We start from the raw sequence: 56692 nt of genomic DNA, 5'->3' as shown, positions 1-56692 counted from the left end.
CGGCCGGCGACGCCTTCACCGGGCGGCTCGCCGATCGTTGGTTGAGCGCCGCGGAGGCCGGCGGCACCCGGCTCGCCGCCGAGTACGGCCCGACCGAGATCACCGTCGGCAACTCCGCCTACTTCATCGACGGCCCCCAGGACGTCGAGCTGGTCTCCATCGGCCGGGCGCTGCCCAACACCACCATGCGGGTGCTGGACGGGCGGTTGCGGCCGGTGCCGCTGGGCGCCGTCGGCGAGGTCTGCATCGGCGGGGTGGGCCTAGCCCGCGGCTACGCCGGCCGCCCCGGGCTGACCGCGGAGCGCTTCCTGCCCGACCCCTACGGGCCGCCCGGGTCCCGGCTGTACCGCACCGGTGACCTGGCCCGCGTGCTGCCCGACGGCAATCTCGACTTCGTCTCCCGCATCGACCACCAGGTCAAGCTGCGTGGCTACCGGATCGAGCCGGGCGAGATCGAGACCGTGCTGACCGCCGACGCCGCGGTCGCCGAGGCCGTCGCCCTGGTGCGGGAGGATGCGCCGGGCGACAAGCGGCTGGTCGCCTACCTCGTGCCGGCCGCCGGCGCCGACGCCGCGGCGCTCGCCCCGGCCCGGCTCCGCGGCCTGCTCGGCGCCCACCTGCCCGACTACATGGTCCCGGCCGCGTTCGTCACCCTCGACGCGCTGCCGCTGACCGCCAACGGCAAGCTGGACCGCACCGCGCTGCCCGCCCCGGACCGGGCCGCCACCGCGGTCGGCGCGCACGTTGACCCGCGCGACGACGACGAGCGCGCGATGGCCGCGCTCTGGTCCGAGGTCCTGGGCCTGAGCCGGATCGGCGTGCACGACAACTTCTTCGACCTGGGCGGCGATTCGCTGCGCGCGGTCGCGCTGGCCGGCGCGCTGCGCGAGGCCGGTCTGGCGGTGGCGGTGCGGGACCTGTTCGAGCACCGCACCGTGGCCCGGCTGTGCCGGGCGGTCCGGGACGGCGCGCTGGCCGGCGGTCCTGGCTTCCAACCGGTCGCCCGCTTCGCGCTGTTGGACGCCGAGGAGCGGGCCGCGCTGCCCGCCGACGCCGTCGACGCCTATCCGCTCTCCCGCACCCAGGCCGGGATGTTCGTCGAGATGTTCCGGGACGGCGACGTGCACCGGTACCACAACATCACCTCGTTCAGGATCCGCGATCCGCACCCCTTCGACCCGGCGGCCTTCCGCGCCGCCGCCGACCTGGTCGTGGCCCGCCACGAGGCGATGCGGACCTCGTTCGCGCTCACCGGGTACCGCCGGCCGCTCCAGCTCGTGCACGAGCGCGCCACGATGCCCTACGCCCACCAGGACCTGCGGCACCTGCCCGAGGGCGAACGGTGGCCGGCGCTGGTGGAGTTCGCCGACGCCGACCGGCACCGCCTGCTCGACCCCGCCCGGGCGCCGCTGATGCGGATGGCCACCCACCTCCTGGACGACGGCGGCTGGTGGCTGTCGATCACCGAGGGCCACCCGGCCATCGAGGGCTGGAGCTACCACAACCAGTTGATGGAGCTGCTCGGCGCCTACCGCCGGCTGCGCGCGGGCCGCGCGCCCGACCCGGCCCCACCGGCGCCCGCGGTCCGCTACGCCGACTTCATCGCCGCCGAACTGCGCGCCCTGGACGACGCGGGCAACCGCGCCTACTGGCGCCAACTCCTCGACTCGTACGAGAAGTTCGAGATCCCGTCCGGCTGGGCCGGCGACCCCCAGGCGCCGGCCGAGCGGTACCGCATCGACCTGCCGCTCGCCGACCTGGCGCCCGGCCTGCGGGCGCTGGCGTCGGCGGCCGGGGTGCCGTACAAGAGCGTGCTGCACGCGGCGCACAGCAAGGTGCTGGGCCTGCTCACCCGCCAAGGCGCCTTCCGCGGCGGCCTGGTGGCCGACGCCCGGCCCGAGGTGCGCGGCGCCGAGCGGGTCTCCGGCATGTACCTCAACTCCGTGCCGTTCCCCTACCGGCGCACCGCCCGGACCTGGGGCGAGCTGGCCCAACAGGTCTTCGCCGCCGAGGTGGAGCTCTGGCCGCACCGGCGGTTCCCGATGCCGGCGATGCGCCGCCCCGGCGACCCGCACCCGATCGACGTGCTCTTCCACTACCTGGACTTCCACCAGGTGGACACCGACCTCGTCGACCCGCTCGCCACCCGCGACGACAGCCCCAACGAGTTCCCGGTGGTCGTCGGCACCCCGCTGCGCGACCACCTCACGCTCGCCTCCGACACCCGCACCCTGCGCCGGGACCGCGCCGACCGGCTGGCCCGGCTCTACCTCGCGGTGCTCACCGACATGGCCGCCGGCGGCCCGGACGGCGACGCGCGCCGCGGTTACCCCGAGGACGGGGAGTCGGGCCGCGCGCTCGCCGCCCTGCCGGCCGCCCCCGCCCCCTTCGACGACGTCCTGACCGCCTTCGAGGCGCAGGCCGCCCGCACCCCGGACGCACCCGCCGTCACCGCCGCACACGCCCGCCTGAGCTACGCCGAACTGGACGCCAGGGCCGGCGCGTTGGCCCGGCGGCTGCGGCGGCACGGCGCCGGCCCGGAGGACCGCATCGGGGTGCTCCTGGACCGCGGCCCGGCCCTCCTCGTCGCCCTGCTCGCCGTCTGGAAGGCCGGGGCCGCCTATGTGCCGGTCGACCCGGACACACCGGACGCCCGCCTGTCGGCCCTGTTCGCCGGCGCCGGCTGCCGCCTGGTCGTCACCGAGGACGCGCACGCGGGCCGGGCCGGCGGCCTCCCGGAGCTGCGGGTGAACGCACCGGAAGCGCCCGAGGAAGCCGGGGAGCCCGAGGGCGACCACCCGCCGGCGCCCGACCGCGCCCCGGACCGCCTCGCCTACGTGCTGCACTCCTCCGGCTCCACCGGCACCCCCAAGGGCGTCGCGGTCGAACACCGCGCGCTGGCCCACTACCTGGGCTGGGCGGTCCACGCCTACGCCCAAGACGCCCCGGCCGATGCCCCGTTCTTCACCTCCCTCGGCGCCGACCTCGGCGTCCCCGCGCTCTTCGTCCCGCTCCTGACCGGCGGCACGGTGCGACTGCTGCCGCCACGGTGGGCACCCGAGGAGCTCGGTCGGCTGCTGGTCGACGGCGCCCCGCACACCTTCGTCGGCCTGACCCCCGGTCATCTCGCCCTGCTCGAACAGCAGCTCTCCGACGTCGAACTCGGCGACCTGGCCGCCCTGTTGGTGTGTGCCGGCGACGCCTATCCGTCCGGGCAGGCCGCCCGGGTCGCGGCGCGGGTCGCCGCCGGCGGCGGCCGGCTGCGGCTGGCCGCGGAGTACGGGCCGACCGAGGCGACGGTGGCCGCCACCGCGCACCGCCCGACCGGCCGGGAGCGGCGCCCGCTGGTGCCGCTGGGCCGGGCGCTGCCGGGCACCACGCTGCGCGTCCTGGACGATTGCCTGGCGCCGGTGCCCGACGGCACCGTCGGCGAGGTGCACCTCGGCGGACCCGGGCTGGCCCGCGGCTATGCGGACCAACCCGGCCTGACCGCCCGGCACTTCGTACCCGACCCCTACGGGCCGCCCGGGTCCCGGCTCTACCGCACCGGCGACCTGGCCCGCGTGCTGCCCGACGGCACCCTGGAGTTCACCGGGCGGGTCGGCCGTCAGCTCAAGGTGCGCGGCCACCGCGTCGAGCCGGCCGAGGTCGAGGCGGCGCTCGTCGCCGACCCGCGGGTCCGCGAGGCCCGGGTGGCCGCGCTCCCGGACGCCGCCGGCCAACCCCGCCTGACCGCCTGGGTGGTGCCCGCCCCCGGCCGCCCGCCGCGCCCCGCGGAGCTCCGCTCCCGGCTGCGGACGCTCCTGCCGGCCCCGCTCGTCCCGGCCGGCTACCGGATCGTCAGGGCGCTGCCGCTGACCGCGCACGGCAAGTACGACCGGACCGGCGCCCCCGCGGCCGACGCGTGCCGGGCGGACACCGCGGTCCGGGCCCCCTACGTGGCGCCCCGCACCGACACCGAGCGGCGGCTCGCCGAGGTGTGGCGGGGGGCGCTCGGCCTCGACCGGGTCGGCGTGCACGACGACTTCGGCGACCTGGGCGGCGACTCGCTCCTGGTGCTGCGCGTCCTGGCCGGCGCCCGCGCGGCCGGGCTCCCCCTCGATCCGGCCACCGCGCTGGCCCACCCCACCGTCGCCGAGCTGGCCGACGCCCTCGACACCACCCCTCCGGGAGACCACTGATGCCCAAGGACGCCCGCACCGTGCGCCACCTGATATCCCTCGACGACCTCACCGACGCCGACCTGCACCAACTGGTCGGCCGGGGCGCCGCGTTCGCCGCCGGCACCGCCGACGCCGGCCGGCCGCTCGACGGCCTGGTCACCGGCGTCTACTTCGCCAAGACCTCCACCCGCACCCGGACCGCGTTCTCCGCCGGCACGCTGCGGTTGGGCGGCTCCCTGCTCTCCTACGGCCCGGGCGACCTCCAGACCAACACCGGCGAGACGAGCGAGGACACCGGCCGGGTGCTCTCCCGGATGCTGGACGTGCTGGTGGCGCGCACCGCCGGGGACCCCCGGGAGATGCGGGCCTGGGCGCGCCAGGGGCGGATGGCGGTGGTCAACGCGATGAGCGCCGAGGAGCACCCCACCCAGGCCCTGACCGACCTGACCACGCTGTACCGGCACTTCGGCCGCATCGACGGGCTGCGCGTGCTGTACCTGGGCGAGGGCAACAACACCGCGACCGCCCTGGCGCTGGCCCTGACCCGTTACCCGGGCGTGGAGTTGGAGCTGCGCACCCCGCCCGGCTACGGGCTCCCCGCCGCGATCGCCCAGCAGGCGGCGCGGCAGGCCGCGGCCAGTGGGGCGGTGCTGCGCGAGCGCCACACCATGGACGGACTGCCGGCCGACCTCGACGTCATCTACACCGCGCGCTGGCAGACCACCGGCACCGCCAAGGCCGACCCCGACTGGCGCACCACGTTCGCCCCGTTCCAGGTCCGCGCGGAGCTGTGGGCCGACAGCCCGAAGGCGGTGTTCCTGCACGACCTGCCCGCCCACCGGGGCGAGGAGGTCACCGCCGAGGTCCTCGACGGGCCCATGAGCCTGGCCTTCGAGCAGGCCGAGAACAAGATGCACTCCGCGATGGCGGTCTTGGAGTGGTGCCGGTCCGCTGCGCTTGGCTTGCTTCCCACGTAGCCGGCTTTCCCGCCGCGCGGGTTGCTGTCTTTGCGCCTGCGGCGCGGGCACTGTTGTCCGCTGCGCGGGGTGGTGCCGCTGCGCGGAGCGGGGCGACTTGTGTCCGCTGCGCGGGGCTGTCGGGGTGCGGTGACGGTCCTCCGGGGTGGGGGTGCCAGACTGCTTCGCTTTACGTCTGGCACCCCCACCCCTCCGGCCCGTCCCCTCCCGTGGGGGGTGGGAGAAACGGGTGGGTGCCACGTCCGCCCGGTGGGCCAACTCGGGCCGCTGGGTCAACTCGACCCTCGGGAACAACTCGGGTCGGTGGGCCAACTCGGGGCGCTGGGTTGAGTGGTGACCGTCAGCGGACAAGGACGCGTGAGTCTGCGTGGTGACCGTCAGCAGACGGGCGGCCCCAGCGACCCGGCGGTGACCGTACGAGGACGGGCGACCCCGGCCACACCAGGCAACGACCGTCAGGGGACCGCAAGGGCCAGCCCCCACCCAGGGAAAACCACCCCCAACGGGAGGGGACGGGTCGGAGGGGGCGGTATGCCAGACGTAAAGCGAAGCAGTCTGGCATACCGCCCCCGGAGGCCCGTCACCGCACCCAACAGCCCCGCGCAGCGGACACAACTCGCCCCGCCCCGCGCAGCGGCACCGCCCGCGCCGCAAGGCGCAAACAACAGCACCCCGCACGGCGGGAAAGCCAACAACGTGGGGTGCAGCCGGCCGCAGGCCCACGGCGGGAAAGCCAACAACCTGGGAATTACCCGCCGAGTTGCGAGGCGCTGGGCACTTGGTCGGTCACCGTAGCCCCGTTCTTCTTGCCCGCGTCCTTGACGTTGCCGATGACGTTTTGGAACGTGCCGACGTCGTCGGGGCTGGCCTCGCCCTTGCGGAGCTTCGTGCCGAGGTTCTTGAGGGAGTCGATGCCGCTGTTGAGCGGGGCGAGGGCCTTGGAGAGCGTCGGGTCGCCCTGGGCGTTGCGGACCGCCGCCTTGAGGCGGTTGTAGGTGAAGGCGCCGGCCAGGCCGGCCTTGATCAGCGTCCGTTTGCGGTGCTCGGCGCCCTTCTTGAAGCCGCCTTCCTTGTACGGCTTGATGATCCACTTGTAGGTGGCGCCGGCCGCCAGGCCCGCGTTGGTGACGAAGCGGGTCTTGGCGAACTTCTGCTTCTCGAAGGACGTGCTGGGGCTGGGCGAGCCGCTGGCGCCGCCCTCGTTCTTCTTCGAGCCGCCGCAGGCGACGGCGCCCAGGGTCAGCGTGCAGGCCAACAGCAGGGCGACGACGGCCCTGCGCAGGGCGGCGGGGTTGCGGACGGGGGGAACGGACACGGCGCGGGGAACGGTCACGGCACGCCTCCGGCGGGCTCGGTTCGGCTGGCGAACGTCTCGGCTGGGGAACATCGTCCGCAGCCTGACCCGCCCGCCGGGGGGGCCGCCACCGGTAAACGGCCAACCGGGGGTGGCCGGTTCCCGCGCCCCGCGCGGGCGTCGCGGGGGCGCCGCAGGGGCGCCCCCCGCTAGCGGCAGCAGTCCGGCGCCAGCCCGGTGGGCAGCCGTTCGCCGCCGAACACCGAGGTGGTCGCCTCGTCGCCGCCGAGGGCGGCCACCGCCAGCAGCAGCGAACCGGCCGTCCAGGAGGTCAACTCCCGTGGCCATATGGCCTCGTCCTCGAAGACGTAGCCGGTCCAGTACATGCCGTTCTCGGCGCGCAGGTGCTGGATCCAACCGAGGATCGACACCGCCCGGTCGGACTCGCCCATCGCCCAGAGGGCCAGGGCCAGTTCGGCGCTCTCGCCGCCGGTGACCCAGGGGTTGGGCGACACGCAGCGCACGCCGAGGCCGGGGACGACGAAGCGGTCCCACTCCGCGTCGATCCGGGCCCGGGCCGCCGCGCCGCGCACCGCGCCGCCCAGCACCGGGTAGTACCAGTCCATGGAGTAGCGGGACTTGTCGAGGAACCGCTCGGGGTGGTGGCGTATCGCGTGGCCGAGCCGACCGAGGGCCAACTCCCAGTCGGGCTGCGGCTCCTCGCGCTGCTCGGCCAGCGCCAGGGCGCAGCGCAGTGCCTGGTAGACGGAGGACGAGCCGGTCAGCAGCGCGTCGCGGACGGGCGTGCCGTCGTCCTCACGCTTCCAGCCGATCTCGCCGCCGGGCTGCTGGAGTTCCAGCACGTACTCGATCGACGCGTAGACCGCCGGCCACATCCGGTCCAGGAAGGTCTCGTCGCCGGTGGAGAGGAAGTGGTGCCAGACGCCGACCGCGAGGTAGGCGCAGAAGTTGGTCTCCCGGCCGAGGTCGGTGGGTGCCTGGGCGTCCCCGTCGGCGTAGGCGGCGTACCAGGAGCCGTCCGGGTTCTGGTGCCGGACCAGCCAGTCGTAGGCGGCCTCGGCCCGCTCGTGTGCGCCGGCCGCGTCCAGCGCCATGGCGGCCTCGGTGTGGTCCCACGGGTCGAGGTGGTGGCCCCGGAACCAGGGGATGGCGCCGTCCGTGCGCTGGGTCGCCAGGATGCCCGCAACCGTGTGGGCGGCCTGGTCGGCGGTGAGCACCCCCGGCAGGACGAGCCGTTCGGTGCGCCCGGGGCTCGTCACTTGGCGGCCCCGCGGGTGGCGGCGGGCTTGGTGGACCGGGTGCGCCGGGCGGCGGGCTTCGCCGCGGGCTGGGCGGCCGCCTCGGGCTCGGGCGCGGCCGCCGCCTCGGGCAGGTGCGGCTTGGTGGCGTAGGCGACGAAGCTCTTGCCGATGAGGGGGTTGAGGGCCTGCTCGGCGAGCCGGGTGGCCAGCGGCTTCTTCATGATGTCCCAGACCAGCAGCTTGTGGTACGCCTTCACCGGCAGCGCACCGTCGTTGTCCACGCCGAAGGCGCACTTGAGCCACCAGTAGGGGCTGTGCAGCCCGTGGGCGTGGTGCGTCCCGTACGGTTCGAGGCCGGCCTGGCGCATCTTGTCGAGGAGTTCGTCGCCGCGGTAGATGCGGATGTGGCCGCCCTCGACCTCGTGGTAGGCGTCGGACAGCGCCCAGCAGATCTTCTCCGGGCCGTAGCGCGGCACGGTGACCGCGATCCGGCCGCCGGGCTTGAGGACCCGGACCATCTCGGCGAGCACCCCCTTGTCGTCCGGGATGTGCTCCATGACCTCGGAGATGATCACGACGTCGAAGCTGGCGTCGGGGAACGGCAGCGCCAGCGCGTCGCCCTCCATGGCGGTGGCGGTGGCGCCCGTCGGGGCCTCACCGGCCTCCTCCATCGCCGCGAACCACTTGGCGACCTCGCGGATCTCGTCGCCGTTCTGGTCCAGGGCGACGACCTGCGCGCCCCGCCGGTAGCACTCGAAGGCGTGCCGGCCCGCGCCGCACCCCAGGTCCAGGACGCGGTCGCCCGGGGCGAGCGGGAATCGGGAAAAGTCGACGGTCAGCACGGCGTTCGCTTTCGTCCGGCGGTCAGGGGCGGGGAGAGGTACGGCGGTGGCGGCGGGCGGTCGGTGGGGCGTGGGTCATCGGCGACCGGCGAACCGGGCGGCGGCACCGGCCCGTTGGCGGTCCATGGCCTCGCGGTAGCGGTCGGCGGTGCCGAGGGCGGCCTGCCGCCAGGTGAAGCGGGCCAGCACCCGCTCCCGGCCGGCCGCGCCCAGCCGGCGGCGCAGCGGCTCGTCGCCCAGCAGCCGCAACAGGCCGGCGGCGAGCGCCCCGGCGTCGCCCGGCGGCACCGCGAGGCAGCTCTCGCCGTCCGGCCCGGCGACCTCGGGGATGGCGCCGCCGGTGGTGGCCAGCAGCGGGGTGCCGGTGGCCATCGCCTCGGCGGCGGGCAGTGAGAAGCCCTCGTAGAGGGAGGGCACGCAGGCGACTTGGGCGCCGCGCACCAGGTCGACGAGTTCGGCGTCGGTGATGCCCTTGACGAACTCGACGGCGCCGGACAGGCCGAGCCGTTCGATGGCGGCGGCGACCGGCCCGCCGTCGGCGCGCTTGCCGACCACCACGAGGTGCGCGTCGGGGTGCTCGGTGCGCACCTTGGCCAGCGCCTCGACGAGGTGGATCAGCCCCTTGAGGGGGACGTCGGCGCTGGAGGTGGTGACGATCCGGCCGGACACCTCGGGGACGCTCGGGTCGGGGCGGAAGAGGTCGGTGTCGGCGCCGATGGGGACGACGTGGATCCGGTCGGGGCGGACCCCGAGGTCGTCGACGATCTCCTGCCGGGAGGAGCCGGAGACGGTCAGCACCGACGGCAGCCGCCGAGCCACCCGCTTCTGCATGCGGGTGAAGCCGTACCAGCGGCGGACCGAGACGCGCCGCTTCCAGTCCTGCGCGGCGGCCAGGTCGAGCCGGCGGTCGACGGTGATGGGGTGGTGGATGGTGGTGACCAGCGGGGCGCCGAGCGCGGCGGGCCCGCCGAGCAGACCGTAGCCGAGGGTCTGGTTGTCGTGGACGACGTCGAACTGGCCGCGGCGGGCGGCGAGATGGCGGCGGGCGCGCAGCGAGAAGGTCAGCGGTTCGGGGAACCCGCCGGTCCACATCGTGCCGACTTCGAGGGCGTCGATCCAGTCGCGGAACTCGTCGCGGCCGGGCGTGCGGAACGGGTCGGGCTGGCGGTAGAGGTCGAGGCTGGGCAGCTCGGTCAGGCTCACTGTGCCGGACGCCGTCCGGGGGGCGCCACCCTCTCCCGACTCGCCCTCGACGAGGAGGGGTCCGTCGTCCAGGACCGGGTACGGCTGGGCGCCGATGACCTCGACGGTGTGGCCGAGGCGGGCCAGTTCACGCGAGAGGTGCCGGACGTAGACGCCCTGACCGCCGCAGAACGGGTTCCCCTTGTACGTGAGCATCGCGATCCGCAGGGGACGCTCACGGTCCGAGGGGGTCTCCGCCGGGCGGGGCGCGGCTTCCTGGACGGCCTCAGCGGTCACGCACGGCCCCCTTCTCACTGGACTTTCGCCGGAGCGTAACCGCTGGCGGTAATCTAGAACAAGTTTCAGAACTGCAAAGCTACTGATCAGTTCACCGGTATGCGAATCTACCGGCCGGGAACGGAGCGGAAAGAGCCACACCGGGTGATTCGCGCCACGGCCCGGCCCCTGCCATGCTGTGCCGATCGCACCACCGGCACTCACCGCATCGCGGACGGAAAGCCACGGAATGGGACACATGACTACGGGATCCAAGGCGGCCAGGCCGGCGCTTCCGGCGAGTCCTCCCCTGACCGAACGTCAGGAGGCCCGGCGCCGCCGCATCCTGCACGCCAGCGCCCAACTGGCCGGCCGCGGCGGCTTCGACGCCGTCCAGATGCGCGAGGTGGCCGAATCCTCCGGCGTCGCGCTCGGCACCCTCTACCGCTACTTCCCGTCCAAGGTGCACCTGCTCGTCGCCACCATGCAGGACCAGCTCCAGCACATGCACGAGACGCTGCGCAAGCGCCCCCCGTCGGAGGAGGACCCCGGCGCCCGGGTCGCGCAGACGCTGATGCGGGCCTTTCGCGCGTTGCAACGCGAACCGCACCTGGCCGACGCGATGGTGCGGGCGCTGACCTTCGCCGACCGCTCGGTCAGCCCCGAGGTCGACACCGTCTCCCGGCTCACCACCGCGATCATCCTCGACGCCATCGGCCTGGACGGCCCGCCCACCCCCGAACAGCTCTCCGCGGTCCGGGTCATCGAACACACCTGGCACTCCGCCCTGATCACCTGGCTCTCCGGCCGCGCCTCGATCGCCCAGGTAAAGATCGACATCGAAACCGTCTGCCGCTTGATCGACTTGACGGTGCCCCGTTAACGCGGCCCCGTTAGCGCGGCCCCGTTAACGGGGCGACCTGCCCCTGAGCCAATCCCTCGATGTGCCGGCGGCCCGTTAACTTCCCCGCATCACTGGGTAGTTGGCCCGCAAGGGGCCCTCGCGACCCTTACGGGTCCACCCACCCCACCCCCTACGGGCCCACGCCCCCGCCCCGCCCCCTCCTCTCACTCCTCCGGTGGGAACACCGCCTCCCCGCTCCCCGCCCCCGTGATCGCGATCGCCTCCACCGGGCAGCTCTCCGCCGCCGCCAACACGTCGTCGGCGGCCTCGGTTTCCGGCTCCACGGGGTGTGACTGCCGGGCCGCGTCCAACCGGAACCGCTCCGGTGCGGTTCCGGCGCACAGCCCCGACCCGATGCACACCCCCCGGTCCACCGCCACCCGCCAGCGCTCACCCATCAGGCACCCGCCGGCAGGTGGATCATCTTGTGCTCCAGGTATTCCGCGAACCCCTCGGGCCCGAACTCCCGCCCGATACCGGAGTTCTTGTAGCCGCCGAACGGCCCGAGCATGTCGATGCTGAAGGTGTTCACCGAGTACGTCCCGGTCCGCACCCGTCGCGCGATCTCGATGCCGCGCCCGGTGTCCGCGGTCCACACCGACCCCGACAGCCCGTACTCCGAGTCGTCGGCGATCCGCACCGCCTCCTCCTCGTCCCCGTACGGCAACAGGCAGATCACCGGCCCGAAGATCTCCTCCCGGGCGATCCGCATCCCGTTGTCGACCCCGCCGAAGAGCGTGGGCTCGACGTACCACCCCGTCGACTGCCCCTTCGGGCGCCCGCCGCCGGCCAGCACCTTGGCGCCCTCCTGCTGCCCCAACGCGATGTAGTCCAACGAGCGTTGCTGCTGCCGACGGGTGACCAGCGGGCCTATCTCGGTGGCCGGATCCAGCGGGTCGCCGACGGCCAACGCCCCCGCCGCCGCGGCGAACCGCTCGGCGATCTCGTCGTACCGGCTGCGCGGGGCGAGGATCCGGGTCTGCGCCACGCACGCCTGCCCGTTGATCATCCAGGCGAACGGCGCGATCCCGGCCACCGCCGCGTCCAGGTCCGCGTCCGGCAGGATCACCGCAGCGGACTTGCCGCCCAACTCCAGCGTCACCCGGCTGAGGTTGCGGGCCGCGACCTCCATCACCCGCCTGCCCGCCGCCACCGACCCGGTGAACGACACCTTGTCCACACCCGGGTGCCCGACCAGGTACTCGCTCACCTCCCGGTCGGCCGGCAGGATCGACAACACCCCGTCCGGCAGCCCGGCTTCGGTCACGATCTCCGCCAGCAGATACGCGTCCAACGGCGTCTCCGGCGAGACCTTCAGCACCACCGAGCACCCGGCCAGCAGCGCCGGCGCCAGCTTGGCCGCCGCGGTGAACTGCGGGACGTTCCACGGCACCACGGCCGCGACCACCCCCACCGGCTCCCGGCGCACGAGCAGCGGTCCGAGCGCTCCGGCGCGCCGCTCCTCGAACGTGAACTCCCGCGCCACCGTGAGCGCCGCGTCCCAGACCATCATCGCGGCCAGCGACTGCACCATGACGCCCGAGGTGACCGGCGTCCCGTTCTGCGCGCCGATCACCCGCGCGAACTCCTCGCTGCGCGCGGCGAACGCGTCCTTGATCCGGGTCACCACGGCGATTCGCTCGTCCAACGGGGCGTTCGCCCACACGCCCGACGCGAAGGAGGCCCGGGCCGCCGCCACCGCGCGGTCCACGTCGGCGCGCGCGGCGTGCGGCACCCGGCCGATGACGCGTTCGGTGTGCGGCGAGACGACCTCGATCGTGTCCGGGCCGGCCGGATCGACCAACTCACCGCCTATATAGAGCTTTCCGTGCTCGACGAGGTCGCTCATCGCTGCCGCCTCCCGACGGTCTCGACGGTCTGAAGACACTCCGTACGCCATGGGCTGTTGGTCGGCCCCGGGGTTGTTGGACGGTTGTTGTCGGCTGCTGGTCGGCCTGTTGCGGCGGACCGCCCGATGTCTGTTGCGGCGCGTACGTTTCTGACGCTTCATCAGAAGACGTCGCCCCAGAACTGATACCAGTTCCCCGTCGCGGAGTCCACGGCGCCGACGCGCATCCCGGCCCGCCCACCCCACCCAACTCCCCGCCACGACACGGACGTTCCGCCTCATACAGGAACGTGTTCTCGTTTCGTGACGCGTTCTCGTTATACGTTGACGGCGACAACGGCACAGGAGGGGGCGGGACCGATGGCACCGCAGGTGATCGACCACCGGGGCGGGGTGTGGAGCATCGCCGTCCCCATCCCGGACAACCCCCTCGGCCACACCCTCGTCCACCTCCTGGAGACCGACCGCGGGCCGGTGCTCATCGACACCGGCTGGGACGACCCCGCCTCCTGGGACACCCTCACCGCAGGCATCACCGCCTGCGGCTTCGCGCCCGCCGACGTCCACGGCGTGGTGCTCACCCACCACCACCCGGACCACCACGGGCTGTCCGCGAAGGTGCGGGAGACCTCCGGCGCCTGGGTCGCCATGCACGCCGCGGACACGGCGGTCGTCCGCCGCACCCGCGCGGCGGAACCGGGGCAGTGGCTCGACTACCTCGTCGCCAAGCTCACCGCGGCGGGGGCGCCAAACGCGCACATGGAGCCCCTGCGGGCCGCCCGCGCCCGGCGCCGCGAACGGCAGTTGCCCGGGCCGCGGCCCGCCCTGCCCGACCGGGACATCGCGCCCGGCGAGCTCCTCGCCCTCCCCGGTCGCCGGGTCCGGGCGATCTGGACGCCGGGCCACACCCCGGGCCACGTCTGCCTCCACCTGGAAGAGGCCCACCCGGCGAACCCCTCCCCCACCCCGACCGGCTTCGGGCGCCTCTTCTCCGGGGACCACCTGCTCCCGAGCATCACCCCGCACATCGGGCTCTACGAGGACCCCGACGACGTGCCGTCCGACCTGCTCGACCGGGGCGATCCGCTCGGCGACTACCTCGACTCCCTGGAACGCGTCGCCCGCCTCGCGCCGGCCGAGGTACTGCCGGCGCACCAGCACGCCTTCCCGGACGCGGCGGGACGCGTCCGGGAGTTGATCGCGCACCACGAGGAACGCCTCGCCGACCTCCGCGCGCTGCTGCGCGAGCCGCTCACGGCCTGGCAGCTCGCCACGGCCATGCAGTGGAACCGCCCCTGGGAACGGATACCCCCCGGCTCCCGCAACATCGCCGTCTCCGAAGCGGAGGCCCACCTCCGCCACCTGATCAAGCGCGGCCACGCGGAGCCGGTACCGGGCTCGGACCCGGTCCACTACGTGGCCGTCTAGTACGTGGCACGTGGTCGTATAGCCGGACACCCCCTCGTCCACATCGCCACACGCCCCCCTTCACTACCCGATTACAATCAGTTACGGAACGTGGAACTCCCGGGCGCCCCGCGTTCGTTGCCGGAATAAGGAGGAGGCGGCGGCGAGCGAGGCGCAAGCGGGAGGGGGAGCAGGAGCGAGGTGCCTCAACGGCGTGAGGGGGCGGCCGCCGGAGCGTTAAGGTGTGCGGGACAACTTCATCCGTACCCGATCGGGGGAAGCCGGTGGAAATCCGGCACTGACCCGCAACCGTGAGTACGGCCGCGCCTGGCGGCGTGGGCGTGCGAGTCGGAGCACCCGACCGGGCACGACCAAGGCTCCCGCCACCGGCCCCGCCACGCGTAGGGACGGCCGGTGCGCGGCACCGTCGAGGTTTACGGAACTGAGCCCGGTGCCACCGTGCCGCACCCCGGGGTGCGCGCGGGCGGTCGCCCGAGTGCGGCTCGGCTTCGTGGCCCGGCCGCGACCCCGACCGATCCGAGAGGCACCCCCCGATGGCCCCCATGGCTCCCCAGGCCCCCGCGCCGCAGTCGCATTCCGCCGCCCCCCGGGCGCGCCGCGCCGCTTCGGCGTTGGCCACCGTGGCGACCGCCGTCGTGCTGGCCGGTGCCGCGGCCCCCGCCGCGTTCGCCGACGGGGCGGACGGGCAGCAGCAGAAGCAGCAGTTGCCGAAGGGGCTGTACGGGAGCAAGGACCCGCAGTACGACGGGGTGTGGCGGCAGTCGCTGGCGATGCTGGCGCAGCACACGGTGGGGGTGCGGCCGGCGAAATCCGGGGTGGACTGGCTCGCGGGGCAGCAGTGTGCGGACGGGGCGTTCGCCGCGTTCCGGGCCGACCCCGGCAAGGGGTGTGACGCCGGCACGCTGCGGGACACCAACCAGACGGCGGCCGCGGTGCAGGCGCTGGCGGCGCTCGGGGGGCACGGGGACGCGGTGGGCAAGGCCGTGCGGTGGCTGAAGTCCGTGCAGCACGAGGACGGCGGCTGGGGCTCGGTGCCCGGTGGGCAGGGCGGCGAGGTGAGCGACGCCAACTCGACGGCCGTGGTGATCGGGGCGCTCGCCGCGGCGGGTGAGAAGCCGGAGTCGGTGACGGCGAAGGGCGGGAAGGGCGGCAAGTCGCCGTACGACGCGTTGCTGGGGTTCCGGCTGGGGTGTGCGGCGAAGGACGGGGAACGCGGGGCGTTCACCTTCCAGTTGAAGAACGCGGCGCCGAACGCCGACGCGACGGCGGCGGCGGTCACCGGGGCGCTGGGCAAGGGCTTCGTGGTGGCGCCGGCGGCGAAGGATGCGGACCGGCCGGTGAAGGCGTTGGACTGTGCGCAGGGCGACAAGGACGGCGCGTCGGGGAGCGGCGCCAAGGCGCGGGGCGCGGTCGCGGACGGGGGCGCCGGGTGGCTGGTCGGGCAGTTGGACGCCGCCGGGCAGCATCTGAAGTCGGCGATGCCGGGTGCCGAGCAGCAGCCCGATGTGGGCAACACCGCCGATGCGGTGGTGGCGTTGGCGGCCGGTGGGCACGGTGCGGCCGCGCAGAAGCCGCTCGGGTGGCTGGAGAAGAACGCGGCGGGCTGGGCGAAGCAGGGCGGTCCGGCCGCCTATGCGCAGTTGATCTTCGCGGCGCATGCCGCCGGTGCCGACCCGCGGTCGTTCGGCGGCACCGACCTGGTGTCCGCGCTGAACGCCACCGGGCCCGCGCCGGCCGGCAGTGACGCGGCGTCGCCGGCCGCGGACCAGGACGCGCAGGACGACGCCACGGACGCAGGCGGCGGCGGTATCGGGGTGTGGTGGGTGATCGGCGTCGGGCTGGCCATCGGTGCCGGCGTCGGCTTCCTGATCAGCGGCCGCAACAAGTCCAAGACCGGGCTGTGATGCGGGCGCGGCGGGCCGCCGGGGCGCTGGTGCTGGCGGGGGCGGTGGCCGGTCTGGGTGCCGGGCCGGCGCAGGCGCAGGGCCAGTACCGGTACTGGTCGTTCTGGGACGGTAAGGGGGACGGTAAGGGCGCTGCGTGGGCGTATGCCACGGAGGGGCCCGGGACCGCGCGGCCGGCCGACGGGGCCGTCGTGGGGTTCCGTTTCACGGTGAGTGCGGACTCCGCGAAGGCGGCCACCCCGCGCACCGCCCCGGATTTCGCCGCGCTGTGCGACGGGACGCCGGCGCGCGCCGGGTCCAAGCGGGTCGGTGTGGTGGTCGACTTCGGCACGGCGGCGGATGCGCCGTCGGGCGAGCGTCCGCCGGCGGCGCGGTCGGGCTGTGCGCGGGTGCCGGCGGACGCCCCGGCCGGTGAGGCGTTGGCCGCGGTGGCCAAGCCGTTGCGGTACGACGCCAATGCGCTGCTGTGTGCGATCGCGGGCTATCCGCGGTCGGGGTGCGCGGAGCAGGTGGCCGGCGACGGCGGGACGGGGTCGGCGAGTTCGACGGGTTCGACGGGTTCGTCGGGTTCGACGGCGAAGCCCGGTGCCAGCGGCAAGGGCGGCGAGGGCGGCAAGGACGACGACGGGGGTCCGTCGGCGGGGCTGATCGGTGGGGTCGGTGCCGTGGTGGTGTTGGGCGCGGCCGGTGTGTGGCAGGCGCGCCGGCGGCGCGGATGAGCGCCCCGCGAGCCACCCGCAGTACCGCCCTGCACGCCGGCGCCTGGTGGGTGTGGGCGCTGGGGTTGGCGACGGCGGCGTCGCGGACCACCAATCCGTTGCTGCTGGGGCTGTTGGTGGGGGTGGCCGGTTATGTGGTCGCGGTGCGGCGGACGGATGCGCCGTGGGCGCGTTCGTACGGGGCGTTCGTGAAGCTGGCGCTGGTGGTGTTGGGCATCCGGTTGGTGTTCGCGTTCGTGCTGGGTTCGCCGATCCCGGGTACCCACACGCTGGTGACGCTGCCCGAACTCCCGCTTCCGGATTGGGCGAAGGGGGTGCGGGTCGGTGGCCGGGTGACGGCGGAGGGGATGGTCTTCGCGCTGTACGACGGGGTGAAGCTGGCCGCGTTGTTGATCTGTGTGGGGGCGGCCAATGCGTTGGCGAATCCGGCGCGGTTGCTCAAGTCGTTGCCCGGTGCGCTGTATGAGGCGGGGGTGGCGGTGGTGGTCGCGATGACGTTCGCGCCGAACCTGGTGGCGGATGTGCAACGGCTGCGGGCCGCGCGGCGGTTGCGGGGGCGGCCGGACCGTGGGGCGAGGGCGTTGTTGCAGGTGGGGGTGCCGGTGTTGGAGGGCGCGTTGGAGCGGTCGGTGGCGTTGGCCGCGGCCATGGACGCGCGGGGTTACGGCCGGAGTGCGCAGGTGCCGCGGGCGGTGCGGCGGCTGACGGCGGTGTTGACGTTGGGCGGGCTGCTCGGGGTGTGTGCGGGGGCGTACGGGTTGTTGGGGGATGCCGGGGGCGGCTATGGGTTGCCGTTGTTGGCGGCCGGTCTGGCGGCGGCGTTGGCGGGGTTGTGGTTGGGCGGGCGCCGGTCGGTGCGGACCCGGTACCGGCCCGAACGGTGGGGTGTGCGGGCCTGGTTGGTGTCGGGTTCGGGGGTGGCGGTGGCGGCGTTGATGATCGCGGCGAACGGCTATGCGCCGGGGGCGCTGCATCCGCCGGCGGTGCCGTTGACGGCGCCGGTGTTGCCGCTGTGGCCGGCGTTGTCGTTGTTGGTGGGGCTGGTGCCCGCGGTGGCGGCGCCGGCGCCGGTGGTGTCCGGGGCGCGCGCCGGTGGCGGTGGGGCGTCGGGCGTCGGCCCGGCCGGTCGCCGCGCTGCCGACCGGGATCCGATCCGTTGAGAGACCGATCGTTGAAAGACCCGATCCGTTGATTCCGTTGGTGAAGTTGTCGGACGTCGCCGGACGTTTGACGTTGCCGGAAGTTGTTGAAGGAGCCGCGCAGTGATCCGCTTCGAGCAGGTCTCGGTCACCTACGGGGAGGCCGCCGAGCCGGCCGTCCAGGGGGTGGATCTGACCGTGCCGGAGGGGGAGTTGTGTCTCCTCGTCGGGCCGTCGGGGGTCGGCAAGTCGACCCTGTTGAACGCCGTGTGCGGGTTGGTGCCGCACTTCACCGGCGGTACGTTGCACGGCCGGGTGACGGTGGACGGGCGGGACACCCGTACCCATCCGCCGCGAGAGTTGGCCGATGTGGTGGGGACGGTGGGCCAGGACCCGTTGGCGCACTTCGTGACCGACACCGTCGAGGACGAATTGGCGTACGGCATGGAGTCGTTGGGGTTGGCGCCGGAGGTGATGCGGCGCCGGGTCGAGGAGACGTTGGACCTGTTGGGTCTGGCGGAGTTGCGGGACCGGGCGATCGGCACGCTGTCGGGCGGGCAGATGCAGCGGGTGGCGATCGGTTCGGTGCTGACCGCGCATCCGAAGGTGTTGGTGTTGGACGAGCCGACGTCGGCGTTGGATCCGGGGGCCGCGGAGGAGGTGCTGGCGGTGTTGCAGCGGCTGGTGCACGATCTGGGGACGACGGTGTTGATGGCGGAGCACCGGTTGGAGCGGGTGGTGCAGTACGCGGACCAGGTGATTCTGCTGCCGGGGCCGGGTGCGGCTCCGGTGATGGGTGAGCCGGCGGGGGTGTTGGCGGCGTCGCCGGTGCGGCCGCCGGTGGTCGAGTTGGGGCGGTTGGCGGGGTGGTCGCCGTTGCCGTTGTCGGTGCGGGACGCGCGGCGGAAGGCGGCCGGGCTGCGGGAGCGGTTGTCGGGGGCGACGGTGCCGTCGGCGGGTGCGGTGGGGCGGCCGGCGGCGGGTGCGGAACCGGTCGCGGTGGTCGAGGGGTTGGGGGTGCGTCGGGGGCGGGTGCCGGTGTTGGAGGGGGTCGGGCTGTCGGTGCGGCCGGGTGAGACGGTCGCGTTGATGGGGCGTAACGGGGCGGGCAAGTCGACGTTGTTGCGGACGCTGGTGGGGATGCATGAGCCGGCGTCGGGGTCGGTGCGGGTGGGCGGTTGTGTGCCGCACCGGACGCGGCCGCGGGATCTGGTGCGTCGGGTGGGGCTGGTGCCGCAGGAGCCGCGGGATCTGTTGTCGGCGGAGACGGTGGCGGCGGAGTGTGCGGCCGCGGATCGGGATGCGGGGGCGCCCGAGGGGCGGTGTGCCCGGTTGGTGGCGCACTTGTTGCCGGGGGTGCGGGCGTCGGCGCATCCGCGGGATCTGTCGGAGGGGCAGCGGTTGGCGTTGGCGCTGGCGGTGGTGTTGGCCGCGCGGCCGCCGCTTTTGTTGTTGGACGAGCCGACCCGGGGGCTGGATTACCCGGCGAAGGCCCGGTTGGTGGAGGTGTTGCGGCAGTTGGCCGCCGAGGGGCAGGCGTGTGTGCTGGCGACGCACGATGTGGAGTTGGCGGCGGAGTTGGCGCACCGCGTGGTGATCCTGGCGGAGGGCGAGGTGGTGGCGGACGGTCCGACCGAGGAGGTGGTGGTGTCGTCGCCGGCGTTCGCGCCGCAGGTGGCGAAGGTGTTGTCGCCGTTGCCGTGGTTGACGGTGTCGCAGGTGGCGCGCTCGTTGGCGGGGGCGTCGGCGTGAGGGCGCCGGTGGGGCGGGTGCGGGCGGTTCGGCTCGGGCCGCGGTCGGTGGTGGCGCTGTGTCTGGTGTCGGCGATCGGGGTGGTGGCCTTCGGGTGGCCGTTGTTGGCCGGTTCCGGGTCGGGGTTGGCGCATTCGCAGGATGCGCCGTGGTTGTTCGCCGCGTTGTTGCCGTTGTTGTTGGCGGTGGTGGTGGCGACGATCGCGGACGGTTCTTCGGGGGTGGCGTCGGGGGCGCCGGGGCTGGATGCGAAGGCGATCGCGATGGTGGGGGTGTTGGCGGCGGCGGGGGCGGCGTTGCGGCCGTTGGGTGCGGGCACGGCGGGGATCGAGCCGATGTTCTTCCTGATGGTGTTGTCGGGGCGGGTGTTGGGGCCGGGGTTCGGGTTTGTGCTGGGGTCGGTGGCGATGTTCGCCTCGGCGTTGTTGACGGGTGGGGTGGGCCCGTGGATGCCGTTCCAGATGTTGTCGATGGGGTGGGTGGCGATGGGGGCGGGGTTGTTGCCGGGTGCCGGGCGGTGGCGCGGGCGCCGGGAGTTGGTGTTGTTGGCGGGGTATGGGGCGGTGGCGTCGGTGGCCTACGGGACGGTGATGAACCTCCAGGGGTGGCCGTATCTCGGCGGGTTGGCGTCGGGGGTGTCGTTCGTGGCGGGTGATCCGCTGTCGGCCAACCTGCCGCGGTTTCTGGCGTACTGCCTGGCGACGTCGTTGGGGTGGGATCTGCCGCGGGCGGTGGTGACGGTGGTGTGCACGCTGACGCTCGGGGGGACGGTGCTGCGGGCGTTGCGCCGGGCCACCCGCCGGGCGGCGTTCGAGGCGCCGGTGGCGTTCGCGGGGCCGTCGGGTGTGGCGGAGGGCGCGTCAAAGGAGGCGCCGGTGGCGTCGGGCCCGGCGGAGCGGCCGGCGCGGGACGGGCGCGCTACAGGCGCTGGATGATCGTCGCGGTGGCCAGTGCGCCGCCGGCGCACATGGTGATCAGGGCGAACTCCTTGTCGCGGCGCTCCAGTTCGTGCAGGGCGGTGGTGAGCAGGCGGGCGCCGGTGGCGCCGACGGGGTGGCCCAGCGCGATGGCGCCGCCGTTGACGTTGACCTTGGCGAGGTCCTGGTCGAAGACCTGGGCCCAGGAGAGGACGACGGACGCGAACGCCTCGTTGATCTCGACGAGGTCGATGTCCTTGAGGGACATGCCGGCCTTGCCGAGGACGGCGCGGGTGGCGTCGATCGGTCCGTCGAGGTGGTAGTGGGGGTCGGCGCCGACGAGGGCCTGGGCGACGATGCGGGCGCGCGGGGTGAGGCGGAGGGCGCGGGCCATTTTCTTGGAGGCCCACAGCAGTGCGGCGGCGCCGTCGGAGATCTGGGAGGAGTTGCCGGCGGTGTGGACGGCGGTGGGCATGACGGGTTTGAGGCCGGCGAGGGCCGCCATGGTGGTGTCGCGGAGTCCCTCGTCGCGGTCGACGAGGCGCCACATGCCCTGCCCGGCGGCCTGTTCGTCCTCGGTGGTGGGGACCTGGACGGCGAAGGTCTCGCGCTTGAAGCGTTCCTCGGCCCAGGCGGTGGCGGCGCGTTCCTGGGAGAGCAGGCCGAGGGCGTCGACGTTGTCGCGGGTGAGGCCGCGGTGGCGGGCGATGCGTTCGGCGGCCTCGAACTGGTTGGGCAGGTCGACGTTCCACTCCTCGGGCCAGGGTTTGCCGGGGCCGTGCTTGGAGCCGCTGCCGAGGGGGACGCGGGACATCGCCTCGACGCCGCAGCCGATGCCGATGTCGATGACGCCGCCGGCGATCATGTTGGCGACCATGTGGTTGGCCTGTTGGGAGGAGCCGCACTGGCAGTCGACGGTGGTGGCCGCGGTCTCGTAGGGCAGGCCCATGGTGAGCCAGGCGTTGCGGGCCGGGTTCATGGACTGTTCGCCGGCGTGGGTGACGGTGCCGCCGACGATCTGCTCGACGCAGTCGGGCTGGAGGCCGGTGCGGGCGAGGAGTTCGCGGTACGTCTCGCCCAGGAGGTAGGCGGGGTGGAGGTTGGCGAGCGCGCCCTGGCGCTTGCCGATGGGGGTGCGTACGGCTTCGACGATGACGGGTTCGGCGGCCATGACTTTAGCTCGTCCTCTCCTCGCGTCCGTGGGCGTCGGGGCGGCCACGGAGGGAAGAACTAGTACGCGTTCTAGTTCTGCGAACAGTCTCGTGAGCCGCCCGGTGCGGCGCAAGAGGGCTGCAACGCCCTTGTGTGCAAGTGGCGTTGCCGTGACCCTTGCCACTTGGAGAACGCGTCATTACCTTCACCGCGAACTGCATCTGATGGGCCGTCAGAGAACGTGTCGGGTGACGGTGCCGTCAGGGCGATAAGCCGTCGTTGGACCAGGAGTCGCCGATGCACTGCCCCGCGCTGCCCGATGGGTTCGACTTCACGGACCCCGACGTCTACCAGTCCCGGGTCCCGCTCCCGGAGTTCGCCCGGCTGCGCCGGACCGCGCCGGTGTGGTGGAACGCCCAGCCGCACGGCATCGCCGGCTTCGACGACGACGGCTACTGGGTCGTCACCCGTCACCAGGACGTCAAGGAGGTCTCCACCGCACCGGAGGTCTTCTCGGCCAACCTCAACACCTCGATCATCCGCTTCAACCAGGCCATCTCCCGCGACCAGATCGAGGTCCAGAAGCTGATCATGCTGAACATGGACCCGCCCGAGCACACCCGGGTCCGGCAGATCGTGCAGCGCGGCTTCACCCCGCGGGCCATCCGCGCCCTGGAGGACGCCCTGCGCCGGCGGGCGGCGCAGATCGTCGAGGAGGCCCGGCACAAGGGCACCGGCGACTTCGTCACCGACGTCGCCTGCGAGCTCCCCCTCCAGGCGATCGCCGAGCTCATCGGCATCCCGCAGGAGGACCGGGCCCGGATCTTCGACTGGTCGAACAAGATGGTCGCCTACGACGACCCGGAGTTGGCCATCACCGAGGAGGTCGGCACGGGCGCGGCGATGGAGCTGATCGGTTACGCGATGAACCTCGCCGCGGCCCGCAAGGAGTGCCCGGCCAAGGACATCGTCAGCAAGCTGGTGGCCGCCGAGCACGAGGGGAACCTCGGCTCCGACGAGTTCGGGTTCTTCGTGCTGCTGCTGGCGGTGGCCGGCAACGAGACCACCCGCAACGCCATCACCCACGGCATGCACGCCTTCCTCACCCACCCCGAGCAGTGGGAGCTCTACAAGCGCGCGCGCCCGTCGACCGCCGCCGAGGAGATCGTGCGCTGGGCGACCCCGGTGGTCTCCTTCCAGCGCACCGCCACCCAGGACACCGAACTGGGCGGCGCGCGCATCAAGAAGGGCCAGCGGGTGGGGATCTTCTACTCCTCCGCCAACCACGACCCGGACGTCTTCGACCACCCCGAGCTCTTCGACATCACCCGCGACCCCAACCCGCATCTGGGCTTCGGCGGCGGCGGACCGCACTTCTGCCTCGGCAAGTCCCTCGCCGTCCTGGAGATCGACCTGATCTTCAACGCCCTCGCGGACGCCGTGCCCGGGATCTCCCTGGCCGGCGACCCGCGACGGCTGCGCTCCGCCTGGCTCAACGGGGTCAAGGAACTCCGGGTGCGCTACCGGTGAGGGTGAGCACCGCCAGGGCGAGCACCTCCAGTACGCCGATGCTGAGCAGCGCGAGGACCATCCGGCGGCGCAACGTGCGGTAGGCGGCCTCGTATTCGGCCCGCAGTGCGGCGCTGCGGGCCGCGATGCGCTCCAGGTAGGAGCGGGAGGTCTCGTGCTGCTCGCGGCAGTAGTGGGCGACGACGTCCTCCCGTTGGGCGGTGGTGAGCCAGGGCAGCCGGGCGCAGAACGCGTCCGCCCGCGCGCGGGCCCGTTCCCGCTCCGCCTCCCACAGCAGGAAGCCCTCGATCTCGTTGATCGCCTCGGCCATCCGGACGTCCCCGCCCGCGCCGGTCTCGTCGTTCATGGGCCCCCTCCGTCCCCTCATGCCTCGATCGCGGCCGCGACGTCCGGGTGGTGCAGGTCGAACGCCGGGGATTCGGTGCGGATGCGCGGCAGGCGGTGGAAGTTGTGCCGCGGCGGCGGGCAGGAGGTGGCCCACTCCAGCGAACGGCCGTACCCCCAGGGGTCGTCCACCTCGATCTTCTCGCCGTACTTGGCGGTCTTCCAGATGTTGTAGAGGAACGGCAGGATCGACATGCCGAGCAGGAACGAGAAGAGGGACGAGACGGTGTTCAGGGTGGTGAATCCGTCGGCGGCGAGATAGTCGGGAATGCGGCGCAGCATGCCCTCGGCGCCCAGCCAGTGCTGGACCAGGAACGTGCCGTGGAAGCCGATGAACAGCGTCCAGAAGGTGATTTTCCCCAGCCGCTCGTCGAGCATCTTGCCGGTGAACTTCGGCCACCAGAAGTGGAATCCGGCGAACATCGCGAAGACGACGGTGCCGAAGATGACGTAGTGGAAGTGGGCCACCACGAAGTACGTGTCCGAGACGTGGAAGTCCATCGGCGGGGACGCCAGGATGACGCCGGTCAACCCGCCGAAGACGAAGGTGATCAGGAAGCCGATGGCCCAGAGCATCGGCGTCTCGAAGGAGAGCGAGCCCTTCCACATCGTGCCGATCCAGTTGAAGAACTTCACGCCGGTCGGCACGGCGATCAGGAACGTCATGAAGGAGAAGAACGGGAGCAATACGCCGCCGGTGACGTACATGTGGTGCGCCCAGACCGTCACCGAAAGGCCGGCGATGGAAATCGTCGCGGCGATCAGGCCGATGTAGCCGAACATCGGCTTCCGGGAGAAGACCGGAATGACCTCGGAAATGATGCCGAAGAACGGCAGGGCGATGATGTACACCTCTGGATGGCCGAAGAACCAGAAGAGGTGTTGCCACAGCAAGGCGCCGCCATTGGACGCGTCGAATACGTGGGCACCGAATTTACGGTCCGCCTCCAGGGCGAACAGCGCGGCGGCCAGCACCGGGAAGGCGAGCAGGACCAGCACACCGGTCAGCAGCACGTTCCAGGTGAAGATCGGCATCCGGAACATCGTCATGCCGGGGGCGCGCATGCAGATGATGGTGGTGATGAAGTTGACCGCACCGAGGATCGTGCCGAAGCCGGAGAAGGCCAGACCCATGATCCACATGTCGGCGCCGGCCCCCGGGGAGTGGACGGCGTCGGAGAGCGGGACGTACCCGAACCAGCCGAAGTCCGCGGCCCCTTGGGGCGTGAGGAACCCCCCGACGGCGATCAGCGAGCCGAAGAGGTAGAACCAGTAGGCGAGCATGTTCAGCCGGGGGAAGGCCACATCGGGGGCGCCGATCTGGAGCGGCATGATCCAGTTGGCGAAGCCGGCGAACAGCGGCGTCGCGAACATCAGCAGCATGAGCGTGCCGTGCATCGTGAACGCCTGGTTGAACTGCTCGTTGGAGAGCAACTGGTGGCCGGGGCGGGCCAGTTCGGCGCGCATCAGCAGGGCCAGCAGGCCGCCGACGCAGAAGAAGGCGAAGGCGGTGACCAAGTAGAGCGTGCCGATGGTCTTGTGGTCGGTGGTCGTCAGCCACGTCACCGGGTTCCGCGGCGCGGCGGGCCGGGCGGCGGTGGGCCGCTGCGCCGCGGGCCCGGTCGCCGGGGACGACATTGCGGGGAGCTTCATGCTCCGTTGGTGTCCGGCGGCCCGCGGATCGTCACCGCCGGTGGGCCCGAAGTGGCCGGTGGGGCGGGTGGGATGGGTCACGTGGGTGGGGTGTGAAGATCGGGGCGTTGCCGGACACAGGGGGTTCATGAGCACGGACGACGCCTTCGCCGAGGCCTATCGCGCGCACTACTGGGCGGTCAGCCGCTTCGTGGCGCGGCGGTTGGACGCCCCGGCACACGAGGTCGAGGAGGTGGTGGCGGACGTCTTCTCCATAGCGTGGCGGCGGCGGGCCGAGCTTCCCGATCCGCCGCTGCCCTGGCTGTACGGGGTGGCCCGGAACTGCCTGGCCAATACGGTGCGGGGGATGGGCCGTTACCGGCGGCTGCTGCACCGGCTGGGCCACCACGAGGCGGCGCACGGCCGGCAGACGGTGGCGAGCCCGGACGCCGAGCGGCCCGGTTCCTGGGTGCACGAGGCGCTGGACCGGCTCTCGGCCGCCGACCAGGAGGTGCTGCGGCTGACCGCCTGGGAGGAACTGGGCGTCGAGGAGCTGGCGGTGGCCCTCGGCTGCGGCCGGAGCGCGGCGGCCATGCGGCTGCACCGGGCCCGGCGCCGCCTTCGCGCGGAGATCGACCGCACCCGGACCGCGGTGTCCGTACGAGGAGGAGGCGACGGCCATGAGTGAGGAACTTGAGCTGCTGCGCGCGGCGAACCCGGTGCCGGCCGGCGAAGGGCGGTGGCGGGACCGCCCGTTGGACGCCCCCGCGGAGCGCGCGCTGAACCGGCTGCTGCACGGCGCCCGCACCCGGCGGGCCCGGCGGCGCCTGGTGCTGCGCGCCGAGGCGGCGGTGCTGGCGCTGGTCGCGGTGCTCGCCTTCATGCTCACCGACGCCGGCAGCGGTCGGGCCGTCGCGGCGCCGGCGGCGCTGGTCCCGCGCGCGGGCGGCGCGGCCCCCTCGTTGGACGCGCTGGCCCGCCTCGCCGAGGAACGGGCCAGGGCCGCCGGCCCCGGGGACGGGCCGCGGCGCGGCAGCCATCTGCAGAGCTGGAGCCTGTCCATGGGGACCGGCCCGGACGCGACGCCCCCGGTGACCGTGCCACAGGAGCGGATCACCCGGTGGAACGCCGACGGCAGCGGCTCCGAACTGGTCGTCGCCACCGACCCGCTGCACCCGGGCCGGCCGGTCATCCACGATGCCGGCGGTCAGTGGCGGACCGTCAGCGACGGGAAGGTGCTGCACCGCGCGAGCTATCCGCCCGGTTCCGACGCGGGCCACGACGGCCTGGCCGCCCGGACGCGGCCGCCCACCGACCCCAAGGCGCTGCGCGCGCTGCTGACTTCGCTGTACGGCGCGGCCGGCGTCGACGACAGGAGCGCGGCGGCCGTGCCGCGGCTGCTGATGGCGCTGTCCGCGTTCCGTCAGGAGTGGACGCCGGGGCCGCGGGAGAGCGCCGCGATCGTGCGGGTGTTGGCGGACACCGGGGGCCTGCGGCCGGCGGGCGCGGTCACCGACCGGCTGGGCCGGCGCGGGGTGGCGTTCGTGCACGACGGCATGGCCGGCGCCACCGACGCCGCGGACGCCACCCGCCAGATGGTGATCTTCGATCCGCGCACCGGCCAACTCCTCGGCACGGAGATCACCTTCACCGAGGACCTGCCCGACTTCCGGGTCACCGCGGGAGAGGTGATGTCCTACGAGGCGTGGATGCCGTAGCGGGGCACAGACCCCCAGCGGGACATTGCCCCCTAGCGGTCATTGATCCCGTAAAGCGAGCACCGTCGCAACTGCCCGACTGGCGGGGCTTTGTCCGCTCGTCGATCCTGAAGGAACGCGACGATCCCTCGGCGCGGCGGTGGCCCGTACACCGTCGCGCCGTTTCCGTATGTGAAGGCGCGAACACGCCTCGGAAGCCCCAATTCCGTGTGACCCACGCCACGATGGCGCCCTGGTTGCAGCCAATCTCCGCGACATGGATCACAAACCGACCCCCGTAAAAAAAGTTAGCGGATGCATGTTTACCCAGCGAGGAGCGGGTAGGCGAGTGGCTGCGCATTCGATCGCGCACTGTCCGTGATGACCCGGTCTGCCCGTATGGTCGTCCTTTGCGCCGTCACGCCATGGCGGGGCAGTCCTTGTAGTCGTCCCAGAGAGCGCAGGCGAGCGAACACGTGCCGACGCAGTCCCCCCTCGCACCCGGGTCCCATACCGGCGTCGGCAAGAAGGCCGACGCCGCCTCCCCACAGCAGGAGGCATCCCAGCAGGCACCGGGCGAGGTCACCGTCGTCGACCCGTCGATGGTGAAGCGCGCGGTGTCGGCGGCCGCCCTCGGCAATGCGATGGAGTGGTTCGACTTCGGTGTCTACAGCTACCTCGCGGTCACCCTGGGCCACGTCTTCTTCGCGTCCGGGGACTCGACCACGCAGCTGCTGTCGACCTTCGGCACCTTCGCCGCGGCCTTCCTGGTCCGTCCGATCGGCGGGATGTTCTTCGGCCCGCTCGGCGACCGCATCGGCCGCCAGAAGGTCCTCGCCATCACCATGATCATGATGGCCGTCGGGACCTTCGCCATCGGCCTGATCCCCTCGTCCGACACGATCGGCGTCGGCGCGCCGATCCTGCTGCTCATCGCCCGCCTGGTGCAGGGCTTCTCCACCGGCGGCGAGTACGGCGGCGCCTCCACCTTCATCGCCGAGTACGCGCCCGACAAGAAGCGCGGATTCCTCGGCAGCTGGCTGGAGTTCGGCACCCTCGCCGGCTACGTCGGCGGCGCCGGCCTGGTCACGCTGATGACCGCGCTGCTGTCCACCGACGACCTGTACTCCTGGGGTTGGCGGATCCCGTTCCTGATCGCCGGCCCGATGGGCCTCATCGGCCTGTACCTGCGGATGCGGCTCGAAGAGACCCCGGCCTTCGCCCAGTTGGAGCGGGAGGCGCACGCCAAGGAGAAGGAGCGCCGGCAGGCCGAGAAGCGGATCGGCGTCCGCCAGATGGTCTTCGGCCAGTGGCGCGCGATGCTGTTCTGCGTCGGCCTGGTCCTGGTCTTCAACGTCACCGACTACATGTTGCTGTCGTACATGCCGAGTTACCTCACCTCGGAGCTGAAGTACGACGAGACGCACGGCCTGTTGGTGATCCTGGGCGTCATGGTCGCGATGATGTGCGTCCAGCCGTTCGTGGGCAAGCTGTCCGACCGGTTCGGCCGCCGCCCGGTGATCGGCGCCGGCTGCGTGGGCTTCCTGGTGCTGTCGGTGCCGGCGCTGCTGCTGATCCGGCAGGGCTCGCTGGCCGCCATCGCGCTCGGCCTCGGCGCGCTCGGCCTGCTGCTGGTGTGCTTCACCGCCTCGATGCCCTCGACGCTGCCCGCGCTCTTCCCGACCAAGGTGCGCTACGGCTCGCTGTCGATCGGCTTCAACATCTCCGTCTCGGTCTTCGGCGGCACCACGCCGCTGGTGGTCACCGCCCTCATCGGCGCGACCGGCAACAAGATGATGCCCGCGTACTACATGATGGCGGCCGCCGTGATCGGCGGCATCGCGGTCCTGCTGATGTCCGAGAGCGCCGGCAAGCAGCTGCCCGGCTCCCCGCCGGCGGTGGAGACCGAGGCCGAGGCCCGCAAGCTGACCGGCGCCGCCGCGGCCCGCTGATCGCGCCACGCCTGACACGACGGCCGGGCGCCGGACCTCCAAAAGGTCCCGGCGCCCGGCCGTTTCGTGTTTCCCGCACCCCTCCCCCGGCGCCCTGGCGCCGCTCCCGTTGAGCCGCCCGACCGGCCCGGAGACCGTCCTCACGACGCCTTGACCGGCCGATGTAGCAGACTGCACGCACCCGGTCGATTACGGCGCCGGTAGGCGTCCGGTTTGTGAAAGGTGTCCTGTGCCCAGCATCGTCAAAATCAATGTGCTGACCGTCCCCGCCGAGCAGCGAGAGGTCCTGGAGAAGCGCTTCGCCTCCCGCGCCGGGACGGTGGACTCCGCGGACGGCTTCGAGTGGTTTGAACTCCTGCGCCCCGTCGAGGGCACCGACCAGTACCTCGTCTACACCCGGTGGCGCGACGAGGCGTCGTTCCAGGCGTGGATGGAGGGCCCGATGAAGGCCGCCCACCAGCAGGGCGGCGAGGGCGGCGAGCGCCCCAAGCCGGCCGCCAGCGGCTCGACGCTGTGGTCCTTCGAGGTCGTGCAGCAGGCGGCGCCCAAGAGCGCCTGAGCTCCCCTCCCGTACGCCACGGCCGGCCCTCGGAAGCAACACCGGTGGCCGGCCGCGACGTTGAGCGGCCGCACCGGCGCCCCGGCGCCGGGAAACGCCCTTGCGGATCGCCGCCCCGACCCCGGGAGAATGGCGCCATGTGCGACCGTGCCACCCACCCCTGGACGATCGTTGCCGAGCCGGCTACTTCGCCGCTCGCGCGCGACCTGCTGCGCGAGTACTACACCGACGTGGCCGACCGCTACTACGTGCTGCACGAGGGCCGCCGCTCGACGCCGCAGGAGATCGACGAGGGCGTCGCCGACTATCCGCTCGGCGATCTGGCGCCGCCGCACGGGGAGTTGTTGGTGGCGCGCCGCGACGGGGAGCTGGCCGGGTGCGCCGGGGTGCGGCTGCTGGACGCCAGGACGGCCGAGTTGAAGCAGGTGTTCGTGCGGCCCGGCAGCCGCGGGCGGGGCGCGGCGGGCGCGCTGATGCGCGCCGTGGAGGCGACCGCGAGACGCCTGGGCGCCGAACGCATCCGGCTGGACACCCGGCTGGACCTGACCGAGGCCGTCGCCCTCTACCGCCGGCACGGCTACGCGGAGATCGCCCCGTACCACTTCAACGACCCCTACGCCGAGGTCTTCTTCGAGAAACGACTGACGGCGCCGACGGACGGTGAGCCGGCCAACGGGACGGCACCGCCGGCCAGTTGGTGAAAAGGGGCCGCGGCAACCGGGCGCGGGGTGCCGGCTACTTGGTGAGGTCCGGCGGGCGCGGCGACCGCGCGCGGCCGGGGCTCCGCGGCACCGGCTGGCGGGCGTCGCCGTCGTCCGGCTCCTCCTCGTCCGAGCCGCACAGCTCCGCCGTGAGCTCCTGGACGAGCTCGGTGAGGTCGGTGGGCCGGTCCTTGGTCCACCAGTCGCCCAGCAGCTCCGCCAGCGACTCCTGACGAGCCGTGGAGAGCCGCTCCGCGACCTGGCGGCCGTCGTCGGTGAGCAGCAGCATCAGCCCCTCGCGCTCGGCCAGTCCGCGCTCCTCGATCTGCCGGACGCCCTCGGTGACCACCCCGAGCGGCACCCGGGTGCGTTCGGCGAGCAGCGCCGGCTCCACCGACCCGTAGCGGTGGATGCGCAGCACCAGCCAACTGGCGGCCGGTCTGAGGTCCAGCCCGGCGCGGGCGGTGATCTTCTCGTAGATGTCCTTGCGGCCCGCCATGCTGCCCAGTTTGGACAGCGCGCGGGCGACCTCCTCCCGGGAGGACCGCTGCACCGGGTTGGAACAGAGCACCTCGCTGGTGTCGGGGGCGGTGACGCTGCCGCGCAGCGGCTCCTCCTTGAGGAACCAGGCCAGCACGAAGGCGACCAGGACGACCGGGACCGCGTAGAGGAAGACGTCGGTGATGGAGCTGGAGTAGGCGCCGAGGACGCCGGCGGCCTGCGCGGGCGGCAACGTGCCGATGGTGCGCGGGTCCTGGGCGATCGCCGCCGGCGTCACGCCGGGCGGGAGCGACTGCCCGGCCAGGGCGTCGGCGATCCGCGGGCCGAGCCGTCCCGCGAAGATCGTGCCGAAGATGGAGACGCCGAACGAGGCGCCGATGGAGCGGAAGAAGGTGGCGCCAGAGGTGGCCACCCCCAAGTCCCGGTAGGGGACGGCGTTCTGCACGATCAGCACCAGCACCTGCATGACCAGGCCGAGCCCGAAACCGAAGACGAAGAAGTAGATGCTCATCCGGACGACGCCGCTGGACGGGTCGAGCCGGTGCAACAGCAGCAGGCCGAGGGTGACCACGGCGGTGCCGGCTACCGGGAAGAACTTGTAGCGGCCCGTACGGGAGACGATCTGCCCGGACGCGGTGGAGGACAGCAGCATGCCGAACACCATCGGCAGCATGTGCACGCCGGACATGGTCGGCGACACCCGCTGCACGACCTGGAGGAACGTCGGCAGGTACGTCATCGAGCCGAACATCGCGAAGCCGATGACGAAGCCGATGACCGCGCAGAGGCTGAAGGTGCGCAGGCGGAACAGCCGCAGCGGGATGACGGGTTCCGCGGCCCGGCGCTCGACGAGCACGAAGGCCGCGAGCAGCACCGCGCCGAGCCCGGCGAGCAGCGCGGTCTGCCAGGAGCCCCAGGGGTAGCTGACGCCGCCGAGCGAGGTCATCAGGACCAGGCAGGCGGCGACCGCGGCGATCAGGGCGGTGCCCAGGTAGTCGATGCGGTGCGGGGTGCGGCGGGCCGGGATGTGCAGCACGGCGGCGATGACGGCGAGCGCGACGGCGCCGATGGGGACGTTGATGTAGAAGACCCAGCGCCAGCTCAGGTGGTCGACGAAGAGGCCGCCGAGCAGCGGCCCCAGGACGCTGGTGCCGCCGAAGACGGCGCCGAACAGCCCCTGGTAGCGGCCGCGTTCGCGGGGCGGCACGATGTCCCCGACGATCGCCATGGACAGCACGATCAGGCCGCCGCCGCCCAGTCCCTGGAGGGCGCGGAAGCCGATCAGCTCCCCCATGTTCTGCGCGATGCCGCAGAGCACCGAGCCGATCAGGAAGATCACGATGGCGGCCTGGAACAGCTTCTTGCGGCCGTACTGGTCGCCCAGCTTGCCCCATAGGGGCGTGGCGGCCGTCGAGGCCAACAAGTAGGCGGTGACCACCCAGGAGAGGTGGTCCAGGCCGCCGAGGTCGCTGACGATGGTGGGCAGCGCGGTGGCGACGATGGTCTGGTCGAGCGCCGCGATGAGCAAGCCGAGCAGCAGCGCGCCGATCGCGACGAGGACCGTCCGTCGGGAACGGTCCACCTCGCCGGGAACGGCCGGAGCGCCGGTGTCCTGCGCCATGAGCGTCTTCTCCCTTGGGGGCGGGGTGCGGGGTGCTTGCCGGGGGTCGTCCCTTGCGTTTGCTGTGACTGCTTTGGCTGTCCTGACTGCTGTGACTGTCGTGATTGCGGTGTCTGCGGCTGTGCGTGTGGTGGTGACTGTTGCGGCCGCCGTTGCGGTTCGTGACTCCATCGTGGGCGGTTCCACCCGATATGGCCCGCTGAGGGGCGGGGCGACGACCCGGGGCCCGGTGGCTGCGCCAGGGGCGGCGGACGGTTCGGGCGGTACCGGGATGCGTCGGACGGATGTCGGGGAGCGCCTGCGGGGAGCGGCGACCGCTTGAATAATCGGCTGCCGGTTCACGCCTCCAGAGAGGGGACCTCGCGATGGCAGCAGCCACCTGCCCGCACTGCTTCGCCCCGGTACGCGGGGACGGCCGGCCGAGCTGTCTGTGCGCGGCGGCCGAGGCGGAGGACTTCGATCCGCTGCGCGTCCGCCCGTACGTCTCCCTACGGGAGCACCCCTACGCACCGGAGGGGCAGGGCGGGGACGGCGGGGAGGACGGCGGAGGTCGGGCGAGCGGGGGCGAGCGGGGGACCGGCGCCGGTGCCCCGCCCGGCGGTTGGCGGGAGCGGCGGGAGGAGTTGGCCGACTTACCGGGCGTGGACGCCGCGGTCCACCGGGCGCCGCGCCCCACGGGGCCGATATCCAGGACCTTCCTCTCGTCCGGCGCGCCCCCGGAGGGCGCGGCCACGTCTGTGCCACCCCCTGAGGGCGCGGCGCCCCCGCCTCCCTCCGGGCCCGGCCCGGAAGCGCCCGCCGCCACCGGCCCCCGCCGCCCCCGCCTTGCCGTATGGGCCGGCATCGGCGCCGCCGCGGCCGTGGCGGCGCTCGTCGTCGGCACCGTCGCGCTCCCGGTGGGTGGGCGCGACCGCGCGGCGCCCCCGGACCGCGGCCTTGTCCCGCCCACCGCGGCCGCCCCGACCCCCGCCACCTCCGCGCCGACCTCCGACCGCCCCTCCCCCACCACCTCGCGCTCCCGCCGACCCCCCAGCATCCCGCCCCGCCCCTACCGGACACGGGTCCTCCCGCCGCCCCCTCCCGTACGGGCGTCCGGCAGCGTCGCGGCCCCCTCGGGCGGCACCTCCCCCAGCGCGCCGCCCACCGGGCCGATCGTGCTCCGCGAGGGCTCCAGCGGCCCGGAGGTGATCGAACTCCAGGGGCGCCTGCGGCAGATGGCGCTCTATACGGGGGCGGCGGACGGCCGTTACGGCGCCGCCGTACGGGACGCGGTGGCGCGCTACCAGGAGAGCTACGGGGTGCGCGGCGATCCGGACGGCGTCTACGGGCCGGCGACCCGCACGTCCCTGGAGGCTCGCACCGCCCCACCGTGAACCGGGAGAGATCCGTCGGCCCGGGAGACCCGTCGCCGGGCGCGCGCCCCGGGTCGTCGGGCACGCGGCATACAGCGCGGCCGACCGGTCCCGCAGACGGACATCTGCCCCGGGCCGTGACGAATGCCATGCCGTTCAGGGGCGTATGCGGTTGTCGGCGCCCCAGGGCTCTTTGTATCGTGAAAAAACAAAGTGGTTCCGCCCGCACCCCCTGACCGGCGGGCGGGGCCACTTGTTCTCTTTTCCGCCGACTGACAGTCCGCTGCCAGCCCTCCGCGCCCAGGAGCCCGCCGATGACGGCCACCACCACGCTCATAGCCCGCGCACTGCTGCTGGACATGGACTCGACGATCGTGAACTCCGAGGCCGTGGTGGAGCGCTGCTGGCGGCGCTGGGCGGCCGAGCAGGGACTGTCGGCCGAGGACGTCCTCAAGGTCGTCCACGGGCGGCAGGGCTGGGCCACGATGGCGGCGCTGCTGCCGGACCGCCCCATGGAGCAGAACCTGGCGGACAACCGCCTGATGCTGGCGCAGGAGACCGCCGACACCGAGGGCGTGGTGCCGGTGCCGGGCGCCCCCGCCTTCATGGCCGCGCTGGCCCGCCTCCCGCACGCCCTGGTCACCTCCGCCGACCGCGCGCTGGCCGACGCCCGGATGGGCGCGGCCGGGCTGCCCATGCCCGAGGTGCGGATCACCGCGGAGTCGGTGAGCGCCAGCAAGCCGGACCCGGAGGGCTTCCTCAAGGGCGCCGCCGAGCTGGGGTTCGCGCCCGAGGACTGCCTGGTCTTCGAGGACTCCGAGGCGGGCATCGAGGCCGGCCGGGCCGCCGGCATGCGGGTCGTCGGGGTCGGCGACCGCGCCGCCCAGTTCGCGCCCACCGCACACGTCCGCGACCTGACCCAGATCCACATCGAGGCCCTGGTGGACGGCGGCATCGCGGTGCGCATCACAGGCTGAGGCGCCCCGGGGTGCGCACCCCGGCGTACGCACCCGGTCAGCCGCCCGTCGGCGCTCGGTGGAGCAGCCCGCGGGCTATCAGCTCCAGGACCACCGCGCAGGACACCGCCTGCACGGCCAACAGCGCGACCAGGACGAAGAGTTGCACGGCGCCGGCCTGTACGGGCGAGGCGCCGCCCAGCAGCATGCCGACGAACGCCCCGGGGAGGGTCACCAGGCCCACCGTGCGGGTCTGGTCGAGCCCCGGCAGCAGCGCGTCGGACGCGGCCGGCCTGGCCACCTCCATGCGCGCCTCCCGCTCCAGTAGGCCGAGCGCCAGCCCCGCCTCGAACTCCCCGTGGCGCGACTGGAGTTCGTCCAGCGCCCGCCGGCCACCGAGGACGGTGGCGGTCAGCGCGCCGCCGATGAGGATGCCGACGACCGGGATCAGGTTGAGGCCGCGCGGCGGCACCAGGCCGGTGAGCAGCAGCACCCAGACGACCGGCAGCACCCCCGCGGCGATCGGCACCGCGGCCCACCACCAGGTGCGGTTGGCGGTGATCCGGCGGCCCGCCGTGCGGACCGCCACCGCAAACATCAGCACCAGGAAGCACAGCAGCCACGGCAGAGCGTGCACGACCCAGCCGATGAGGGAGGAGACGGCGGCGAGTTGGGCCGCCGCGCGCAGGCCGGCGAGGGCGATCGCGCGGGCGTGGCCGAGGCGGGCCAGCGCGGCGGCGGCCACGGCGGCGACGAGCAGGACGGCGAGGACGATCCCCAGGGTGGGGTTGACCGGCAGCAGCACGCGCTCACTGTAGGCGGGTGGCCACGTCCTGGTGAGACGGCCTCCGCGCGCGCATCGCGCCGCCCGCGCGAAGGCCGCGCCGGCGCATCGGGCGACGAGACGGGGCGCACTGCACCGCGCGGTGGCGCGGGCGGCGCCGCGCACCGCGCAAACTCCCGACGGCGCATTGGTTCGGACCAATAGCTCCGCCTTTGCGGCGGAATGTTGAACTTGCAAGCATTAATTAGGTTCCCCTAATCTACAAGACCCCGGTGGGTGCGTCGTCCCCCGCACTCGCCCGTCCCCGACCACAGGAGTCCCAGATGTCCGCTCCCTTGAGCTCCTTCACCCAGCGAACGACCCCGCACGTCCTGGCGCTCTACCGCATCGTCGTCGGGCTGCTCTTCGCCTGCCACGGGGCGTCCTCGCTCTTCGGCGTCCTCGGTGGGGCGATGGGCAACGGCCACACCGTCCCCACCGGCGCCTGGCCCTCCTGGTACGCCGCGGTCATCCAATTCGCCGGCGGCCTCCTGGTGTTGCTGGGCCTGGGTACCCGCCCGGCGGCCCTGATCAGCTCCGGCTCGATGGCCTACGCCTACTTCACGATGCACCAGCCGCACGCGCTGTGGCCGATCCAGAACGGCGGCGAGGCGGCCGCGATGTTCTGCTGGGCGTTCCTGCTGATCGTCTTCACCGGCCCCGGCTCCTGGGCGCTGGACCGGCTCTTCTTCGGCACCCCGGAGCAGCGGCCTGAACCGGCCAGCACGCGCGAGCCGAGCGCCGCCTGACGCCCTCCTGACACCGGCGGTGGGCCGGGGCGGGCCGCTTCCCGCCCCGGCCCACCCGTCCGTTTCGGCCAGGCGTACGCTGTATGGCCGTAGTGCCGCCCCTGCCGCGCCTTAAGCGACGTCGCGGCGGGGTCCGGACCGGGAGCAAGTCGATGGTGGAGAGCCTGGGGTCGCTGAGCGGCACCCCCTGGGTGTACGTGATCGTCGGGCTCTCCGTGGTCCTCGACGTCTTCGTCCCGATCCTGCCGAGCGGGGTCCTGGTGATCACCGCGGCCACCACCGCCGCCGGTTCCGGTACCGCCGACGTCGCCTCCTCCGGCGCCAACCACCTGGCCGAAATGGCCTCGTTGGTGCTCTGCGCCGCCACCGCCTCGGTCCTCGGCGACCTGGTCGCCTACCGGCTGGCCTGGCGCGGCGGCGACCGCTTCGACCGCGCCATCGGCCGCTCCCGGCGGCTGTCCGCGGCCCAGGAGCGACTGGGCGCGGCGCTCATCCGGGGCGGCGGCCCCATCGTCGTGCTGGCCCGTTTCGCGCCCGCCGGGCGCTCCGTGGTCAGCCTGGGCGCCGGGGTGGCGCACCGGACGGCGCGCGAGTTCCTCCCCTGGTCGGCACTGGCCGGCCTGGTATGGGCGGCATACAGCGTGAGCCTGGGCTACTTCGGCGGGCAGTGGCTCGGCGCCTCCTGGGTGAGCACCGCCCTCTCCGTCCTCGCGCTCTTCGTCGCCGGCTCGGTGGCCGCCTACGTCGTCCGCCGCCCCGAGCGGGAGACCGCCGCGCACTGACCGCCGGCCGCCCGCCACGCGCCCGCCTCAGGCCGCGGAATCCCCCTCGTCGGCCGGCGCCTCGGCCGCGTCCTCGTCCCTGGTCTCCGGCACCACGGCGACCGGGCAGACCGCGTGCAGCAGCACCGCGTGCGCCACCGACCCCAGCCGCGGGCCGATCGGCAGCCGGCGCCGGTGCCGGGCCACCACGACCAGATCGCTCGCCGCGGACGCCGCCACCAGCTGCCCGGCGGCGTCCTCCGCACGCAGTTGCACGGTCACCTCGACCTCGGGATGGCGGGCCCGGTGGGGCGCGAGCGCGTCCACCAACTGGACGCCGAGCGCGTCCTCGTACTCCTCCTGCGTGGCCTCGTAGACCGCCGCGTACTCGAAGGCGGGCGGCAGCAGCATCGGCCAGGTGTAGCCGGAGACGACCTGGAGGCGGGCGCCCCGCCGCGCGGCCTCGGCGAGCGCGAAGCCGATCGCGGCGGGCTCGTCACAGGAGGCGTCCACGCCGAGGGTCACCCGCCGCACGGCCGGCGGCACCGCCTCGCCGTCCGGGCCCTGCCGGGTGCCGGCGCGGTCCGGCCGCGGCACCACCACGACCGGGCAGGCGGAGCGGGCGGCGCAGGCCAGCCCGTTGGAGCCGAGCAGCAGACTGGTGAAGCCGCCGCGGCCCCGCGATCCCAGGACGAGCAGCTGCCCCTCGGCCCCGAGTGCGGGCAGCTGGTTGTCGGCCAGCCCGCTCAGGCCGCGGAACTCCACGTCCGGGAGGTCCGCGAGGTAGGGCCGGTCCCGGAGGTCGGCCAGGACCGGGTCGCCGCCCCGTTCACCGGCCGCGGCGCGCTCGGCGGTGGCATACGGCCACACATGCACCACCCGTAGTGGCGCCGACCGCACCCGGGCCGCGTCCGCCGCCCAGCGCAACGCCCGCTCGCTGTCCGCGGATCCGTCGACGCCGACGATGACCGGCAAGCTGCCCATAACGCCTCCACCCTTGAACCCGTGTACGCGGGCGCCTCGCCCGAGTAGGACCGATCTGACCGTACTGCACGCCATTTGACCGGCTCTTCCCATCCTGTCGTCGCGCCAACGGGTGGGGCAGGGCCGAAGGGCCCGCCCCCGGAACCGAGTAGAGTCGAACGTCATCACCACCCCACCCCTCTCCCCAGGGCGCGCTGCCGCACCCGGCGGCACCAGGGCGCGGGTTTCGAACCACTGACGCGAGGCACACCGTGGTGAACCACCCCCCGGTCGTCGAATGGACCGAGGACGACCAGGTCCGCACCGCCCGTTGGCGTTCCGAGAACGGCGCCCGGCCGCCCCGGCGGATCGCCCTCGCGGACGACCGCACCCGGGCCGACGACGCCTACCGGCTCGCCTGCGAGGGCACCGCGCTCCTGTGGCGCGGCGACTTCCACAACGCCCGCCAGTTGTTGACCGCGCTGGCCCGCCGGGTGGACCGCCGCCCGCGCAAGGCGCCGCCGGCCGATGTCACCCAGGCGTTCCACCTGCACCGCGCCGCCCAGAACCAGCGCGCCCGCATCCTGGGCATGCTGCTGATCCCGTTGGACGCGCGGTTGGCCGTCCCGCTGCACCGGGCGCCCGACGTCCGCGAGGCGTGCGCCCGGGCCTACGGCGCCCCCGACGAGGCCGAGTTGCCCGCCGGCGCCACCGGGGACACCGCCTCCCTGGTCTCCCTACGGGAACTGCTCGGCGTGATCGGCGCCGACGAATGGCGCCGCAAGGGCGTGGAGATCCCCGCCCTCGGGGGCGACCGGATCCATCCGCACTACGGCGTCTTCTCCCCGGCCCGCGGCGAGTACGTCGACCTGGTAGCCGAGGCCCCGCTGCCGAGCCGGGAGCTGGCGTTCGACATCGGCACCGGCACCGGCGTGCTGGCGTCGGTACTGGCCCGCCGCGGCGTCCAACGGGTGGTGGCCACCGACCAGGATCCGCGCGCCCTGGCCTGCGCCCGGGAGAACACCGAACGGCTGGGCGTCGCGGACCGGGTGGAGATCGTCGAGGCGGACCTCTTCCCGGCCGGCCGCGCCCCGCTCGTCGTCTGCAACCCCCCGTGGGTGCCGGCCAAGCCCACCTCCCCCGTGGAGCACGCGGTCTACGACCCCGGCAACCGGATGCTGCACGGCTTCCTGGCCGGCCTGGCCGACCATCTGACCCCGGGCGGCGAGGGCTGGCTGATCCTCTCCGACCTGGCCGAACACCTCGGGCTGCGGCCGCGCGCCGCGCTGCTCGACGCGTTCGCCGAGGGCGGCCTCACCGTCCTCGACCGGCTCGACATCGCCCCCCGCCACCCCCGCGCCCGCGACACCTCCGACCCGCTCCACGTGGCCCGCGCCGCGGAGGTCACGTCCCTGTGGCGCCTGGGCGCGGAACGGTGAGCGGGGGCGGGGCGCGGGAGCGGGCGCGTTACTGACGGGCGGCGGGGCACGTCCCGTTACTGACGGGCGGGGACACGTCCCGTTGCTGACGGGGCGACGGCTCCTCCTGTCAGCAGCTGGACGGTCTGCTCGGCCGCCCGGTGGCCACCCCGGCCGATCAGGCACGATGGACCCATCATGAACCTCGACGACCTCGTGGCCCGTGCCCGCCGGCTCGCCTCCTCCGCGACGCCCGGCCGGCGCCGGCTGCTCGGCATAGCCGGGCCGCCGGGCGCCGGAAAGTCCACCCTCGCCGTCCGACTGGCGGCGGAACTGACCGGCCAGGCCGCGCTCGTCCCCATGGACGGCTTCCACCTCGCCGAGGCGGAACTGCGCCGCCTGGGCCGCACGGAGCGCAAGGGCGCGCCGGATACCTTCGACCCCGCCGGTTACGCCTCGCTGCTGGCCCGGCTGCGCGCCCCCGAATCCGGTACGCCCGTCTACGCCCCGGCGTTCGACCGCCGCCTGGAGGAGCCGGTCGCCGGCAGCATCCCCGTGGCGCCGCACGTCCCGCTCGTCATCACCGAGGGCAACTACCTCCTGCTGCACTCCGACCCCTGGGCGCGGATCCGCGAACTCCTCGACGAGGTCTGGTACATCGAGCTGGACGGCCCGGAGCGGGTGCGGCGACTGATCGACCGGCACGAGCGGTTCGGTCGACTGCGCACCGACGCCGAGGACTTCGTCCGCACCTCCGACGAGGCCAACGCCCGCCTCGTGGCCGCCACCCGGCCGCGCGCCGACCTCGTCGTCACGTTCACCGACGACGAGGCCCCGCTCCCCCTGGACGACTGACCGCCCGCCGGCGCCCCGCCCCGCCCCGCCCCGCACCAACTCAGCCCCGCGCCACCGCCGTTCCCCACCCGACGGCGGTGGCGCGCGCTTTTCCACACGCCTTCCGAAACGACATCGCAGATGTCATCATGACAACATGAGTGTCGATGAGGGGGGTTCATCATGAGCATCGTCGAAGGGGGTTCCGGTCCGCGCGAGTCGAGCGAGTGGGCCGGTCACCGCGTCGAGGACGGCGGTCGCGGCGCGACCGAGGAGCTGCTGTACGACGTCATCCGGCGGCTGTGGCCGCTGCACCGGACGATCGTGCGCGCGGTGGAGCGCGAGCTCGAAGGGACCGGCATGACCGCCGGCGAGCACGCCCTGCTCGACGCGCTGCGCGCCCAAGGCCCGCGCACCGTCCCGCAGTTGGCGCGCTCGCTGGGGCTGGACCGGCAGCCGGTGCAGCGCTGGGTGAACCACGCGGCGGAGCTGGGCCTGGTCGTGACGGCCCCCAATCCCGCGCACCGCCGCTCGTCCCTGATCCGGCTCACCGACGAGGGCTCGGAGGTGATGCGCGGCATACAGGACGCCGAGGCCGCGGAGCTCCGACACGGCCTGGCCGACCTGTCGAGCGGCGAGGTCCGCACGGCACTGCGGGTCCTCGATCGGCTCGGCGAGGAATTCCGGCACTTGGCGGACGGTTCGCGCGTTCTCCCGGAGGAAAGCGGCAATCCCGAAAAGCGGGACGCCTCATCCATGGACGCCACACCGGCCGCCATACCGCCCGCAATCGGGCACCGGCCCCCGGCGCCCGCCCGTCCGACCGACCGCCCGTCCCGCACAGAACGGCCCGCACGATGACCCACGACTTCCAGGCATGGTCCGAGATCGACAACGACACCGTGCCGGTCGACGACGGCGAGTTGTTCTACGAGACGGCCGGCTCGGGGCCCGCGGTGGTGCTGCTGCACGGCGGGATGCTCGACCAGCACATGTGGGACGAGCAGTTCGCCTGGCTGGTCAACTCCGGCCTGCAGGTGGTCCGTTACGACTCCCGCGGGCACGGCCTCTCCTCCACGGTGACCGGCGACTGGGCCAACCACGACGACCTGGTGGCGCTGTTGGACGCGCTCGACATACCGCGCGCCGTCCTGGTCGGCCTCTCACACGGCTCCCGGGTCGCGCTGGACACCGCGCTCGCCCACCCGGACCGGGTCACGGCCCTGTTCCTCGCCTCCCCCGGGATCAGCGGTCGCGCCTTCACGGACCCCTTCATCCTGGAGCACATCCGGGAACAGGTCGCCGCGATCGGCGCACCGGACGGCGCGGAGCGCTATGTGGAGCACTTCCTGCGAATGTGGGTCGACGGGCCGTACCGCACCCCCTCCGCCGTACACCCGGGTTTCCGGGAGCGGATGCGTGCCTCCGCATGCGCCAACGTGGAGGTGCACGCCGACGGCGTGGGCCTGGGCATGCCCCAGGAGGTCGGGGCGTTCGACCGCCTCGACGAGATCCGGGTGCCGACCACCGTCCTCGACGGCGACCTCGACTCCACCGACATCTCCGCCAACGCCCATGCGATAGCGCTACGGGTCCCCGATGCCCGCCGCATACGCATCCCGGGCGCCGGCCACATGGTCAACCTGGAGAACACCCCGCTCTTCGACCAGGAGCTCCACGCCTTCCTGTCCTCCTTGGCGCTCTGACCCGGACCGGGACCTTCCGGGGCCGCCTGGCCGACTCCCACGTCGTGGGTTGACTCCCGCGTCGCGGCCAACTCCCGCGTCGCGGCCAACTCCCGCGTCGTGGCTGGCTCCCACGTCGTGGCTGGCTGGCTCCCGAGGCGCACGACTGGTTCTCGACGGTGCCCGCTAGAGTGACCAGGCCGTGGTGCTCGGGAAGACCGGTGACGGACCTCGTGTCCCAGGCCGGCGCGGCCCTCGCCACTGTGACGGGGAGTTTCCGCCCCTCTCCGTGCGCGCGACCTGCGCGTACGGCGCCACTGACCGCAGCCTGCGGCCGGGAAGGCGGGCGGACGCGCACCCCCTCCCAAGCCCTCGTGCAACGGGAGGTACCCCCAAGCCAGGAGACCGGCCACGGCATCTCACCGAGCAATCCACGAGGTGCTGGAGCGTGATGACCGCATGGCCCTGTCCACCGACCCCCCGGCCAATCCCCCCACTCCCCCAACTCCCTCTTCCTCCCCTTCCTCCCTTTCCTCCCCATCAACTCCCGTAAGTCCCCTGCCCGTCGGCACCCCCGCGGCCGCCGGGTCGTTCCGCTGGCAACGCCGCGACACCGTCCGCACGGCCGGCCTGATGGCGGTGATAGCCGCGCTGCACGTCGTCGCCTTCGGCGTGCTCTTCCTCCTGGTCGTGCCGGGCCACTACGCCGTCGGCAGCCAGGTGTTCGGCGCCGGCCTCGGCATCACCGCGTACACCCTGGGTATGCGGCACGCCTTCGACGCCGACCACATCGCGGCGATCGACAACACCACCCGCAAGCTGATGGCCGACGGCAAGCGGCCGGTCTCGGTGGGCTTCTGGTTCGCCCTCGGCCACTCCAGCGTGGTGGTCGTGATGGCCGCGCTGGTGGCCGGCGGCGCCCAGCTCGCCGGCACCCTGATGAACGACGACTCCGCCGCGCACCAGACGCTCGGCCTGGTCGGCACCACCGCCTCCGGCACCTTCCTCTACCTCATCGCCGCCCTCAACCTGGTCGCCCTGATCGGCATCCTGAAGGTGTTCCGGGCAATGCGTTCGGGCACGTACGACGAGCAGGAGCTGGAGGCGCACCTGGATTCCCGCGGCTTCATGAACCGCGTCCTGGGCCGCCTCACCAAGTCCGTCAGCCGCCCCGGCCAGATGTACCCGCTCGGCTTCCTCTTCGGCCTCGGCTTCGACACCGCGACCGAGGTGACGCTGATAGTGATGGCGGGCAGCGGCGCCGCCGCGGGCCTGCCCTGGTACGCGATCCTGTGCCTGCCGCTGCTGTTCGCCGCCGGAATGAGCCTCTTCGACACCCTCGACGGCACCTTCATGAACTTCGCGTACCAGTGGGCGTTCGCCAACCCGGTGCGGAAGGTCTACTACAACCTCACCATCACCGGCCTGTCGATCGCCGTCGCGTTCCTGATCGGCACCGTCGAGCTGGTGACCGTCCTGCACGACAAGCTGGGCCTCAACGACCCGCTGACCGGGGCGATTTCCGCCCTCAACCTCGACAACGCGGGCTTCGTCATCGTCGGCCTGTTCGTCGTGGTGTGGGCGGTGGCACTGGCGTACTGGCGCCTCGGCGGCGTCGAGAAGCGCTGGGCCGCCCGCACGTCCCCCGCCCACCCGGCCGAGAACACCGCCCCGCCGGCTCCTACCACCACCGACGAGGCGGGCACCTCTTGAGCACGTAGGCGCCCTGCCATGGGCGGTGGTGCCGGCCGCGGCAACCGCACCCGGCCCCCGCCCGACAAACGTGTCGCGGCCCTCCCCACCCATCCCGTGGAGAGGGCCGCGACACGGCCAAGCAGCCACGCAAGAGGCCCCGTAGGCCCCGCCCCCGCGACGCCTCAGGTGGCCGAGCCGGCCGCCGCGCCCGTCAGTAGATCCGGGCCCCAACGCGCCAACTCCGCGGCGAGGTCGAGCGGCAGCACCCGGGCCGCCCCGTCCTCCGGGCCCGGCCAGTCCTCCTTCGGCACCCGCCACATCACCTCGAACTCGTTCCCGTCCGGGTCCCGGGCGTAGAGCGACTTGGAGACGAGGTGATCGCTGGCGCCGACCAGCGCGTCCCGCTCCCGCAGCCGCGCCCCGACCGCCGCCAGATCGCCCAACGACCCGACCTCCCAGGCCAGGTGGTACAGCCCGATCCGGCCGCCCTCCGGGCCCGGGGCGTTCGCCCCCACCGCGAAGAGCCCCAGGTCGTGGTCGTTCTGCGAGCCGGGCGCACTCAGAAAGGCCGCCCGCCCCGGAATCTCCACGTCCACCGTGAACCCGAGCACCTCGGTGTAGAACGCCACCGACCGCGCCACCTCACGGATGTACAACACCGCATGATTGAGCCGCCGTACGGACATCAGCCCTCCGATCTTCCCTCAACTCGTTCCCGCTCCTACGCCACCGCCGCGGGCGGGCCCCCGGCTCCCGGGGGCCCGGACCTCACTTGCGGAGCACCAACACAATGGCCGCGAACACCACGGCCAGGACGAGCGCGCCCACGCCGTACACCAGCCGGTGCGCGCGCAGTACGGGCAGGAAGCGGTCGACGGCGTAACGGCCGGGCCCGGTCAGCGCCAGCGCGGCCGCCCCGGCGGTGAGCAGCAGCTCGTACTCCACGCCCTCGGGCGCGAAGAAGCCGCCGCCCCACTTCACCGCCAGCGCATTGATCATCGTGCCGACCACCGCCGCGCCGGCCAACGGCGTGAGCAGCCCGAGTACCAGCCCGAGCCCGCCGAGCGTCTCGGTAAGGCCGGCGCACACCGCCATCACCTTGCCCGACGGGTAACCGCTCGCCGTGAAGAACTTCGCGGTGCCGTCCAGCCCGCCCCCGCCGAACCAGCCGAACAACTTCTGCGCACCGTGCGCCGCCATGGTCAGCCCGAGGACCAGCCGCAGCACCAGCAGCCCGACGTCATAGCCGTGCTGAGAAGGGGCTTTACGCACCGCGGTACCGGCCGTCTCGGCCGCGGACGCACTGTGGGGGGTTGTCATGACAAACGCTCATTCCATCCGAACCGTCCGACGGACCACCCACGCGGACCGTCGCGTAACTACTCCAACCAATTTACTTGAAAGTTCAAGCCTTCGCGTCCCACGATACACACACAGACAGAAACCCCCAAGGGCAAATCGGCACATTCCACCCACACCCGGAACCGGAACACCCCTCAACCCCGAGCGCATCCGACCTCCAACCAGGCCCTCATGCAGGCGAGTTGAAGCCGATCGAGCACTGAAGCTCCGCGGACACTGAACACATACAGACGCAGCCGCCGACGGCGGACGGCCCCGGAGGCACACGGATACCCGCGGCCGGCCATAAGGAAAGGCGGCACCCGGCGGGCACAGGAAAGACGAAGGCCCAGGCTCCCCGTGGGGGGCCTGGGCCTCGATGACGTCGGTGCCGATGGCACTGGTGGGCACAACAGGATTTGAACCTGTGACATCTGCTTTGTAAGAGCAGCGCTCTACCGCTGAGCTATGCGCCCTGGACGAGCCGACAGACTACCTTGCCGCGGGGGCGGACCTGCAAACCCGGCCGTGGGACAGCGGGCGGGCGGGGTCGTGGCGGGTGGGCGTGAACTCTGCGGGCGGGATGTTCGTTCGGGTGGGTGGGAGAATGTCAGCCGGTCCTGGGGCGATCCGATCGGGAGAGGGATGTGACGGGGACACACATGGAGCCGTGGTCGCGGCCGTCCGGGCGGCGGGACCGCCGTCGCACCCGCGGGAGCCAGGTCCGGCAGGCGGCCCGGGAGATGGTGGGGCTGGTGCTGTTGCCGTTGCCGCTGCTGGTGGCGGTGGCGCCGATGGCGTTCGCCGGGGGCGGCACCCGGCGTTGGTTCGGGGGGCGCGGGGAGAGTCAGCGGGCCGATGCGCAGGCCGCCAAGGACGCCGCGGCGGCCGCGTTCTACGAGCTCGACACCGCCCACCGGGACCTGCGGATCTCGGTGGAGACGGTCACCGCCGTCGACAACTCGCCGCGGGGCCGGCAGGCCGCGGCCGAGTACCAGAGCTTCGGGGCGCGGATCGACCAGGTCAGCCAGGGGTACATCACCGCGGTCGACTCCCATGACCTCGATCGGGACGACATCGACGGTGCGGCGCTGGCACGGGCGCGGGCGGACCTGACCCGGGCCCGGGAGGAGCTGGAGCGGGTCCGGTCGGAGCTGGACTGGTTCGCGCAGAGCCTCGCGCCGTTGCTGGAGAACGCCGAGACCCAGCTGGCGCGGGTCGCGCCGGCCGTGGAGCAGGCCCGGCAGGCGCTGCTGGCGGCGAGCAACGCGCTGGACGCGGTCCGGGCGCAGGGCCTGCGGGCCGACGACCTCGCGGCCCGGTTGGCGGCGCTCGGGCCCGAGTTGACCAAGCTCAACCAGGGGGCCGCGCAGCACGGCGTACCGGAGACCATCCGGCGCGCGGAGGAGGTGCAGCGGCAGGCCGGGGCGCTCCGGTCGGAGGCCGAGCGGCTGCCGGCGACCGCGGCGGAGATCGACAAGCGGTTGGTGTCGCTGCGCACCCGCGCGGAGGCGATCACCACCCGCGCCCAGCAGGTCGCTCCGGTCCTCAGCGAGCTGCGGCGGCGGTACAGCGCGGCGTGCTGGCAGGACCTCCAGAAGGTGCCGGAGCAGGCGATGGACGCCGTCGAGCGGGCCCGGGCCGCGCTCCGGGAGGGCGAGCAGGCCCGCGGGGAGCAGCGCTGGGCGGACGCCACCGACCGGTTGGCGACGGTGCGGGCGCTGCTGAACTCCACCGACGAGGCGGTGTCGGCGGCCGGCGACCGGCTGCGGCGGCTGGACGCGGTGGCGGCCGACCGGCAGCAGGAGATCGAACGGACCCGTTTCGCGATCCGGGACGCGCAGCGACTGGCGATGGCCGGGCGCAGTACGCCCGATCCGCGGCACGCCGGCCCACTGGACGAGGCGGTGGCCCGGTTGGACCGGGCGGTCGCGGGGCTGGAGGGGCGGCACCCGGACTGGTGGCACTTCCTGACCGAGACGGAGGCGGTGCGGGAGACGGCGGCCCGGGTGGTGCAGGAGATCCGGGACCAGCGGGGCGGCGGCACGGGCGCGGGCGGGCGCTGAGGCCGGAGGCCGGCCGGCGGGCGCTAAGGCCGGTGGACGGGCACCGCACCGTTGGCGTGGGCGGGGAAGCGTCCCATCGCGCGCCTCGTCGTGAGGCCCGTCGCGCGCCTCGTCGTGAGGCACCGTCGTGCGGCCCGTCGCGTGTCCTGGCATGCGCCCCCTCCCACCCCCATCCGGCCTCCCGTCCCGCCTCCCGTCCGCAATGGCATGAACGGCGCCGGTGCCCGATGCTGGAGTCGGAGTGACTACGGCCCAGGCGGCTCATCGCGCAAGGGAGGCCGGATATGGCTGCTACCGGTGCAACAGGTCACGGCCTGCACAGGCCCGCGAACCCTCTCAACCGGTTCACGAAGCGCCGCGCCCAGTTCAACAAGCACCTGCCGGTGGACCATCGGCTGAACCAGGTCTACCGCGTCGGCGCCGGGCTGATGGGGCTGGTGCTGGTCGCGTTCGGCGTCCTCGGCCTGACCCACCACATCGGGTTCTTCGACACCGGCGGCGCGACCGTGGCCGGGCTGAGCACCAACGGCTCGCTCAGCGTGCTCTCGATCGTCATCGGCGCGCTGCTCATCGTCGGCATGACGCTTGGCGGGAACTTCGCCTCCACCCTCAACATCGTGCTCGGCGGGCTCTTCCTGTTGAGCGGCTTCGTGAACCTGGGACTGCTCCAGACCGACTCCAACTTCCTCGCCTTCAAGATCCAGAACGTCTACTTCAGCTTCGTGGTGGGGCTGCTCCTGCTGGTGTTCGGGATGTACGGGCGGGTCAGCGGCGGGCTGTCGCACGACAACCCGTACTGGCGCGCCCGGCACCCGGAGGAGGCCGAGCGGTTCGAGAGCGGGCAGTTGCACCCGGTGTCCGGGATGACCGCGGGGCGGCAGTCGGCGCGGGTGCGGATGCAGGGCGCCTGGCACGGCGGCATGGGCTCGCTCGGGCCCGGTACGAGCGTGACCGGTCCGCGCCGGCAGCGCGCCACCGAAGCGCACGCCGCGGCGGGGCCGGAGAAGGCCGCACAGGGCGGCGCGGAGCGGGGGGCGACGGGCTCCGGCGCCGGGCCGGGCGGCAGCGGCGGGGCCGGCGGTGCCCCGCCGGCCGGCAGCGCCGAGGAGTTGTGACGGTCGGAAGCCGAGACGGCCAGGAGCGGGCGTGGCCCGGAGGGGGTGTCCGAACGGATCCCGTAAGGGGCGCGAAGGCCCCCCGTGGGGCCACAACGTGCGGGTGATGGGGGATATTCCGGCCCGCGCCCGCGCCGGGCTTCGGGCGTAGCGGACCGTAGGGGACGTCCGGGTATAGGGGAGCAACCATGGGGCAGTTGGGGAATCCCGGCTCGTACGCGGGGCACGGGCAGCACGGGGCGGCCGTCGAGGCGCTCGCCCAACGGATCGTCACCGGCACCTACGGCGAGGGGGAGGTGCTCGCCCTCCAGAAGGTGATGGCCGAGCTGGACGTCAGCCAGACCGTGCTGCGCGAGGCGGTGAAGGTGCTGGCCACCAAGGGACTGCTCGCCACCCGACAGAACCACGGCACCTACGTCCGGCCGCGGGAGGAGTGGAACCTCCTCGATTCCGACGTGCTGCGCTGGAAGTTGACCGCCGGCGCCTCGTCCGACTTCTACGCCGACATGCTCGAACTCCGCCGGTCGATCGAGCCCGCGGCGGCCGCGCTGGCCGCGGAGCGCCGCACCGACGACGACCTGGAAGCCCTCAACGCCGCGCTCAGCGCGATGTCCGCGACCGAGGACGACCCGGTGCTGCTGGTCCGCGCCGACGCCTCCTTCCACACCGCGCTGCTGCTCGCCTCCAACAACCGCTTCTACGCGCAGATGCACCGGGTGATCGTGCCCGTGATCATCCAGCGCGGGCGGGAGGTCTACGCGTCCGGCAGCGCCTTTGCGCACCCGCACCCCGTGCACGCGGCGGTGGCCGAGGCGGTGCGCGACCGGGACCTGGACGGCGCGTACATGGCGATGCTGGAACTGCTCGACAAGTCGGCGCGCGAGCATCCCTGAGCGCGCTCACGGCCGAGAGCGCAGCTGCCGCCGAGCGGCATGGGTAGACCACCGGGGAACGCGCTCCACGTCCGCCGGCCATCACCCCTCTCGCCCCTCGGTCCCCTCTCCTCGGTGGAAGGACGGTCGCCGCGCCATGGCCCGACCCATGAAGATCAGCCGTATCGAGACCTTTCTCGCGCCGCCGCGCTGGCTGTTCGTGCGGGTGGAGACCGACCAGGGGGTGGTGGGGTGGGGCGAGCCCGTGGTCGAGGGGCGGGCGGAGCCGGTCCGGGCGGCGGTGGCGGTGCTGGCGGAGTACCTCCTTGGACGGGATCCGGCGCGCATCGAGGACCACTGGCAGGTGCTGACGAAAGGCGGCTTCTACCGGGGCGGCCCGGTGCTCTCCTCCGCCGTCGCCGGCCTGGACCAGGCGCTGTGGGACATCAAGGGGAAGCAATGCGGGCTGGCCGTGCACCAGTTGCTGGGCGGGCCGGTCCGCGATCGGGTGCGGGCCTATGCCTGGGTCGGCGGCGACGAGCCGGCGCAGATCCGGGACGCGGTGACCGCGCAGGTCGAGGCGGGCTTCAGCGCCGTCAAGATGAACGGCTGCGGGCGGATGTCCCCGTTGGCGACCCGCGCCGAGGTGCGCGACTGTCTGCGGCGCGCCGAGATCGCCCGTGAAGTCCTCGGTGAGGACCGGGACTTCGCCCTGGACTTCCATGGTCGTGTCACCCCCTCCAATGCCCGCAGGCTGCTGCCGCTGCTGGCGGAGTCCGCCCCGCTGTTCGTCGAGGAGCCCGTCCTCCCCGAGCAGATGGCCGCCCTCCCCGGCCTCGTCGCGGCGTCCGGCGTTCCGCTCGCACTGGGTGAACGTCTCTACACCCGCCGTGAGTTCCTGGCTCCGCTCCAGGCCGGCGTCGCCGTCGTACAGCCCGATGTGTCGCACGCCGGCGGGATCTCGGAGCTGCGTCGGATCGCCGCCCTGGCGGAGCCGTACGGGGCGCTGCTCGCCCCGCACTGCCCGCTCGGGCCCCTCGCCCTCGCCGCCAGCCTCCAAGTGGCCTTCACCACCCCGAACTTCCTCATCCAGGAGCAGTCCCTGGGCATCCACTACCACCGGGAGGCCGAGCTGCTGGACTACGTCGTCGACCCGGCGTCGTTCCGCTTCGACCGCGGGGCACTGCTGCGGTCCGACCGTCCGGGGCTCGGGGTGGAGGTGGACGAGGCGGCCGTCCGGGCGGCCGACGCGGCGGGCGGGCACGCCTGGCGGAATCCGGTCTGGCGGTACGAGGACGGTTCGTTCGCGGAATGGTGAGTGGGGAAGGGTGAGGAGAAGGGTGTTGGGAGAGGTATCAGGGGCGTGCGGGTTCCCGGTCGGCCGTCCGGAGCGCGGACCGGCACGCGGCGAGACACGGCACCAGGGGAGGGCACGTGGAGGGCAAGCCGACGGAGGGCGGCGCGGGAAGCGGCGCGCGGGACGGCATAACGGCGCCACCCGCGCCACCCGCACCAACTCCGGTACCCGCCCCACCCGTTGACGCAGGCGTGCTCACCTTCGGCGAGACCATGGTGGCGCTGCGCGGCAGCGGCCCGTTGAAGCTGGGCGGCACGATGCGGGTCTCGGTGGCCGGCGCGGAGAGCAATGTGGCGATCGGTCTGGCCCGGTTGGGCCATCGCGTCCGGTGGACGGGGGCGGTCGGCGCGGACGAGGCGGGGGAACTGGTGCTGCGGACGCTGCGGGCCGAGGGCGTCGAGGTGTCCGGCGCCACCGTCGACCCGGACGCGCCCACCGGGCTGCTCCTCTTCGAGCCGCGGCTGCCGGAGCTGACCCGGGTCCACTACTACCGCGCGGGGTCGGCCGGTTCGCGCCCCTCGGCGGCCGCCGTCGAGCGGGCCTTCGCCGCGGCGCCGCCCCGGGTGCTGCACCTGACCGGCATCACCCCGGCACTGGGTCCCACCGCCCGCGCTGCCGCCGACCTCGCCCTCCGCCTGGCCCGCCGGCACGCGGCGCTCGTCTGCCTGGACGTCAACTTCCGCGCCCGGCTGTGGAACGCCGCCGAGGCCGCCGACGTGCTGCGCGACTGGCTCCCGTTCGTGGATGTGCTGATCGCCTCCGAGGACGAGCTGCCGCTGTGCCTGCCGGCGTCGGAGCGTCAGCCCGAAGTCACGTCGCCGGCCCGGCTGTTGGCCGCCGGCGTCCGCGAGGTCGTGGTGACGCACGGCGCGGCCCGCGCGACGGCGTATACCGGCGACGGCGGTCCCCGCCACCAACCCGCCGTGCCGGTACGGGCGGTGGACCCGGTGGGCGCCGGCGACGCCTTCGTGGCCGGCTACCTCTCGGCGCTGTTGGACGGCGCGGACGTCACCGGGCGGCTGGCGCGGGCGGTCACCACCGGGGCGTTCGCGGCCGCCTCCCCGGGCGACTGGGAGGGCGCGCCGACCCGCGCGGAGCTGGGCCTGCTGGCCGCGCCGCCGGGCACGGTCGTGCGCTGAGCCCCGGCCGCGGCCGCCCCCGTACCGCTCCGGCCCGCCCGGCGAGGCAGACGACGGAGGCGGGACGCCACGGCGAAGTCATACCCTGTGCCCATGCCCCGTTACGAATACCGCTGTCGCCCCTGTGGGACCACCTTCGAGCTGAACCGGCCGATGGCCGAGTCGTCCGCTCCGGCGGCCTGCCCGGAGGGCCACCAGGACACCGTGAAGCTGCTGTCCACCGTCGCCGTCGGCAAGGCCGCGTCCGCTCCCGGCCCGGCCGCCGCGCCGGGCGGCGGGGGCGGCGGCTGCTGCGGGGGCGGCTGCTGCGGCTGACCACCGGCCGTCGGCCGCCGCACTACTACGGCCACGGGCCCGGTCCCGCAAGTCACCGCCCTACCGCCTACGGGCCAGCGTCACCCCGTCCGCCAGGGGGAGCAGCACCGTCTCCATACGGGTGTCCGCGAGGACGTGGTCGTTGAACTCCCGGATGGCCAGGGCCGGTCCGGTGGCCGCGGGGTCGGTGACCCGGCCCTGGTACAGGACGTTGTCGGCGACGAGCAGGCCGCCGGGGCGTAGCCGCGGCACCAGCTCCTCCCAGTAGTTGAGGTAGCCGCCCTTGTCGGCGTCGAGGTAGGCCAGGTCGATGTGGGGTTCGGGCGGCATCGCGCGCAGGGTCTCCAGCGCCGGTGCGATCCGCAGCTCGATGCGGTCCGCGACCCCGGCCTTCGCCCAGGCTTCCCGGCCGTACGCGGTCCACTCCTCGGAGATGTCGCAGGCGATCAGCGTGCCGCCGGCGGGCAGTGCCCGGGCCATGGCGAGCGTGGCGAAGCCGGTGAAGGTGCCCACCTCGACCACGTGCTGGGCACCGGTGAGCCGGATCAGGAACGCCAGCAGCAGCGCCTGTTCGGGGGCCGACAGCATGCCCGCCGCGGTGGGGAACCGCTCGCGGGTGCGGTCCGCGAGCTCCTCCAGGGCGGGGTCCAGCGGCGGGTTGTGCGCCAGCACATAGGCGTACAACTCCGGCGTCAGCGGGGTGTTCTTGGGCTCGGCCACGGTGCTCTCCTCCCGGTCGCCGGCAGCCTACGGCCGGCCCGCGCGACCTGTCAGCCGCCACGCCCCGGCCCGCCGACGGCGCACAACGGCGCGCGCCGCCCGCGTTCTCCCTCCCCCGCGCCCGTCAGCTCCCCCCGACGGCACCCACCATCGCCCGTACGATCGCCTCCCCCGCGGCCACGCCCCGTTCGGCGAGCGCCGTGACACGCGGCGCGCCCCAGTCGGTGTCCGCCAACTCGCCGTGCCCCGGCCGCCATCCGCGGTCCGCGGCCAGCAACAGGTCGGTGTCGAGCAGCGAATCGCCGGCGCCGAGGAAGCCGGTCGCGCCGGTGCGGCGGGCCACCTCGGCGACCGCGGCGCTCTTGGTGAGCGGGCGCGGCACGACGTAGAGCTTGCGGCCCTGGAGGGAGACCGTCCAGCCGCGCGTCTTTGCCCACCCGGCCAGGTCGGCGACCCAGCCGTCCGGCAGCAGCGGGCGCTCCACGACGAGGTAGGCGAACAGGTCCTCGGCGGTGCGTCGGCTGCGCAGCCACACCGGGTCGGTGGTGCGGGCCAGGTGGGCGTCGATCTCGTCCAACGGGGCGCAGTGGGCGGCGAGCCGGTCGGCGACGGTGCGCTGCCAGTCGGGGTCGGTGACGCCCCGGACGAGCAGGTGGCCACCGTTGGCGCAGACCGCGAACTCCGGTGGCGGGCCGGGGAGTCGGATGCGCCCATATTGGGCGCGGGTGCGGGTGGTGGCCGGCACGAAGGTGGCGCGGCCGGCCAGTTCGCTCAGCAGCGCGGCGGCCGTCTCGGTGAGGTAGGAGAGCGGCCGGCCCTCGTAGACCTCGACGCAGAGCAGCCGGGGGGCGGCCGCGTCGGGGCCGGTGAGGTGCAGCGCGGCGGCCGAGTAGATGAGCGTGCGGTCGAGGTCGCTGGCGACCAGGGGGGCGGGCGTGGTCATCGGCCGGCCACCGCCGTGCCGTCGGCGCCGGTGGCCCCGCGGGTGTAGCGGGGGTGGATCAACCCGACGCAGGTGTACGGGAGTTCGTCGACCTCCTCGATGGGCACGCCGCGCTGGTCGGCCAGCAGCCGGACGTGGTCGAGGTCGGCGCCGGCGCCGCGGCGGGCGAGGATCCGCCAGGGGACCCGGCGCAGCAGCACCCGGGTGGTCTCGCCGACGCCGGGCTTGACGAGGTTGATGTCGTCGATGGCGTACTGCGCGCTGATCCGCTCGACGGCCGCCCAGCCCGCCCAGGTGGGGGCGCGGTCGGCGGCGGCCAGGGCCCGCGCGTCGGCGGTGGCCGCGCCGGCGACCGCGTCGAAGTGGGCGGTGACGGTGTCCAGGAACTCCGCGGACAGGTCGCTGCCGGCCAGTTCGCGGTAGAACTTGGCGCCGTGGAAGTCGTCCGGGCCGATCAGGTCGGCGCGCAGCACGGTGCGCGAGACCAGGCCGGAGACGGTGGAGTTCAGGCAGGCGGACGGGATCAGGAAGTCGTCGCGGGTGCCGTAGGTGGACACGCAGCCGCCGGGGTCGGCGAGGACCGCCAGGCGCGGGTCGAAGCCGGGGAAGTCGGCGAGCGCCGTGGCCAGTTCGCGGGTGATGGCGCCCTTGCCCGTCCAGCCGTCGACGAACACCACGTTGGCCGGGTCGTGGTGGGCAGCGAGCCAGCGCAGCGCGGTGACGTCGATGCCGCGGCCGCGGACGATGGAGACGGCGTAGTGCCGCAGCTCCAGGCCGCGGTGGTGGCGGGCCCAGCGGCGCATCAGGATGCCGACGGGGGTGCCGGCGCGGGCCAGGGATACCAGGACCGGGCGCGGGCCCCGTTCGGCGAGCACGGTCTCGGTGACGGTGCCGACGGCGCGCGCCATCCGGCCGGCGCCGGCCCGCAGCGCGCTGCGGAACAGCTCCTGGTATTCCGCGCCGGGTTGGTACTCGACCGGCAGCGACTCCGCGTAGTGCGCGCCGCCGCGCTGGATCGCCTCCTCGCGCTCCTCGGTGGGCGTCTCCAGGGTGACCCCGGAGAGGTCCTTGAGCAGCCAGCCGATCTCGTCGGGGGCGTAGGAGGAGAACGCCGGGCCGCGCAGCGGGCCTGGGAGCGAGCCGCGCAGCGGGCCTGGGAGCGAGCCGCGCAGCGGGCCTGGGAGCGAGCCGCGCAGCGGGGCGGGGCGGGCGGCGGGCGGGGTGTGGGCGGGGACGACGGCCAGCAGCAACCGGTCGGTGTGGCCGGCCAGTTGGGCGAGCAGGCCGCCGGGGGCGTGGAGTTCGGGGCGGTCGCCGGCGGAGTCGACGACCGCGACGATGGCGTCGAAGCGGCGGGCCGGGTCGCTGCCGGGGGCGACGTTGTAGGCGTAGCGCTCCCCCGGGCCGTCCGCCGGGCGGTCGTGGGCGGGGAAGGTCAGCCGGGTGCGGATCGCGTAGCCGGGGTCGTCCACGGCGAGGACCGGGGAGCGGGTGGTGGTGGAGAAGCGGACGGTGCCGCCGGCCGGGGCGAGGTGCGCGTCCAGGGCACCGGCCAGCCGCAGCGGGGCGTACATCAGCTCCTCGTTGCCGAGGACCAGGACGCGGCGGGCGCCGTCGAGGTGCGCCGCCATACGGGCGGCCATGGCGGGCAGGTGCTCCTCCAGTACGGCGCGGTGGGCCGGGGTGAAGCCGTGCCGGCCGCCGTCGGGCAGCCCGGCGGGCCAGCCGAGGTCGATGCGTAGCGCCTCCGGGCCGGCCGGCGCGCCACTGGGGGCGGCGGTCAACGCCTCCTGGGCGGCGACCAGTTCGCGGCCGCGCTCCAGGACGTCGTCGGGCAGCCGGACGGTGCCGTCGGCCAGGGCGACCAGGTCGATGCGGGCGCCGAGTTCGGCGGCGCACTTCGCCAGCACCTCGCGGTCGTCCTTGGCCCGCATGTCCACCAGGGCGACGATGACGTAGCGCTCCCGGGGGTGGTGGGCGTGCAGCGCCCGGATGGTGTTGCGGACCGTGCGCCCGGTGGAGAACTCGTCGTCGACGAGGACCAGGGGGCCGTCCCCGGAGAGCAGGGTGCGGTCCTCGGGGAGCAGCAGGTGCGAGGTGGCGTGGCTGTGCTCCTCCTCGAAGCCGGCGGCGTGCGGCACGCCCGGTACCGGGCGGCGGGTGGAGTGCAGGTAGGGGGCGAGCGCCAGCCCGTCGGCGACCGAGTGGCCGAGCCCGGTGGCGGTCTCGGCGTAGCCGAGGACGACGGCGCGGGCGGCCTGCTCGTCCCCGAGCAACGCGCGCACCCGGCGGCCCAGTTGGACGCCGGCGCCGTGCACCACCTCCGGGCGCTGCGGTACGTGCTTGCCGAGCACGTGGGAGACCAGCAGGTGGGCGCGCTTGGGGTTGCGCCGCAGCGCCAGCCCGAGCAGTCGGGGCAGTGCGTCCGCGCCGCTCAGGGTGACCCCGAGCCGCTTCGCGACCCACGCGCCGCTCCACGCCTCGCGCGCGCCGCGCTCCGTCGTCGGGTCCGTACCGTCGTTCATGCCGTCGCTCTCAACTGGGGGTTTTGGGCCGTCGGGCTTCAGGCCGGCGTCAGGCTCGCGGTCAGCAGCTCCACGAAGCCGACGTCCTCGCGGGCCACGCCGAACGCCTCGGCGCGCAGCAGCGTCCGCTCGGCCCAGGCGCGGTGCGGCTTCACCTCGTTCATCTTGTTGGTGTACGAGGAGCGCAGCACGCCGCCGGCGTCGCGCTCGGGCCGCAGGATGTCGGTGGCGTCGCTGTATTCCTCGTGGCTGACCACCGACAGGGCGTGCACGGGGGCGACGTGCGAGGGGTGGATGCAGGTCTTGCCGGTCAGGCCGTTGGCGCGGTCGAGTTCGATCTCGCGCAGCAGCCCGTCCATGTCGTGCTCGATCAGGTTGGAGCGCAGCTCCTCGGCCTCGCCCAGGAACGGGCTGCGGCGCAGCTGCGGCTTGAACATCCGCTCGTGCAGCCGGAAGTACTCCCAGACCGGGCCGGTGACGGTGAAGCCGGTGCCGTCCGCGCGGCCGAGGACGTTGACCACGTCGGCGATCACGGAGGCGACGATCTGGACGTCGTAGGCGGTCATGTCGGGGGCCCGGCGCAGGCCGTAGGCGGAGCAGAAGTCGGTGACGCCGAGGCGCAGGGCGAGCACCCGGTCGCGGTAGCCGGCGACGGTGCGGGCGATGCCCGCCAGGGTCGCGGCGCGGCTTTCCAGGTGGAGGAGTTGGGGGGACTCCAGCACCGGC

Annotated in this window: 48 protein-coding genes, 1 tRNA gene and 2 riboswitches (2 of these 51 only partly in view); of the genes, 30 read left to right on the top strand and 19 right to left on the bottom strand. The window is 73.5% G+C overall.

The genetic code is table 11. The annotated features are described in order from the left end of the window. Both ACFVFQ_RS17635 and ACFVFQ_RS17630 read left to right on the top strand, forming a co-directional pair. Positions 1-4181, top strand: partial view of an amino acid adenylation domain-containing protein gene (locus tag ACFVFQ_RS17635; protein WP_383416249.1) — the 3' portion only. The gene continues 2338 nt to the left of window position 1, outside the view; only the last 4181 of its 6519 coding nucleotides appear in the window; the start codon falls outside the window, past its left edge; it ends in the stop codon at positions 4179-4181. Further along, complete coding sequence (locus ACFVFQ_RS17630; RefSeq protein WP_383416246.1) at positions 4181-5140, top strand: ornithine carbamoyltransferase; 960 nt, start codon at positions 4181-4183, stop codon at positions 5138-5140. Before ACFVFQ_RS17635 ends, ACFVFQ_RS17630 begins: the two co-directional genes overlap by 1 nt. A gap of 748 nt (positions 5141-5888) precedes the next feature. Here the strand turns inward: ACFVFQ_RS17630 and ACFVFQ_RS17625 are convergent. The 4 genes from ACFVFQ_RS17625 to ACFVFQ_RS17610 all read right to left on the bottom strand — a co-directional run bounded on the left by ACFVFQ_RS17625 (position 5889) and on the right by ACFVFQ_RS17610 (position 10017). Next, positions 5889-6455 (bottom strand): hypothetical protein, encoded by a 567-nt coding sequence (locus tag ACFVFQ_RS17625; protein ID WP_383416243.1) that lies wholly within the window; start codon positions 6453-6455, stop codon positions 5889-5891. A gap of 188 nt (positions 6456-6643) precedes the next feature. Continuing rightward, a complete protein-coding gene (locus tag ACFVFQ_RS17620; RefSeq protein ID WP_383416240.1) occupies positions 6644-7714 on the bottom strand; it encodes a prenyltransferase in 1071 nt (356 codons plus the stop codon). Next, complete coding sequence (locus ACFVFQ_RS17615; RefSeq protein ID WP_383416237.1) at positions 7711-8538, bottom strand: class I SAM-dependent methyltransferase; 828 nt, start codon at positions 8536-8538, stop codon at positions 7711-7713. The genes ACFVFQ_RS17620 and ACFVFQ_RS17615 overlap by 4 nt, the downstream gene beginning before the upstream one ends. A 75-nt stretch (positions 8539-8613) precedes the next feature. Beyond that, positions 8614-10017, bottom strand: coding sequence for a glycosyltransferase family 4 protein (locus ACFVFQ_RS17610; RefSeq protein WP_383416234.1), 1404 nt, complete (start codon positions 10015-10017; stop codon positions 8614-8616). Positions 10018-10255: 238 nt separating this feature from the next. Between ACFVFQ_RS17610 and ACFVFQ_RS17605 the strand changes: the two genes are divergently transcribed. Then, positions 10256-10879, top strand: a complete 624-nt coding sequence (locus ACFVFQ_RS17605; protein ID WP_383416231.1) for a TetR family transcriptional regulator — start codon at positions 10256-10258, stop codon at positions 10877-10879. A gap of 185 nt (positions 10880-11064) precedes the next feature. On the opposite strand, the gene ACFVFQ_RS17600 is transcribed toward ACFVFQ_RS17605, so the two are convergent. Beyond that, positions 11065-11298: a ferredoxin gene (locus ACFVFQ_RS17600; protein WP_383416228.1), complete on the bottom strand. Its 234-nt coding sequence runs from the start codon at positions 11296-11298 to the stop codon at positions 11065-11067. Continuing rightward, the gene (locus ACFVFQ_RS17595; protein ID WP_383416225.1) at positions 11298-12749 is read right to left on the bottom strand and encodes an aldehyde dehydrogenase; all 1452 of its coding nucleotides are present in this window, start codon (positions 12747-12749) and stop codon (positions 11298-11300) included. The genes ACFVFQ_RS17600 and ACFVFQ_RS17595 overlap by 1 nt, the downstream gene beginning before the upstream one ends. Positions 12750-13109: 360 nt before the next feature. Here ACFVFQ_RS17595 and ACFVFQ_RS17590 point away from each other — a divergent pair, with 360 nt between their 5' ends. The 6 genes from ACFVFQ_RS17590 (at position 13110) to ACFVFQ_RS17565 (ending at position 20626) form a co-directional block, all read left to right on the top strand. Further along, positions 13110-14177 (top strand): MBL fold metallo-hydrolase, encoded by a 1068-nt coding sequence (locus tag ACFVFQ_RS17590; protein WP_383416222.1) that lies wholly within the window; start codon positions 13110-13112, stop codon positions 14175-14177. A gap of 253 nt (positions 14178-14430) precedes the next feature. Next, a riboswitch (cobalamin riboswitch) is annotated at positions 14431-14515 on the top strand. 195 nt (positions 14516-14710) lie between these two features. Further along, positions 14711-16081, top strand: coding sequence for a prenyltransferase/squalene oxidase repeat-containing protein (locus tag ACFVFQ_RS17585; RefSeq protein WP_383416216.1), 1371 nt, complete (start codon positions 14711-14713; stop codon positions 16079-16081). Beyond that, complete coding sequence (locus ACFVFQ_RS17580; RefSeq protein WP_383416210.1) at positions 16081-16800, top strand: SCO2322 family protein; 720 nt, start codon at positions 16081-16083, stop codon at positions 16798-16800. Before ACFVFQ_RS17585 ends, ACFVFQ_RS17580 begins: the two co-directional genes overlap by 1 nt. Continuing rightward, complete coding sequence (locus ACFVFQ_RS17575) at positions 16797-17960, top strand: CbiQ family ECF transporter T component (protein WP_383416207.1); 1164 nt, start codon at positions 16797-16799, stop codon at positions 17958-17960. The genes ACFVFQ_RS17580 and ACFVFQ_RS17575 overlap by 4 nt, the downstream gene beginning before the upstream one ends. Before the next feature lie 102 nt (positions 17961-18062). Then, a complete protein-coding gene (locus ACFVFQ_RS17570; RefSeq protein WP_383416203.1) occupies positions 18063-19691 on the top strand; it encodes an ABC transporter ATP-binding protein in 1629 nt (542 codons plus the stop codon). Beyond that, the gene (locus ACFVFQ_RS17565; protein ID WP_383416200.1) at positions 19688-20626 is read left to right on the top strand and encodes an ECF transporter S component; all 939 of its coding nucleotides are present in this window, start codon (positions 19688-19690) and stop codon (positions 20624-20626) included. The genes ACFVFQ_RS17570 and ACFVFQ_RS17565 overlap by 4 nt, the downstream gene beginning before the upstream one ends. Here the strand turns inward: ACFVFQ_RS17565 and ACFVFQ_RS17560 are convergent. After that, positions 20610-21779: a steroid 3-ketoacyl-CoA thiolase gene (locus tag ACFVFQ_RS17560; RefSeq protein ID WP_383416196.1), complete on the bottom strand. Its 1170-nt coding sequence runs from the start codon at positions 21777-21779 to the stop codon at positions 20610-20612. The genes ACFVFQ_RS17565 and ACFVFQ_RS17560 overlap by 17 nt on opposite strands. Positions 21780-22057: 278 nt before the next feature. Here ACFVFQ_RS17560 and ACFVFQ_RS17555 point away from each other — a divergent pair, with 278 nt between their 5' ends. After that, positions 22058-23290: a cytochrome P450 gene (locus ACFVFQ_RS17555; RefSeq protein ID WP_383416193.1), complete on the top strand. Its 1233-nt coding sequence runs from the start codon at positions 22058-22060 to the stop codon at positions 23288-23290. Here ACFVFQ_RS17555 and ACFVFQ_RS17550 read toward each other — a convergent pair. Continuing rightward, positions 23262-23636, bottom strand: a complete 375-nt coding sequence (locus ACFVFQ_RS17550; protein ID WP_383416189.1) for a hypothetical protein — start codon at positions 23634-23636, stop codon at positions 23262-23264. The genes ACFVFQ_RS17555 and ACFVFQ_RS17550 overlap by 29 nt on opposite strands. 17 nt (positions 23637-23653) lie before the next feature. Further along, entirely contained in the window at positions 23654-25327 is a 1674-nt protein-coding gene (ctaD, locus tag ACFVFQ_RS17545; RefSeq protein WP_383416186.1) for a cytochrome c oxidase subunit I, read from the bottom strand. Positions 25328-25454: 127 nt separating this feature from the next. Between ctaD and ACFVFQ_RS17540 the strand changes: the two genes are divergently transcribed. From ACFVFQ_RS17540 to ACFVFQ_RS17520, 5 genes are all read left to right on the top strand, one after another. Then, entirely contained in the window at positions 25455-25994 is a 540-nt protein-coding gene (locus ACFVFQ_RS17540; protein ID WP_383416183.1) for an RNA polymerase sigma factor, read from the top strand. Then, positions 25987-27024, top strand: coding sequence for a CU044_5270 family protein (locus tag ACFVFQ_RS17535; protein ID WP_383416181.1), 1038 nt, complete (start codon positions 25987-25989; stop codon positions 27022-27024). Before ACFVFQ_RS17540 ends, ACFVFQ_RS17535 begins: the two co-directional genes overlap by 8 nt. 455 nt (positions 27025-27479) lie before the next feature. After that, positions 27480-28955, top strand: coding sequence for a glycine betaine/L-proline transporter ProP (gene proP / locus ACFVFQ_RS17530; protein ID WP_383416178.1), 1476 nt, complete (start codon positions 27480-27482; stop codon positions 28953-28955). Between the two features lie 229 nt (positions 28956-29184). Next, positions 29185-29514, top strand: coding sequence for an antibiotic biosynthesis monooxygenase family protein (locus ACFVFQ_RS17525; RefSeq protein ID WP_383416175.1), 330 nt, complete (start codon positions 29185-29187; stop codon positions 29512-29514). 137 nt (positions 29515-29651) lie between these two features. Then, on the top strand, positions 29652-30215 hold the full coding sequence (locus tag ACFVFQ_RS17520) for a GNAT family N-acetyltransferase (protein ID WP_383416172.1): 564 nt from the start codon (positions 29652-29654) through the stop codon (positions 30213-30215). Positions 30216-30249: 34 nt separating this feature from the next. On the opposite strand, the gene ACFVFQ_RS17515 is transcribed toward ACFVFQ_RS17520, so the two are convergent. Then, positions 30250-32337, bottom strand: coding sequence for an MFS transporter (locus ACFVFQ_RS17515; protein WP_383416169.1), 2088 nt, complete (start codon positions 32335-32337; stop codon positions 30250-30252). 365 nt (positions 32338-32702) lie between these two features. Between ACFVFQ_RS17515 and ACFVFQ_RS17510 the strand changes: the two genes are divergently transcribed. After that, positions 32703-33710 carry a peptidoglycan-binding protein gene (locus ACFVFQ_RS17510; RefSeq protein ID WP_383416166.1) on the top strand — a complete coding sequence of 336 codons (1008 nt, stop codon included), beginning with the start codon at positions 32703-32705 and terminating at the stop codon, positions 33708-33710. Positions 33711-34003: 293 nt separating this feature from the next. Then, positions 34004-34666: an HAD-IA family hydrolase gene (locus tag ACFVFQ_RS17505; protein WP_383416164.1), complete on the top strand. Its 663-nt coding sequence runs from the start codon at positions 34004-34006 to the stop codon at positions 34664-34666. Between the two features lie 37 nt (positions 34667-34703). Here ACFVFQ_RS17505 and ACFVFQ_RS17500 read toward each other — a convergent pair whose 3' ends face one another. Further along, positions 34704-35450: an ABC transporter permease gene (locus tag ACFVFQ_RS17500; RefSeq protein ID WP_383416161.1), complete on the bottom strand. Its 747-nt coding sequence runs from the start codon at positions 35448-35450 to the stop codon at positions 34704-34706. A 302-nt stretch (positions 35451-35752) separates the two neighbouring features. On the opposite strand from ACFVFQ_RS17500, the gene ACFVFQ_RS17495 reads away from it, so the two are divergent. Next, positions 35753-36217, top strand: a complete 465-nt coding sequence (locus tag ACFVFQ_RS17495) for a DoxX family protein (protein WP_383416158.1) — start codon at positions 35753-35755, stop codon at positions 36215-36217. 152 nt (positions 36218-36369) lie between these two features. Next, positions 36370-36999: a DedA family protein gene (locus tag ACFVFQ_RS17490; protein WP_383416155.1), complete on the top strand. Its 630-nt coding sequence runs from the start codon at positions 36370-36372 to the stop codon at positions 36997-36999. A 27-nt stretch (positions 37000-37026) separates the two neighbouring features. On the opposite strand, the gene ACFVFQ_RS17485 is transcribed toward ACFVFQ_RS17490, so the two are convergent. After that, positions 37027-37962, bottom strand: coding sequence for a universal stress protein (locus ACFVFQ_RS17485; RefSeq protein WP_383416152.1), 936 nt, complete (start codon positions 37960-37962; stop codon positions 37027-37029). Positions 37963-38216: 254 nt separating this feature from the next. On the opposite strand from ACFVFQ_RS17485, the gene ACFVFQ_RS17480 reads away from it, so the two are divergent. The 5 genes from ACFVFQ_RS17480 to ACFVFQ_RS17460 all read left to right on the top strand — a co-directional run bounded on the left by ACFVFQ_RS17480 (position 38217) and on the right by ACFVFQ_RS17460 (position 43591). Continuing rightward, on the top strand, positions 38217-39380 hold the full coding sequence (locus ACFVFQ_RS17480; RefSeq protein WP_383416149.1) for a methyltransferase: 1164 nt from the start codon (positions 38217-38219) through the stop codon (positions 39378-39380). A 177-nt stretch (positions 39381-39557) separates the two neighbouring features. Next, positions 39558-40214 carry a nucleoside/nucleotide kinase family protein gene (locus ACFVFQ_RS17475; protein ID WP_383416146.1) on the top strand — a complete coding sequence of 219 codons (657 nt, stop codon included), beginning with the start codon at positions 39558-39560 and terminating at the stop codon, positions 40212-40214. Positions 40215-40376: 162 nt separating this feature from the next. Continuing rightward, the gene (locus ACFVFQ_RS17470) at positions 40377-41054 is read left to right on the top strand and encodes a MarR family winged helix-turn-helix transcriptional regulator (RefSeq protein WP_383416143.1); all 678 of its coding nucleotides are present in this window, start codon (positions 40377-40379) and stop codon (positions 41052-41054) included. Then, a complete protein-coding gene (locus ACFVFQ_RS17465; RefSeq protein ID WP_383416140.1) occupies positions 41051-41899 on the top strand; it encodes an alpha/beta fold hydrolase in 849 nt (282 codons plus the stop codon). The genes ACFVFQ_RS17470 and ACFVFQ_RS17465 overlap by 4 nt, the downstream gene beginning before the upstream one ends. A 165-nt stretch (positions 41900-42064) precedes the next feature. Further along, positions 42065-42307: riboswitch (cobalamin riboswitch) on the top strand. Positions 42308-42316: 9 nt separating this feature from the next. Beyond that, positions 42317-43591 carry a HoxN/HupN/NixA family nickel/cobalt transporter gene (locus ACFVFQ_RS17460; RefSeq protein WP_383416137.1) on the top strand — a complete coding sequence of 425 codons (1275 nt, stop codon included), beginning with the start codon at positions 42317-42319 and terminating at the stop codon, positions 43589-43591. A gap of 164 nt (positions 43592-43755) precedes the next feature. Here ACFVFQ_RS17460 and ACFVFQ_RS17455 read toward each other — a convergent pair whose 3' ends face one another. The 3 genes from ACFVFQ_RS17455 to ACFVFQ_RS17445 all read right to left on the bottom strand — a co-directional run bounded on the left by ACFVFQ_RS17455 (position 43756) and on the right by ACFVFQ_RS17445 (position 45390). Further along, positions 43756-44259 (bottom strand): VOC family protein, encoded by a 504-nt coding sequence (locus ACFVFQ_RS17455; RefSeq protein ID WP_383416134.1) that lies wholly within the window; start codon positions 44257-44259, stop codon positions 43756-43758. Positions 44260-44341: 82 nt separating this feature from the next. Further along, the gene (locus ACFVFQ_RS17450; RefSeq protein ID WP_383416131.1) at positions 44342-44893 is read right to left on the bottom strand and encodes a DoxX family protein; all 552 of its coding nucleotides are present in this window, start codon (positions 44891-44893) and stop codon (positions 44342-44344) included. Between the two features lie 422 nt (positions 44894-45315). Beyond that, positions 45316-45390, bottom strand: a tRNA-Val gene (locus ACFVFQ_RS17445). Positions 45391-45657: 267 nt separating this feature from the next. On the opposite strand from ACFVFQ_RS17445, the gene ACFVFQ_RS17440 reads away from it, so the two are divergent. From ACFVFQ_RS17440 to ACFVFQ_RS17415, 6 genes are all read left to right on the top strand, one after another. Further along, the gene (locus ACFVFQ_RS17440) at positions 45658-46980 is read left to right on the top strand and encodes a hypothetical protein (protein ID WP_383416296.1); all 1323 of its coding nucleotides are present in this window, start codon (positions 45658-45660) and stop codon (positions 46978-46980) included. A gap of 284 nt (positions 46981-47264) precedes the next feature. Next, positions 47265-48095 (top strand): DUF4383 domain-containing protein, encoded by an 831-nt coding sequence (locus ACFVFQ_RS17435; RefSeq protein ID WP_383416128.1) that lies wholly within the window; start codon positions 47265-47267, stop codon positions 48093-48095. A gap of 188 nt (positions 48096-48283) precedes the next feature. Continuing rightward, a complete protein-coding gene (locus tag ACFVFQ_RS17430) occupies positions 48284-48988 on the top strand; it encodes a FadR/GntR family transcriptional regulator (RefSeq protein WP_383416125.1) in 705 nt (234 codons plus the stop codon). Between the two features lie 148 nt (positions 48989-49136). Beyond that, on the top strand, positions 49137-50285 hold the full coding sequence (gene dgoD / locus ACFVFQ_RS17425) for a galactonate dehydratase (RefSeq protein WP_383416122.1): 1149 nt from the start codon (positions 49137-49139) through the stop codon (positions 50283-50285). Between the two features lie 230 nt (positions 50286-50515). Beyond that, entirely contained in the window at positions 50516-51463 is a 948-nt protein-coding gene (locus ACFVFQ_RS17420) for a sugar kinase (RefSeq protein WP_383416120.1), read from the top strand. Between the two features lie 93 nt (positions 51464-51556). Next, positions 51557-51778 (top strand): zinc ribbon domain-containing protein, encoded by a 222-nt coding sequence (locus ACFVFQ_RS17415; protein WP_383416117.1) that lies wholly within the window; start codon positions 51557-51559, stop codon positions 51776-51778. A gap of 60 nt (positions 51779-51838) precedes the next feature. Here ACFVFQ_RS17415 and ACFVFQ_RS17410 read toward each other — a convergent pair whose 3' ends face one another. The 4 genes from ACFVFQ_RS17410 to ACFVFQ_RS17395 form a co-directional block, all read right to left on the bottom strand. Next, the gene (locus ACFVFQ_RS17410) at positions 51839-52498 is read right to left on the bottom strand and encodes an O-methyltransferase (protein WP_383416114.1); all 660 of its coding nucleotides are present in this window, start codon (positions 52496-52498) and stop codon (positions 51839-51841) included. Positions 52499-52622: 124 nt separating this feature from the next. Next, on the bottom strand, positions 52623-53441 hold the full coding sequence (locus tag ACFVFQ_RS17405; protein WP_383416111.1) for an HAD family hydrolase: 819 nt from the start codon (positions 53439-53441) through the stop codon (positions 52623-52625). Beyond that, positions 53438-55966, bottom strand: coding sequence for a phosphoribosyltransferase (locus ACFVFQ_RS17400; RefSeq protein WP_383416106.1), 2529 nt, complete (start codon positions 55964-55966; stop codon positions 53438-53440). Before ACFVFQ_RS17400 ends, ACFVFQ_RS17405 begins: the two co-directional genes overlap by 4 nt. A 38-nt stretch (positions 55967-56004) precedes the next feature. After that, positions 56005-56692, bottom strand: the 3' portion of a protein-coding gene (locus ACFVFQ_RS17395; protein ID WP_383416103.1) for an HpcH/HpaI aldolase/citrate lyase family protein. 485 nt of this gene lie beyond the right edge of the window; the window shows 688 of its 1173 coding nt (coding positions 486-1173); its start codon lies off the right edge, out of view — the gene reads right to left on this strand; the stop codon is at positions 56005-56007.

The organism is Streptomyces sp. NPDC057743, from assembly GCF_042798755.1.
Classification (GTDB): Bacteria; Actinomycetota; Actinomycetes; order Streptomycetales; family Streptomycetaceae; genus Streptomyces.
This window is presented reverse-complemented; position numbering and strand designations above follow the sequence as displayed.

Bases quoted from the DNA above. Each gene is read 5' to 3' on its own strand.
- ACFVFQ_RS17515 (WP_383416169.1), bottom strand. From the start codon at position 32,337: ATGGCGCAGGACACCGGCGCTCCGGCCGTTCCCGGCGAGGTGGACCGT.
- ACFVFQ_RS17585 (WP_383416216.1), top strand. From the start codon at position 14,711: ATGGCCCCCATGGCTCCCCAGGCCCCCGCGCCGCAGTCGCATTCCGCC.
- ctaD (WP_383416186.1), bottom strand. From the start codon at position 25,327: ATGAAGCTCCCCGCAATGTCGTCCCCGGCGACCGGGCCCGCGGCGCAG.
- ACFVFQ_RS17440 (WP_383416296.1), top strand. From the start codon at position 45,658: ATGGTGGGGCTGGTGCTGTTGCCGTTGCCGCTGCTGGTGGCGGTGGCG.
- ACFVFQ_RS17540 (WP_383416183.1), top strand. From the start codon at position 25,455: ATGAGCACGGACGACGCCTTCGCCGAGGCCTATCGCGCGCACTACTGG.
- ACFVFQ_RS17560 (WP_383416196.1), bottom strand. From the start codon at position 21,779: ATGGCCGCCGAACCCGTCATCGTCGAAGCCGTACGCACCCCCATCGGC.
- ACFVFQ_RS17400 (WP_383416106.1), bottom strand. From the start codon at position 55,966: ATGAACGACGGTACGGACCCGACGACGGAGCGCGGCGCGCGCGAGGCG.
- ACFVFQ_RS17455 (WP_383416134.1), bottom strand. From the start codon at position 44,259: ATGTCCGTACGGCGGCTCAATCATGCGGTGTTGTACATCCGTGAGGTG.
- ACFVFQ_RS17415 (WP_383416117.1), top strand. From the start codon at position 51,557: ATGCCCCGTTACGAATACCGCTGTCGCCCCTGTGGGACCACCTTCGAG.
- ACFVFQ_RS17430 (WP_383416125.1), top strand. From the start codon at position 48,284: ATGGGGCAGTTGGGGAATCCCGGCTCGTACGCGGGGCACGGGCAGCAC.
- ACFVFQ_RS17485 (WP_383416152.1), bottom strand. From the start codon at position 37,962: ATGGGCAGCTTGCCGGTCATCGTCGGCGTCGACGGATCCGCGGACAGC.
- ACFVFQ_RS17475 (WP_383416146.1), top strand. From the start codon at position 39,558: ATGAACCTCGACGACCTCGTGGCCCGTGCCCGCCGGCTCGCCTCCTCC.
- ACFVFQ_RS17520 (WP_383416172.1), top strand. From the start codon at position 29,652: ATGTGCGACCGTGCCACCCACCCCTGGACGATCGTTGCCGAGCCGGCT.
- ACFVFQ_RS17495 (WP_383416158.1), top strand. From the start codon at position 35,753: ATGTCCGCTCCCTTGAGCTCCTTCACCCAGCGAACGACCCCGCACGTC.
- ACFVFQ_RS17590 (WP_383416222.1), top strand. From the start codon at position 13,110: ATGGCACCGCAGGTGATCGACCACCGGGGCGGGGTGTGGAGCATCGCC.
- ACFVFQ_RS17470 (WP_383416143.1), top strand. From the start codon at position 40,377: ATGAGCATCGTCGAAGGGGGTTCCGGTCCGCGCGAGTCGAGCGAGTGG.
- ACFVFQ_RS17575 (WP_383416207.1), top strand. From the start codon at position 16,797: ATGAGCGCCCCGCGAGCCACCCGCAGTACCGCCCTGCACGCCGGCGCC.
- ACFVFQ_RS17605 (WP_383416231.1), top strand. From the start codon at position 10,256: ATGACTACGGGATCCAAGGCGGCCAGGCCGGCGCTTCCGGCGAGTCCT.
- ACFVFQ_RS17465 (WP_383416140.1), top strand. From the start codon at position 41,051: ATGACCCACGACTTCCAGGCATGGTCCGAGATCGACAACGACACCGTG.
- ACFVFQ_RS17435 (WP_383416128.1), top strand. From the start codon at position 47,265: ATGGCTGCTACCGGTGCAACAGGTCACGGCCTGCACAGGCCCGCGAAC.
- ACFVFQ_RS17595 (WP_383416225.1), bottom strand. From the start codon at position 12,749: ATGAGCGACCTCGTCGAGCACGGAAAGCTCTATATAGGCGGTGAGTTG.
- ACFVFQ_RS17405 (WP_383416111.1), bottom strand. From the start codon at position 53,441: ATGACCACGCCCGCCCCCCTGGTCGCCAGCGACCTCGACCGCACGCTC.
- ACFVFQ_RS17630 (WP_383416246.1), top strand. From the start codon at position 4,181: ATGCCCAAGGACGCCCGCACCGTGCGCCACCTGATATCCCTCGACGAC.
- dgoD (WP_383416122.1), top strand. From the start codon at position 49,137: ATGAAGATCAGCCGTATCGAGACCTTTCTCGCGCCGCCGCGCTGGCTG.
- ACFVFQ_RS17550 (WP_383416189.1), bottom strand. From the start codon at position 23,636: ATGAACGACGAGACCGGCGCGGGCGGGGACGTCCGGATGGCCGAGGCG.
- ACFVFQ_RS17490 (WP_383416155.1), top strand. From the start codon at position 36,370: ATGGTGGAGAGCCTGGGGTCGCTGAGCGGCACCCCCTGGGTGTACGTG.
- ACFVFQ_RS17535 (WP_383416181.1), top strand. From the start codon at position 25,987: ATGAGTGAGGAACTTGAGCTGCTGCGCGCGGCGAACCCGGTGCCGGCC.
- ACFVFQ_RS17505 (WP_383416164.1), top strand. From the start codon at position 34,004: ATGACGGCCACCACCACGCTCATAGCCCGCGCACTGCTGCTGGACATG.
- ACFVFQ_RS17580 (WP_383416210.1), top strand. From the start codon at position 16,081: ATGCGGGCGCGGCGGGCCGCCGGGGCGCTGGTGCTGGCGGGGGCGGTG.
- ACFVFQ_RS17555 (WP_383416193.1), top strand. From the start codon at position 22,058: ATGCACTGCCCCGCGCTGCCCGATGGGTTCGACTTCACGGACCCCGAC.
- ACFVFQ_RS17510 (WP_383416166.1), top strand. From the start codon at position 32,703: ATGGCAGCAGCCACCTGCCCGCACTGCTTCGCCCCGGTACGCGGGGAC.
- ACFVFQ_RS17450 (WP_383416131.1), bottom strand. From the start codon at position 44,893: ATGACAACCCCCCACAGTGCGTCCGCGGCCGAGACGGCCGGTACCGCG.
- ACFVFQ_RS17600 (WP_383416228.1), bottom strand. From the start codon at position 11,298: ATGGGTGAGCGCTGGCGGGTGGCGGTGGACCGGGGGGTGTGCATCGGG.